Origin of the sequence: Falsiruegeria litorea R37, assembly GCF_900172225.1 — a bacterium.
In the GTDB taxonomy this organism is placed as follows: Bacteria; Pseudomonadota; Alphaproteobacteria; order Rhodobacterales; family Rhodobacteraceae; genus Falsiruegeria; species Falsiruegeria litorea.
In genome coordinates this window covers 1,701,907-1,759,164 of the sequence record NZ_FWFO01000001.1, presented here as the reverse complement: position 1 = coordinate 1,759,164, position 57,258 = coordinate 1,701,907, and the positions used below count along the sequence as shown (strand labels likewise).

The 57,258-nt window shown below is 60.0% G+C and carries 51 protein-coding genes and 2 tRNA genes (2 of these 53 cut by a window edge); 30 read left to right on the top strand and 23 right to left on the bottom strand.

Annotation, left to right across the window (positions count from 1 at the left end):
* Positions 1-444, bottom strand: partial view of a TRAP transporter substrate-binding protein gene (locus tag TRL7639_RS08675; protein WP_085796332.1) — the 5' portion only. Its footprint begins 642 nt before the window's first position; 444 of the gene's 1,086 nt are visible here — the first part of the coding sequence; its start codon is at positions 442-444; its stop codon lies off the left edge, out of view.
* Positions 445-690: 246 nt separating this feature from the next.
* Here TRL7639_RS08675 and TRL7639_RS08670 point away from each other — a divergent pair, with 246 nt between their 5' ends.
* Both TRL7639_RS08670 and TRL7639_RS08665 read left to right on the top strand, forming a co-directional pair.
* Positions 691-2,121, top strand: coding sequence for a cache domain-containing protein (locus tag TRL7639_RS08670; RefSeq protein ID WP_085796331.1), 1,431 nt, complete (start codon positions 691-693; stop codon positions 2,119-2,121).
* Entirely contained in the window at positions 2,118-2,765 is a 648-nt protein-coding gene (locus TRL7639_RS08665; protein ID WP_085795308.1) for a response regulator transcription factor, read from the top strand. The genes TRL7639_RS08670 and TRL7639_RS08665 overlap by 4 nt, the downstream gene beginning before the upstream one ends.
* A gap of 104 nt (positions 2,766-2,869) precedes the next feature.
* On the opposite strand, the gene TRL7639_RS08660 is transcribed toward TRL7639_RS08665, so the two are convergent.
* Positions 2,870-3,718: a HalD/BesD family halogenase gene (locus TRL7639_RS08660; RefSeq protein WP_085795307.1), complete on the bottom strand. Its 849-nt coding sequence runs from the start codon at positions 3,716-3,718 to the stop codon at positions 2,870-2,872.
* A 420-nt stretch (positions 3,719-4,138) separates the two neighbouring features.
* Between TRL7639_RS08660 and TRL7639_RS08655 the strand changes: the two genes are divergently transcribed.
* Positions 4,139-5,890 carry an acetolactate synthase 3 large subunit gene (locus TRL7639_RS08655; protein WP_085796330.1) on the top strand — a complete coding sequence of 584 codons (1,752 nt, stop codon included), beginning with the start codon at positions 4,139-4,141 and terminating at the stop codon, positions 5,888-5,890.
* A 433-nt stretch (positions 5,891-6,323) separates the two neighbouring features.
* Positions 6,324-6,884, top strand: a complete 561-nt coding sequence (gene ilvN / locus TRL7639_RS08645; RefSeq protein ID WP_085795305.1) for an acetolactate synthase small subunit — start codon at positions 6,324-6,326, stop codon at positions 6,882-6,884.
* Between the two features lie 26 nt (positions 6,885-6,910).
* Here the strand turns inward: ilvN and TRL7639_RS08640 are convergent, their stop codons facing one another.
* A complete protein-coding gene (locus tag TRL7639_RS08640) occupies positions 6,911-7,303 on the bottom strand; it encodes a hypothetical protein (protein WP_110647116.1) in 393 nt (130 codons plus the stop codon).
* Between the two features lie 224 nt (positions 7,304-7,527).
* On the opposite strand from TRL7639_RS08640, the gene TRL7639_RS08635 reads away from it, so the two are divergent.
* The 3 genes from TRL7639_RS08635 to TRL7639_RS08625 all read left to right on the top strand — a co-directional run bounded on the left by TRL7639_RS08635 (position 7,528) and on the right by TRL7639_RS08625 (position 9,829).
* Entirely contained in the window at positions 7,528-8,325 is a 798-nt protein-coding gene (locus TRL7639_RS08635) for a helix-turn-helix domain-containing protein (RefSeq protein ID WP_085795304.1), read from the top strand.
* A gap of 125 nt (positions 8,326-8,450) precedes the next feature.
* Complete coding sequence (locus TRL7639_RS08630; protein WP_085796328.1) at positions 8,451-9,608, top strand: aromatic ring-hydroxylating oxygenase subunit alpha; 1,158 nt, start codon at positions 8,451-8,453, stop codon at positions 9,606-9,608.
* Positions 9,605-9,829: a hypothetical protein gene (locus tag TRL7639_RS08625; RefSeq protein WP_085795303.1), complete on the top strand. Its 225-nt coding sequence runs from the start codon at positions 9,605-9,607 to the stop codon at positions 9,827-9,829. Before TRL7639_RS08630 ends, TRL7639_RS08625 begins: the two co-directional genes overlap by 4 nt.
* A gap of 151 nt (positions 9,830-9,980) precedes the next feature.
* Here TRL7639_RS08625 and TRL7639_RS08620 read toward each other — a convergent pair whose 3' ends face one another.
* From TRL7639_RS08620 to prfB, 3 genes are all read right to left on the bottom strand, one after another.
* The gene (locus TRL7639_RS08620) at positions 9,981-10,733 is read right to left on the bottom strand and encodes a DUF2189 domain-containing protein (RefSeq protein WP_085795302.1); all 753 of its coding nucleotides are present in this window, start codon (positions 10,731-10,733) and stop codon (positions 9,981-9,983) included.
* A gap of 23 nt (positions 10,734-10,756) precedes the next feature.
* Entirely contained in the window at positions 10,757-12,181 is a 1,425-nt protein-coding gene (locus TRL7639_RS08615; protein ID WP_085795301.1) for an amidase, read from the bottom strand.
* A 183-nt stretch (positions 12,182-12,364) separates the two neighbouring features.
* On the bottom strand, positions 12,365-13,492 hold the full coding sequence (prfB, locus tag TRL7639_RS08610; RefSeq protein WP_085795300.1) for a peptide chain release factor 2: 1,128 nt from the start codon (positions 13,490-13,492) through the stop codon (positions 12,365-12,367).
* A gap of 62 nt (positions 13,493-13,554) precedes the next feature.
* On the opposite strand from prfB, the gene TRL7639_RS08605 reads away from it, so the two are divergent.
* Positions 13,555-14,421, top strand: coding sequence for an aminoglycoside phosphotransferase family protein (locus TRL7639_RS08605; RefSeq protein ID WP_133057630.1), 867 nt, complete (start codon positions 13,555-13,557; stop codon positions 14,419-14,421).
* On the opposite strand, the gene TRL7639_RS08600 is transcribed toward TRL7639_RS08605, so the two are convergent.
* On the bottom strand, positions 14,399-16,891 hold the full coding sequence (locus TRL7639_RS08600) for a penicillin-binding protein 1A (RefSeq protein ID WP_085796327.1): 2,493 nt from the start codon (positions 16,889-16,891) through the stop codon (positions 14,399-14,401). The genes TRL7639_RS08605 and TRL7639_RS08600 overlap by 23 nt on opposite strands.
* A gap of 212 nt (positions 16,892-17,103) precedes the next feature.
* On the opposite strand from TRL7639_RS08600, the gene TRL7639_RS08595 reads away from it, so the two are divergent.
* Together TRL7639_RS08595 and TRL7639_RS08590 are read left to right on the top strand one after the other, a co-directional pair.
* Positions 17,104-17,628 carry a toxin-activating lysine-acyltransferase gene (locus tag TRL7639_RS08595; protein WP_110647115.1) on the top strand — a complete coding sequence of 175 codons (525 nt, stop codon included), beginning with the start codon at positions 17,104-17,106 and terminating at the stop codon, positions 17,626-17,628.
* The gene (locus TRL7639_RS08590) at positions 17,618-18,598 is read left to right on the top strand and encodes a Hint domain-containing protein (RefSeq protein ID WP_085795298.1); all 981 of its coding nucleotides are present in this window, start codon (positions 17,618-17,620) and stop codon (positions 18,596-18,598) included. Before TRL7639_RS08595 ends, TRL7639_RS08590 begins: the two co-directional genes overlap by 11 nt.
* Positions 18,599-18,601: 3 nt before the next feature.
* Here TRL7639_RS08590 and TRL7639_RS08585 read toward each other — a convergent pair whose 3' ends face one another.
* Together TRL7639_RS08585 and TRL7639_RS08580 are read right to left on the bottom strand one after the other, a co-directional pair.
* Positions 18,602-19,822: an N-acetylmuramoyl-L-alanine amidase gene (locus TRL7639_RS08585; RefSeq protein WP_085795297.1), complete on the bottom strand. Its 1,221-nt coding sequence runs from the start codon at positions 19,820-19,822 to the stop codon at positions 18,602-18,604.
* A 237-nt stretch (positions 19,823-20,059) separates the two neighbouring features.
* The gene (locus TRL7639_RS08580) at positions 20,060-21,205 is read right to left on the bottom strand and encodes a pyridoxal phosphate-dependent aminotransferase (RefSeq protein ID WP_085795296.1); all 1,146 of its coding nucleotides are present in this window, start codon (positions 21,203-21,205) and stop codon (positions 20,060-20,062) included.
* Between TRL7639_RS08580 and TRL7639_RS08575 the strand changes: the two genes are divergently transcribed.
* Both TRL7639_RS08575 and TRL7639_RS08570 read left to right on the top strand, forming a co-directional pair.
* The gene (locus TRL7639_RS08575; RefSeq protein WP_085795295.1) at positions 21,204-22,613 is read left to right on the top strand and encodes a M48 family metalloprotease; all 1,410 of its coding nucleotides are present in this window, start codon (positions 21,204-21,206) and stop codon (positions 22,611-22,613) included. The genes TRL7639_RS08580 and TRL7639_RS08575 overlap by 2 nt on opposite strands.
* Positions 22,613-23,365: a DsbA family protein gene (locus TRL7639_RS08570; RefSeq protein ID WP_085795294.1), complete on the top strand. Its 753-nt coding sequence runs from the start codon at positions 22,613-22,615 to the stop codon at positions 23,363-23,365. Before TRL7639_RS08575 ends, TRL7639_RS08570 begins: the two co-directional genes overlap by 1 nt.
* Positions 23,366-23,512: 147 nt before the next feature.
* Here TRL7639_RS08570 and ispG read toward each other — a convergent pair whose 3' ends face one another.
* From ispG to hemA, 3 genes are all read right to left on the bottom strand, one after another.
* A complete protein-coding gene (gene ispG / locus TRL7639_RS08565) occupies positions 23,513-24,637 on the bottom strand; it encodes a flavodoxin-dependent (E)-4-hydroxy-3-methylbut-2-enyl-diphosphate synthase (RefSeq protein WP_085796325.1) in 1,125 nt (374 codons plus the stop codon).
* A 130-nt stretch (positions 24,638-24,767) separates the two neighbouring features.
* Positions 24,768-25,979, bottom strand: coding sequence for a helix-turn-helix domain-containing protein (locus TRL7639_RS08560; protein WP_085795293.1), 1,212 nt, complete (start codon positions 25,977-25,979; stop codon positions 24,768-24,770).
* A gap of 130 nt (positions 25,980-26,109) precedes the next feature.
* Positions 26,110-27,333, bottom strand: a complete 1,224-nt coding sequence (hemA, locus tag TRL7639_RS08555) for a 5-aminolevulinate synthase (RefSeq protein ID WP_085796324.1) — start codon at positions 27,331-27,333, stop codon at positions 26,110-26,112.
* Positions 27,334-27,687: 354 nt separating this feature from the next.
* Here hemA and TRL7639_RS08550 point away from each other — a divergent pair, with 354 nt between their 5' ends.
* Positions 27,688-29,058 (top strand): M20/M25/M40 family metallo-hydrolase, encoded by a 1,371-nt coding sequence (locus tag TRL7639_RS08550; protein ID WP_085795292.1) that lies wholly within the window; start codon positions 27,688-27,690, stop codon positions 29,056-29,058.
* A gap of 51 nt (positions 29,059-29,109) precedes the next feature.
* Here TRL7639_RS08550 and TRL7639_RS08545 read toward each other — a convergent pair whose 3' ends face one another.
* The 7 genes from TRL7639_RS08545 to TRL7639_RS08515 form a co-directional block, all read right to left on the bottom strand.
* Positions 29,110-29,955 (bottom strand): MBL fold metallo-hydrolase, encoded by an 846-nt coding sequence (locus TRL7639_RS08545; RefSeq protein ID WP_085795291.1) that lies wholly within the window; start codon positions 29,953-29,955, stop codon positions 29,110-29,112.
* Between the two features lie 86 nt (positions 29,956-30,041).
* Positions 30,042-30,118: transfer RNA gene (locus TRL7639_RS08540), tRNA-Asp, on the bottom strand.
* A gap of 77 nt (positions 30,119-30,195) precedes the next feature.
* Positions 30,196-30,272: transfer RNA gene (locus tag TRL7639_RS08535), tRNA-Asp, on the bottom strand.
* A 77-nt stretch (positions 30,273-30,349) separates the two neighbouring features.
* Positions 30,350-30,862, bottom strand: coding sequence for a GNAT family N-acetyltransferase (locus TRL7639_RS08530; protein WP_085795290.1), 513 nt, complete (start codon positions 30,860-30,862; stop codon positions 30,350-30,352).
* Between the two features lie 20 nt (positions 30,863-30,882).
* Positions 30,883-31,821 carry a pirin family protein gene (locus TRL7639_RS08525; RefSeq protein WP_085795289.1) on the bottom strand — a complete coding sequence of 313 codons (939 nt, stop codon included), beginning with the start codon at positions 31,819-31,821 and terminating at the stop codon, positions 30,883-30,885.
* A 126-nt stretch (positions 31,822-31,947) separates the two neighbouring features.
* A complete protein-coding gene (locus TRL7639_RS08520; RefSeq protein ID WP_085795288.1) occupies positions 31,948-33,000 on the bottom strand; it encodes a TauD/TfdA family dioxygenase in 1,053 nt (350 codons plus the stop codon).
* A complete protein-coding gene (locus TRL7639_RS08515) occupies positions 32,997-33,980 on the bottom strand; it encodes a LysR family transcriptional regulator (RefSeq protein WP_085795287.1) in 984 nt (327 codons plus the stop codon). Before TRL7639_RS08515 ends, TRL7639_RS08520 begins: the two co-directional genes overlap by 4 nt.
* 107 nt (positions 33,981-34,087) lie before the next feature.
* Between TRL7639_RS08515 and TRL7639_RS08510 the strand changes: the two genes are divergently transcribed.
* The 4 genes from TRL7639_RS08510 to TRL7639_RS08495 are packed head-to-tail and all read left to right on the top strand — an operon-like array spanning position 34,088 to position 41,752.
* Positions 34,088-35,626 carry a trimethylamine methyltransferase family protein gene (locus TRL7639_RS08510; protein WP_085795286.1) on the top strand — a complete coding sequence of 513 codons (1,539 nt, stop codon included), beginning with the start codon at positions 34,088-34,090 and terminating at the stop codon, positions 35,624-35,626.
* Entirely contained in the window at positions 35,626-38,019 is a 2,394-nt protein-coding gene (locus tag TRL7639_RS08505; protein WP_085795285.1) for a GcvT family protein, read from the top strand. The genes TRL7639_RS08510 and TRL7639_RS08505 overlap by 1 nt, the downstream gene beginning before the upstream one ends.
* On the top strand, positions 38,016-40,427 hold the full coding sequence (locus TRL7639_RS08500; protein WP_085795284.1) for a GcvT family protein: 2,412 nt from the start codon (positions 38,016-38,018) through the stop codon (positions 40,425-40,427). The genes TRL7639_RS08505 and TRL7639_RS08500 overlap by 4 nt, the downstream gene beginning before the upstream one ends.
* Positions 40,428-40,438: 11 nt before the next feature.
* The gene (locus tag TRL7639_RS08495; protein WP_085795283.1) at positions 40,439-41,752 is read left to right on the top strand and encodes an aspartate aminotransferase family protein; all 1,314 of its coding nucleotides are present in this window, start codon (positions 40,439-40,441) and stop codon (positions 41,750-41,752) included.
* A 315-nt stretch (positions 41,753-42,067) separates the two neighbouring features.
* Here the strand turns inward: TRL7639_RS08495 and TRL7639_RS08490 are convergent, their stop codons facing one another.
* The 3 genes from TRL7639_RS08490 to TRL7639_RS08480 form a co-directional block, all read right to left on the bottom strand.
* Positions 42,068-43,135, bottom strand: coding sequence for an Ldh family oxidoreductase (locus TRL7639_RS08490; RefSeq protein WP_085795282.1), 1,068 nt, complete (start codon positions 43,133-43,135; stop codon positions 42,068-42,070).
* 173 nt (positions 43,136-43,308) lie between these two features.
* On the bottom strand, positions 43,309-43,974 hold the full coding sequence (locus TRL7639_RS08485; RefSeq protein WP_085795281.1) for a GntR family transcriptional regulator: 666 nt from the start codon (positions 43,972-43,974) through the stop codon (positions 43,309-43,311).
* 41 nt (positions 43,975-44,015) lie between these two features.
* Entirely contained in the window at positions 44,016-44,402 is a 387-nt protein-coding gene (locus TRL7639_RS08480) for a YciI family protein (protein WP_085795280.1), read from the bottom strand.
* A gap of 192 nt (positions 44,403-44,594) precedes the next feature.
* Between TRL7639_RS08480 and TRL7639_RS08475 the strand changes: the two genes are divergently transcribed.
* Genes TRL7639_RS08475 through TRL7639_RS08445 form a run of 7 tightly spaced genes read left to right on the top strand, consistent with a single transcriptional unit; the run spans position 44,595 to position 50,374 of the window.
* A complete protein-coding gene (locus tag TRL7639_RS08475) occupies positions 44,595-45,371 on the top strand; it encodes a fumarylacetoacetate hydrolase family protein (RefSeq protein ID WP_235820292.1) in 777 nt (258 codons plus the stop codon).
* On the top strand, positions 45,368-46,033 hold the full coding sequence (locus TRL7639_RS08470; protein ID WP_085795279.1) for a malonic semialdehyde reductase: 666 nt from the start codon (positions 45,368-45,370) through the stop codon (positions 46,031-46,033). The genes TRL7639_RS08475 and TRL7639_RS08470 overlap by 4 nt, the downstream gene beginning before the upstream one ends.
* 18 nt (positions 46,034-46,051) lie before the next feature.
* Positions 46,052-46,504, top strand: a complete 453-nt coding sequence (locus TRL7639_RS08465) for an OsmC family protein (RefSeq protein WP_085795278.1) — start codon at positions 46,052-46,054, stop codon at positions 46,502-46,504.
* Positions 46,505-46,541: 37 nt separating this feature from the next.
* Positions 46,542-47,615 carry a C4-dicarboxylate TRAP transporter substrate-binding protein gene (locus TRL7639_RS08460; protein WP_085795277.1) on the top strand — a complete coding sequence of 358 codons (1,074 nt, stop codon included), beginning with the start codon at positions 46,542-46,544 and terminating at the stop codon, positions 47,613-47,615.
* Between the two features lie 29 nt (positions 47,616-47,644).
* Positions 47,645-48,196, top strand: a complete 552-nt coding sequence (locus TRL7639_RS08455; RefSeq protein ID WP_085795276.1) for a TRAP transporter small permease subunit — start codon at positions 47,645-47,647, stop codon at positions 48,194-48,196.
* On the top strand, positions 48,193-49,497 hold the full coding sequence (locus tag TRL7639_RS08450) for a TRAP transporter large permease (protein WP_085795275.1): 1,305 nt from the start codon (positions 48,193-48,195) through the stop codon (positions 49,495-49,497). The genes TRL7639_RS08455 and TRL7639_RS08450 overlap by 4 nt, the downstream gene beginning before the upstream one ends.
* Before the next feature lie 10 nt (positions 49,498-49,507).
* Positions 49,508-50,374: a dioxygenase family protein gene (locus TRL7639_RS08445; RefSeq protein WP_085795274.1), complete on the top strand. Its 867-nt coding sequence runs from the start codon at positions 49,508-49,510 to the stop codon at positions 50,372-50,374.
* A 416-nt stretch (positions 50,375-50,790) separates the two neighbouring features.
* On the opposite strand, the gene TRL7639_RS08440 is transcribed toward TRL7639_RS08445, so the two are convergent.
* Positions 50,791-51,666: a MurR/RpiR family transcriptional regulator gene (locus tag TRL7639_RS08440; RefSeq protein ID WP_085795273.1), complete on the bottom strand. Its 876-nt coding sequence runs from the start codon at positions 51,664-51,666 to the stop codon at positions 50,791-50,793.
* 145 nt (positions 51,667-51,811) lie between these two features.
* Between TRL7639_RS08440 and TRL7639_RS08435 the strand changes: the two genes are divergently transcribed.
* From TRL7639_RS08435 to TRL7639_RS08410, 6 genes are all read left to right on the top strand, one after another.
* The gene (locus tag TRL7639_RS08435; RefSeq protein WP_235820291.1) at positions 51,812-52,594 is read left to right on the top strand and encodes an N-formylglutamate amidohydrolase; all 783 of its coding nucleotides are present in this window, start codon (positions 51,812-51,814) and stop codon (positions 52,592-52,594) included.
* Complete coding sequence (locus TRL7639_RS08430) at positions 52,591-53,109, top strand: TRAP transporter small permease subunit (protein WP_085795271.1); 519 nt, start codon at positions 52,591-52,593, stop codon at positions 53,107-53,109. Before TRL7639_RS08435 ends, TRL7639_RS08430 begins: the two co-directional genes overlap by 4 nt.
* Positions 53,109-54,434, top strand: a complete 1,326-nt coding sequence (locus tag TRL7639_RS08425; RefSeq protein WP_085795270.1) for a TRAP transporter large permease — start codon at positions 53,109-53,111, stop codon at positions 54,432-54,434. Before TRL7639_RS08430 ends, TRL7639_RS08425 begins: the two co-directional genes overlap by 1 nt.
* 56 nt (positions 54,435-54,490) lie before the next feature.
* The gene (locus TRL7639_RS08420) at positions 54,491-55,525 is read left to right on the top strand and encodes a TRAP transporter substrate-binding protein (protein WP_085795269.1); all 1,035 of its coding nucleotides are present in this window, start codon (positions 54,491-54,493) and stop codon (positions 55,523-55,525) included.
* Positions 55,526-55,623: 98 nt separating this feature from the next.
* Positions 55,624-56,979 (top strand): glutamine synthetase family protein, encoded by a 1,356-nt coding sequence (locus TRL7639_RS08415; protein ID WP_085795268.1) that lies wholly within the window; start codon positions 55,624-55,626, stop codon positions 56,977-56,979.
* Between the two features lie 89 nt (positions 56,980-57,068).
* A protein-coding gene (locus tag TRL7639_RS08410; RefSeq protein ID WP_085795267.1) for an aldehyde dehydrogenase family protein crosses the window boundary here: on the top strand, positions 57,069-57,258 show its beginning. Its footprint extends 1,187 nt past the window's final position; only the first 190 of its 1,377 coding nucleotides appear in the window; its start codon is at positions 57,069-57,071; its stop codon lies beyond the right edge, outside the window.

Below are 57,258 nucleotides of genomic sequence, written 5' to 3'. Positions count from 1 at the left end.
CAGGCCTTTCAGGTTGAAGATCTCACCCAGTTCATCGTGCAGCTCTTCGCCGCCGCCATGGTAGTACCAGTTGGTGACTTCCTGCGCGGTGCCGCCGAACGGAACAGCGGTGAAATAGGCATAACCCGGGTGCTGACCGATGAAATAGTAGTCGGCCGAGTGGTACATGTCCGCCTGGCCCGACGACACGGCGTCGAACACTTCCAGCGCGCCCACCAGTTCGCCCGGTGCTTTCTTGTCGATGGTCAGCTGACCGTCGGACATGGCACCAACCATTTCGACCATATAGCTGGCCGCATCATCCAGAACCGCAAAGCCGCGCGGCCAGGACTGAACCATGGTCAGGGTCCGCTTTCCTTGGGCATAGGCCGGTGCTGCCAGCGTTGTGGCGGCTGCGGCGCTACCGCCAAGTGCGGATGTTTTCAAAAAAGAACGGCGATCCATCAGAGACATTCCTCCCAAAATTGTTCAGTGCCCGAGCCCCCTCTCAAAGGCGCGGACGGATCGTTTTCAGTGTGGCCAAGCCTAGCGACCCTCACTTTGATGTGAATACCTAGTACTGCGTAGAAAGCCGGATTTTTTGCCTTTGACGCAGGAAAAGTTACTGAAATCACGCCCATTTGCACCGCTCGTTACATGTATTTTTCCTGCCTCTTTGCTTTTTGGCGCAACTTCTCGTATCGATTCGCCATGCGGTTCCTGACCAACATCCTGCGCCCCAACTATGCGCAAAAGCTTTCGCTGCTGGCGACGCTGCCGTTGGTCTGCGCCGTAGCGGCCATTGCCGCACTGGTTGCCTATCAAAGCCGCGCCCTGGCCGAACGCGAGATCGACGCGCTGGAACAACAGCTGCTCGAGGCCAAGAAGGCCGAGCTGCGCAACTATGTGACCCAGGCCCGCAACGGGTTCTATTACATCTACGGCTCGGCTCAGCCCGACGACCAGGAGGCCAAGGATCAGGTCACACAGATCCTGTCGGCGATGATCTATGGCACCGACGGGTTCTTCTTTGTCTACGAATACGACGGCACCAATATCGTCAGCCCCCGTCAGACCGAGATGATCAATGAGAACTGGGCCGGTTTGACAGACAGTGCCGGCACGCCGGTCGTGGACGAATTGATCCGATTGGCGCGCCAAGGCGCAGGCTGGCACACCTTTATGTGGCCCAAGCCATCCACCGGAGAAGAGGCGCAGATGGTCGCCTATGTCACCGGTTTTCAAAGCTGGAGATGGGCGGTTGGAACCGGCGTGTTCATTGATGACGTTCTGGCATCAGTCGCCGCCGCCCGGGCCGAGGTCGAAGCGCGCGTGCAGCGCACATTCGTCTATATCGGCGCGATCACACTTGGCGCCCTGCTCACCGTGTTCCTGTCCGGCATGATGCTCAACATCCGCGAACGCCGCCTGGCCGACGCCAAGCTCAAGGAACTAACCCAGCGGGTGTTTGACGCCCAGGAAGAGGAACGCAGCCGCGTGGCGCGCGAGCTGCACGACGGTATCAGCCAGATCCTTGTAGGCGTGCGCTATGCGCTCGACAACACTCGCCGCCGCCTGGCGCGAGGGGACCACGATGGCGCCCAGGATCCGCTGGACAAGGGCCTCGACAACCTGGGCACCGCCATCACCGAGGTGCGTCGCATCAGCCGAGACCTGCGTCCCGGCGTGCTGGACGATCTGGGGCTTGGCCCGGCGCTCAAGGCGCTGACGGATGATTTCAGCGAACGCACGGGGATCGAGACCGAGTTCACCACCGTCGTCTTCCGCAACCGCCTGGACCAGGACGCCAAGATCGCACTCTATCGCATTGCACAAGAGGCGCTGACCAATATCGAGCGCCATTCGGGCGCCACCCATGTCACAATGGACCTGCGCGGCCACAAAAAGGGGGCGACCATGCGGATCACAGACAACGGGCGCGGCATCCGCTCGGGGCCCGATCATGTGAGCTCCGGTCTGGGCCTGCGCAACATGCAGGAACGGATCGAGCAACTTGACGGCACCCTGCGCATTCTGTCATCACGCGGCGCGCAAAGCGGAACCGTGATTGAGGTGCATCTGCCCCTCTCGCACCTGTTGCCGCCACAGGACGACACCGCACCAAAGGAGATGACGTCATGACCCATGAACCGGTCCGCGTGCTGATCGTCGACGATCACCCCATGGTCGCCGAAGGGATCCAATCGATCCTGGAAAGCTATGACGACATCGAAGTTGTCGGCACTTTGGGAAATGGCCAAGAGGCCGTTGACCAAACCGGCACCCTCAAACCGGACGTGATCCTGATGGATCTGAACATGCCGGGTCTGGGTGGGCTGTCCGCGACCGAAATTCTGCTGGAACGCGCCCCCGACACCCGCATCCTGATCCTGTCGATGCATGACAGCCCCGAATACATCTCGACCGCGCTCAGCCATGGCGCCATGGGCTATGTCCTGAAAGACGTGCCCACGGATGAGATCAAACAGGCCATTGACACGGTGATGGATGGCCAGCGCTATCTCTGCACTGGCGCCAAGGGCTCGTTGGAGCCCAAGGACGGCACCACGCGCGAGGCATTGACCGGACGCGAACAAACCATCCTGCTGCAGCTGGCACAGGGCAAGTCCAACAAAGAGGTGGCCATCGCGCTGGATATCTCTGTCCGCACAGTCGAAACGCACCGCAAGAACATCAAGCGCAAGCTGGGCATCTCGTCGACCGCCGGACTGACCCGCTATGCGATGGAACACGGCATGCTGCAGGGCACCGGCGCGCCGCTTTAGGCTCGGCCCCCCACAGCACAAGGGGCAAAGCCCCGCAGGGCTGCCCGGCCCAACCGGTTGAGGGCATCTTTGATGCGCGTGAACCGGGCGGGAGCACCCCCGAGTTAGTCCAACAATTGATCCGATCGACGTCCTTCGCGGTCGTAATGGTGCTGCAAGACACGACCATAAAGCTGCTTTGTCCGCTCTACCCCTCCGCACATCCCCTCGGTTTCGACAAATGAGAAGATGCCCACATAGCGGGTCCGCTCCCCTTTGACCGCGGCCACACGGTGCAAGGAATAGCGCCCCTTGAAGATCTGCAGGTCACCGGGCTGCAACTCCAACTGCCGGACATTGCGCATGTCCCCATCCAGCACCCGCGCGACACCTTCGAAATTCTCGTCTTCGCTGGTCCGCAACCCCGGCACATATTCGAACTGGCCACCGGTTTCGCCATTCTGAATCGCAAGCGTCACCGTGAAATTGTTGGTGTCGAAATGCCAGGGAAACCCCTGCCCCTCTTCCACCACGTTGATGATCACATCCGCCAACGGGTCGTCATAACGAAAGAACCGATCCTCGGGCTCGTTCAAGGCGGCGCGAATGAACGGCATGAAGCCCGGGTATTCATAGATCCGCCGCAGCGGACCTTTTGCCGGGAAGTTGTCTGCCGGAACAAAGGCGTTTGAGCGTTCAAAGAACTGCCGGATCGGGTGCGTGCGCCGCAGCTTGGGATCATCCTGGCTGAAGTAGGCATTGGTGCGCCCGAACGAACGATGCGCATTTGGCGCCACCTTGTCCGCCTCTTTCACCAGTGCCGCGATCCCCTCGTCATGCACAAACCCCGGCAGTACGGCGCAGCCGTCGGTGTCCAATTCACGGCGCAGATCCAGGATCATCCGCTCATACGCGGGGCTGTCGGGCCGGTCGATGGGATAGCGCCCCAGATCCACAAGATCGTGCAGTTCCATCGCTCACCTCCTGAAAACCTGTCTACGCACTCAGCCTGCCACCCTAAAATTCGCCGATCTGGCACATTTTGGACAAGGCGATGACGGTTTCAGACCTCGGAAATTGCCTCCAACTGACCGCAACAAGGGATCACTTCGCGGATATTTCGTCGCACCCCGCCGTTCACGCAAGAAAATGTCGCAAAATCACCCCCTCAGGTTACAAATTCACCCACATTGCCTGTTGACGCCCCCGCGCGCCGCTCATAATGTCCCCTCCAAGCAAAAAAGGAGCCGCTGGCTATGACCAAGCTAGTCGTAATCGTAGGAACAACGCGCATGGGCCGGTGACGGTAGACCACAATCAGACCCATGCGCCTCCGAAAGTTCGGGGGCTTTTTTTATGCAAACAGGACGCATGTCGCCAATGGAGCAAAGCAGATGACACGTGAAATGACCGGCGCAAAAATGGTGGTTCAAGCCCTCAAGGATCAGGGCGTCGACACCGTCTTTGGATACCCAGGCGGCGCCGTTCTGCCGATTTATGATGAGATTTTCCTGCAAAACGACATCCGCCACATCCTGGTCCGCCACGAACAGGGCGCGGTGCATGCCGCCGAAGGATATGCGCGATCGACCGGCAAACCCGGCGTTGCGCTGGTGACATCCGGTCCAGGGGCCACCAACGCGGTGACCGGCCTGACTGACGCGCTTCTGGATTCGATCCCGATCATCGTTCTCACCGGCCAGGTCCCGACGTTCATGATCGGCTCGGATGCGTTCCAGGAAGCCGACACCGTGGGCATCACGCGACCTTGCACCAAGCACAACTGGCTGGTGAAGGAGACCGACACGCTGGCGGCCACCATTCACGAGGCGTTCCACGTCGCAACCGCTGGCCGCCCCGGCCCGGTTCTGATCGATATTCCTAAGGACGTGCAGTTCGCCAACGGTGAATACCAACCGCCCAAACCTTCGGCCTCGCATTATCAGCCTGTCGTCAAGGGCGACATGGAAGAGATCACCGAACTGGTCGCCGCGATTGAGACAGCCAAGAAGCCGGTTTTCTACACCGGTGGTGGCGTGATCAACTCTGGCCCCGCAGCCAGCCAATTGCTGCGCGAGTTGGTGGACGCGACCGGGTTCCCGATCACTTCGACCCTGATGGGCCTTGGCGCCTATCCGGCGTCTGGCGACAACTGGATCGGGATGCTGGGCATGCACGGCCTGTATGAGGCCAACATGGCGATGCATGACTGCGACCTGATGATCAACATCGGCGCCCGCTTTGACGACCGGATCACCGGCCGCATCGACGCCTTTAGCCCGAACTCGAAGAAGGCGCATATCGACATCGACCCCAGCTCGATCAACAAGGTGATCCGCGTCGATATCCCGATTGTGGGCGACGTGGCACATGTGCTCGAAGATATCCTGAAGGTCTGGAAATCGCGCGGCCGCAAGACGGATTCCGCTAACGTGGCCCAATGGCAGGCACAGATCAGCGACTGGCGCAAGGTCAACTGTCTGGCCTTCACGCAAGAAGGCAAGACCATCAAGCCGCAGCATGCGCTGGTTCGCCTTGAAGAACTGACCAAAAACCACGACCGCTATATCACCACCGAGGTGGGACAGCACCAGATGTGGGCCGCGCAATACCTGGGGTTTGAGGATCCCAACCGCTGGATGACCTCGGGTGGTCTGGGCACCATGGGCTATGGCTTCCCCGCCTCGATCGGTGTGCAGATGGCGCATCCCGATGCGCTTGTGATCAACGTGGCCGGTGAGGCCTCGTGGCTGATGAACATGCAAGAGATGGGCACCGCCGCTCAGTACCGCCTGCCGGTGAAACAGTTCATCCTGAACAACGAGCGTTTGGGCATGGTGCGCCAGTGGCAGGAACTGCTGCATGGTGAGCGGTATTCGCACAGCTGGTCCGAAGCGTTGCCTGATTTCGTCAAGCTCGCCGAGGCCTTTGGCGCCAAGGGCATCCTGTGTTCCGACCCCGCCGATCTGGATGACGCGATCATGGAGATGATCAACTATGACGGACCGGTTATCTTTGACTGTCTGGTTGAAAAGCACGAGAACTGCTTCCCAATGATCCCGTCGGGCAAGGCGCACAACGAAATGCTGCTTGGCGAGGCCGAGACGCAGGGCGTGATCGATTCAAAGGGTTCGGTGCTGGTTTGATCAGCTTGAGTCTCGAAATAGGTGTTCGAGGGCGTCAAGAAAGACTGAAGCCGCCTTCGGACCTTTTACATAGAGATGAGGGTTAGACGCAGGGTGATTACGCCAGTGGAAACCGAGGGGAATGCTCCAGGGGCGCTTCTGCAGTTCCTTGTTCCTTATGAGGGATTTAACCCTAAGGAACCAATGGTTGTCCCTCTTGTTGTAACCTCCCACCTTTTCGTCTTTGTAAAGGACCAAGGCCTGTTGCTTGAGTGGCTGCACACCAAAAGTTTGGCTCTCGATCAAGTGATGTATCAATTCCTTGGACGCCGTGTCTCTAACTTCGTCAAGGTAGGCCTCAATACTAACCTTGCCCAAATTCAACATTTCATCTCTCCGTAAACCACGCACAACGCCCAAAGATACGGATTGGGAATATCGAAAGGACAAACAAATGTCTGCCCTACACATCAAAAAAGGCGCAACGCGCCATTCCGCCTATAACCTGCGTCCGAACTTTTCGGATGTTCAGGAACGCCACACCATCGCCGTGCTGGTGGAAAACGAACCCGGTGTTCTGGCCCGTGTCATTGGCCTCTTCTCAGGCCGTGGTTACAACATCGAAAGCCTTACCGTGGCCGAGGTGGATCACACCGGCCACCTGAGCCGGATTACCATTGTGACCACAGGCACGCCTCAGGTGATCGAGCAGATCAAGGCGCAGCTCGGGCGCATTGTATCAGTGCATGATGTTCATGACCTGACCGTCGAAGGCCCCTCAGTCGAGCGTGAACTGGCGATGTTGAAAGTCGTGGGCGATGGTGAAAAGCGCGTCGAAGCGTTGCGGCTAGCAGATATTTTCCGCGCCAACGTGGTCGACAGCACGCTGAATTCGTTTGTCTTTGAAATCACAGGCGCACCAGACAAGATTGACGCATTCGCCGATCTGATGCGCCCCCTGGGTCTGGCCGAGATTGCCCGGACCGGTGTCGCCGCATTGCTGCGCGGCGACTGACACTGACAAGGATCAAGGCCTGTTGCTTAGGCGCGACAGGCCTTGTTCAAGACAACTTCGGGTACAACTGCCCGATTCGTTGCCGCAAACGGAATTATCTGAGCCGTATGTGCCTGAGGATGCATATCCGCATTTTCCGCATCGGCCTCTCTTGTGCTTGCTTCGGTGCCCGCTGCCATCAGCATATCCGGCAGCGATCGGCATGCGCCCCCTTGGATCAACCTTGGATTGCAAGCAAACCGTTGCTGTCGTTGCATCTCTAGGTCAAATTGGACCCAATCGCCTGCTTCCAGCGTCAAATTTTGTGTGACGTCAGTGTGACGATAGAATGCCAGGTCACCTTGATCTTCGCACCAGATGACAGCTTTGCGGTCCGTCGGATCGCTCCAGAGAACTACACCAAACATATTCCGTTCCATTCTATAGTTTTCCTTAAGATTGGGACAAAATCGGTGCCACAAACATGCTTATTTACGCGTCTTGCTATTGCTTTTTGTGTCTACGTCGATAGCTTTGTGACGCAATTAGGCGTCCCACATGACGCTTAAAGGCGTCAATGGTGCGATATTTGGTTTAAAAGCGGTCTCCACTCGTCCGCTTTTGCGTTTTTTGATGTAGAATGAAACTTAGTGCTGGGGCACAAATGACCAAGTCAACACGCACGCCGGCGGAGTTGCGCAATATGTTTGGGGAAAACTTGCGCCTCCTTGCCCGGCAATACCCTTCAATTTCCGAGTTATCTCGGAGGTTGGGCATCAACAGGACACAGTTCAACCGCTACTTGTCCGGGGAAAGCTTTCCAAGACCAGATGTACTGGAGCGCATCTGCGTCTTCTTTGACGTTGATGCGCGCATCCTTCTTGATCCCGTCGCGGACATCCCGTCCCAGGGGCATATCCTGAATGGCCCGGTCTTGGGCGAGTTCTTTGGTGCGGGTGTCAACAACCTGCCGGAAGAGGCCTTTCCAAGTGGGTTCTATCGGTTCTCACGACGTAGCTTTGTCAACGATGCCCGCTTCATCGTTGGCTTGGTCTACGTCTATAGGTTCGAAAACCAGACATATGTCAGAGGCTATGAAGCCAAGGAGGCAATGGCCCAACAAGGTTTGCCGACAGACAATCGAACACGCGAGTTTCGCGGCTTTGTTACGCGGCAAGAGGATGGGGTCGCCCTTGTCATCTCTCGCCGCAAGGCCATGACATGCTCGTTCAACTATCTGTCTCGCGTGGCCTCGTTCGAGAACAACTTCTGGGTCGGCTATGTGACCCGCACGGTTCGCGAAAGCGTCACCGGCACACGTGCCGCGCGGATGGTGTACGAGCATCTTGGCACCGAGCGCCAGAGTGTTTTCCAGGCCGCACGCACATCCGGGTTCGTGTCCGAAGAGGACCTGATGCCGTTCCATCGGCGTCTGCTACAACCACAAGATCCGTTCAGATAGGGCACCACTCACTCATGGCTTGCAGGAATCGACACCTATGTCGTTTCCTGCAATTCGGCGTCGCTGATTGAACGGCTGACGTTGCCGGTTCGTGGTTTCTGGTTTTCAAGAGTATGGAGCCAGACATGACAACAGCCACAACCACCCTCTCGGACGTGATCCAGCCGATTGAACGTGCCAACGGCCTGCCGAACGCCCATTACACCGACCCTACTGTCTTTGCCGAAGAAAGCCAGGCGCTGTTGGCCGAAGGCTGGGCCGGCCTTGCGGTCACGGCTGACGTACCCGAAGCTGGGGATGCAGTCCCCCTGACGTTTCTGGGCATGCCCCTGCTTCTGCTGCGGGACCGCGAAGGCGTCGTGCGCGTGTTCCAAAACATCTGCCGCCACCGTGGCATGATTCTGGTCGAAGAGCCGCGCAAGATTGAAGGCGCCATTCGCTGCCCCTATCACAGCTGGTGCTATTCGACTCAAGGGCGCCTGGTGTCGACCCCGCATGTCGGCGGGCCGGGTCAAAACACCCATGAGGGCATCGACCGCGACACCCTGGGCCTGATCGAAGTGCGCAGCCACATCTGGATGGGCGTGGTCTGGATCAACATCTCGGGCGCTGCGCCAGAGTTCGAAGAGGTGCATGCCGACCTGCTGCAACGCTGGTCCGAGTTCGACAAACCGATCTATCACGGTGGTGACGACAGCAAGTTTCAGCTGCAGGTGAACTGCAACTGGAAACTGGCGGTCGAGAACTACTGTGAAAGTTATCACCTGCCCTGGGTGCACCCGGGATTGAACAGCTACTCCCGGCTTGAAGATCACTATCACATCGAACACCCCGGCGCCTATTCCGGCCAAGGGACACTGGTCTATCGTCAGCTGGCTGGCGACAACGGCGAGGTCTTTGCCGATTTCGAGGGCTTGAGCGACAAATGGGACACGGCGGCCGAGTACATCGCGGTCTACCCCAATGTCCTGCTGGGTGTGCACCGCGATCACAGCTTTGCCATCGTTCTGGTGCCCGAGGCGCAGAACAAGACCGTTGAGAACGTGCATCTGTACTATACGACCCAGGATACGGATCCCGAATTGCGCCGCAGGAACACGGATCAGTGGAAGGTGGTGTTTGAAGAGGACATCTTTGTCGTGGAAGGCATGCAAAAGGGGCGCGCGGCACCTGGCTTTGACGGTGGCCGTTTCTCGCCTGCGATGGACGGTCCGACCCATGTGTTCCACGATTGGGTCGCAAACAAGCTGCAGACCTATCGGGGTTTGAAAGCTGCGGAATGAGCGACCTGAACGACCGACTTCTGGCCGCACATGCAACAAATGACAGGGCGGCGTTGGTCGCCCTTTACGCCGAGGCGGCTGACCAGGCAGACGACACCGACAGCGCGTGTTTCTATCTGACGCACGCGATGGTCTTTGCCTTGGAACTGGGCTTGCCCGCAGCCGATGACCTGCGCCGCCGTCTGGCCGCGCACGGACGCGAGGTCGGCACCCCTCTCTGAGGTGCACGGCAAGGCGGGGCCGCTCCCGCCCGTCGTCGATGCCCCTTGCGGGTCATCTCCTCCCGTTGGGCCGGGCTCATGCAGGCAGAGCCCGCATGAGCCTCTCTTGTCGCAATTGGATGGAACCTGGGAACCTCTGTTGCGTTTGTGGTCAGCTTTGGATCGCGGGATCAGTTGTGATCAGCTCGTATAAGTGCCAGCTTGCGTGTCCCAGCCAGGGCAGCACCAAACACAACCCCAGAAAGCCGGGGATCAGGGCCGCGAATGTAACCAGTGCAATGAATGCCGCCCACCCCAGCATAACCACCGGGTTGGTTTTGACGTAAGCAAAGCTCGAGATCATTGCGGTGACGAAGTCCAACTCACGGTCCAGCAGCATCGGAATGGACAACACCGTGATCATGTAAAGCAGCAACGCAAAAAGCGCCCCTACCACGGTCCCAAAGGCCAGCATCGTGAGCCCGTTGAGCGTCAAGAAAACCTCGAACGACGATGAAATGTTGGTCATGGTGGACAGCCCCAGAAACAGGGCAAAGATCATGTGACCCAGGAAAAACCAAAACAGGAACACGACCACGATGATTGCACAGATCGACGGCAGTTGGCGTCGGCTCTGCTGTACCACGACACCCAAGATCGCCCCAAACTCCAGCGGCTGCCCTAGTTTCAACCGGTGTGACACCTCATAGAGGCCGACAGCCGCAAATGGCCCAATCAGCGGAAACCCGATCGCGGCCAAGACCAGCCAGAATGTGGTACCTGTGCTGACCGTGATCCAATACATCGCCCACCCTGCCGCAACATAGACACCAGAGAACAGCAGCCCATAGAGCGGAGCCTTAAGAAAATCCGACCACCCCTGAGCGAGCGCCTGACGCAGCATCGCCATAGTCACCGGATACATGGAGGGCACACCAAAAGGTTTGGTCACTGTTTTGCTTCCTTCGTTTGGTTTGGTCGCGCAGGTCTGGATTGCGGCCACTGTGTTGCCGCGTGATAGGCCGCCCCCAAAGCGAGCAAATTTGCATCACTCCCGCGCTTGCCAAACATCTGCATCCCCATGGGCAATCCGCCAGTGCCAAACCCCGCAGGCATGGCCAAAGCAGGCAGGCCGATCAAGCTGACCGGCACCGTGACCTGCATCCAGCGATGATACGTATCCATCGCAACCCCATTGATCTGCGTCGGATACGGTTGGGTTACGTCAAACGGCCAGATTTGCGCCGACGGCAGCACCAGCGCGTCATACCGCTCGAATAGCTCGGCGGCACACCGAAACCAATTCGACCGGATCGCGCTGGCGTGCTGGATCTGCCTGCCGCTCATCTCCAGTCCCCGCTCGATTTCCCAGATCGCGCTGTCCTTGAGCTCGGCCTGTGCATCGTAGAGGGCCCCAAGCGAGTTCGACACCGCCCAGGACCGCAGATCGATCCAACTGTTCCACATCTCTTCGGCAGAGAACGGGGGCGGCACCAGTTCCACTTGGCACCCGAAGTCTGAGAACACGCCAAGCGCCTTTTCGCAGAGCGCAAGGATCCCATCCTCCATCGGGATCGCGCCGCCCCAGTCCCCAAGCCAGCCGATGCGCAAACCCTCTGTGCCACAGGGTGTGACCGGGGACGCGGCCGCGCTTGTTGTTCCATGAGGGTGACGTGGATCAGGGCCTGAAAGAACGTCCAACAACAGACCGATATCCTCGGGGCTGCGCGCCATGGGACCAAGCGTGGACAGCTGATGAAGAAACATCTCTCCCGTCGGTTCAGACGGCACCCGCCCCCAACTGGGCCGCAACCCGTAGACGTTGTTCCAGGCCGCAGGATTGCGCAACGACCCCATCATGTCGGACCCATCCGCCAAGGCCAGCATGCCTGTCGCCAAAGCCACCGCCGCGCCCCCCGAAGAGCCACCGCAGCTCCGCGTCGCATCATAGGGGTTCAAGGTCGCCCCATAAACCGGGTTGAACGTATGCGATCCCAGCCCAAATTCAGGCGTGTTGGTTTTGCCGATCACAATGGCCCCAGTCGCCCGCAACCGCCTGGCCAGTTCATCATCCGTTTCGGGTACAAAATCCTTGAGCGCGGGCGAACCGCTGGTTGAGGCGATGCCTGCCACATTGACCAGATCCTTGATCGCAATCGGCAAACCGTGCAGCGGCCCCCGTGCGTCTGCGCGGTCCGCCGCCTCAGCCTCCTGCATCAGGTCATCCGCCGGACGCAGCGCCACAATGGCGTTCACCTCGCCATTCACCTCGGCAATCCGCTCCAACGTGGCCTGCATCAGCGCCGCAGCCGTCAGCCGTCCAGCCTGCAAATCCGCCACCAGCTCAACAGCCGATACCTGGTTCAACTCCATCCCACGTCCCCCCGGGCTCCTCTTGCTCAAAAGCAGCCTAGCGACGCGGAATCCCCATTAAAACCCACAGTTCAAATGAATCTTTTCCCAGGCCCCGCCAACCCAGAGAAACCCGCTATTTCATCTTTTCAAAAGTACTCCGGGGGAGTCGCCAAAGGCGGCGGGGCAGCGCCCCCAAACCGCTTAGTCTTCGCCCTGCGCCTCGGCGCGGGATTTGCCCGACACGTCCATCGCCAGCGTTGCTGCCATGAAACCGTCCAGATCCCCGTCGAGCACACCCTTGGTGTCCGAGGTCTCGTGGTTGGTGCGCAGGTCCTTGACCATCTGATAGGGCTGCAAGACATAGGACCGGATCTGGTTGCCCCACCCGGCATCCCCCTTGGCCTCGTGGGCGGCGTTGATGTCCGCGTTCCGGCGATCCAGCTCCATCTGATAGAGCCGCGATTTCAGGGCTTTCATGGCGATGTCGCGGTTCTGGTGCTGCGACTTTTCCGAGCTGGTCACGACGATGCCGGTCGGATTGTGCGTGATCCGCACCGCCGAGTCGGTGGTGTTCACGTGCTGACCACCAGCACCGGACGACCGGTAGGTGTCGATGCGGATATCGGCGGGGTTCACCTCGATCTCGATGTTGTCGTCGACCACCGGATAGACCCAAACCGAACTGAACGATGTGTGGCGCTTGGCGGCGCTGTCATAGGGCGAAATCCGCACCAGGCGATGCACGCCGCTTTCCGACTTCAACCAACCATAAGCATTGTGGCCGGAGATCTTGTAAGCCGCTGATTTAATACCGGCTTCTTCGCCCGCGCTCTCGGACTGAAGTTCTACCTTGTAGCCCTTTTTCTCGGCCCATCGGACATACATCCGTGCCAGCATCGACGCCCAGTCACAGCTTTCGGTGCCACCGGCACCCGAGTTGATCTCAAGGAAAGTGTCGTTGCTGTCAGCCTCGCCATCAAGCAGGGCTTCAAGCTCTTTCTCCGCCGCCTTCTCGCGGAGAGCAGCCAACGCCTCTTCGGCGTCCTTGACGACTTCTGCGTCCTCTTCCATCTCGCCAAGTTCGATAAGCTCGATGTTGTCACTCAAGTCGGTCTTGATGGAATTGAAGGTGTCCATGGCATCGACCAGCGATTGACGTTCGCGCATCAGCTTTTGCGCCGCCTCGGGGTCGTCCCACAGGTTGGGGTCTTCGACGCGGGCGTTGAATTCTTCCAACCGATAGGCGGCCGTTTCGTGATCCATCCGCTGAGCCAGCAGCTCCAGGGATTTCTCGATCTCGGTCACGATATTCTGGGTTTCGGCGCGCATGGTCGGGTCTCGATTTGCTTGGTCAGACCTGCGTGATACCAAGAGCCGGGACGCTCTACAAGGTGACTGAGACGCGAATGCATCACACGCTGCAAGAGACACTGACACGACTGGGGTTGGCCGACCCCGAGCCGTTGGCGGAAACCGTCGGCGCGCGCCTTTGGCGGGTGCGTCAGACCGACGGAACACAAGCGGTTCTCAAGCTTCACAAGCGCGCCGATCGCGGCAACGAGGCTGCTGGCGCGGCGCTACTGCGGGCCTGGACGGATCGGGGTGCCGTGCGCATTCTGACCGAGGCCGGACCGGCGGTTGTGATGGAATGGCTCGATGGTCCATCGCTGGCGAATGTGGCAATACAAGATCCCAAACGCGCAGCTCAGACCCTTGCCCACGTTTCGCGCAGACTGCACCGCGACCCCGTGCAGATTGACCGAGATTTGCCTCGGCTTTCGCTGGTTCTTGCCCCGCTGCTGCGGGCGGTGTGCAGTTCCGATTGCCCTCCGTCTCTGCGCAGTGAGCTAAATGAAGCTATTGCCTTGGCGCGGGATCTGTTGGCGACAGGTACGGACAAACGCCCCCTGCACGGAGACCTTCATCATGCGAATGTCATCCTGACCGATAGCGGCGCGCGTGTTTTGGATGCCAAGGGGTTTCATGGGGATATCAGCTATGAATTGGCCAATGCCTTTCGCCACCCCTACGCCCTGCACGCTCTGATCCGCGATCCCGACTGGATCGAATGGTGTCGCGGACTTTACGCCGGCGCGCTGAATGTGCCGGAACCACGGCTGGCCCAATGGGCCGCCGTCAAATGCGCGCTGTCGATTGTCTGGCGGGCAAAAGGCCCGATTACACGCGATCCAGAGGCTGATCTGCTGTCTGCTTTGCTGGACCAGGCCCGCGCGGTCAGTACAAACCGCCCGAGCTGACAGTGCCAAAGTTCGCCTTGGGACCCACCGTGGTGGTCTGCCCGGTCGATGTGGTGACCTGCTGGCCGGATTGCTGCACCTCTTCGAACAACGGCAAGTCCGATCCCATGGCAAAGCCACCGTCGAAGGTCAGGCCAAAGATCGGTTCCTCGCCATCGCGGAAGTATTCAGCAACGACATATTCACCCGAGGCGTTGTCAGGCAGGCGTCCACCGGTGAACCGGTCGATCTTGATGAAGTGCCCCCCCGGGGGCACGTCGAACGGACCACCACCGTATTTCTTGACCGCTTCTTCCATGAAGCTCTGGAACACCGGGCCGCACATGCCACCGCCCGAGGCCCCACGGCCAAGCGCACGCGGACGGTCGTATCCGATGTAGCACCCCGCCACGATGTTCGAGGTGAAGCCCACAAACCAGACGTCCTTGGCATCGTTGGTGGTGCCGGTCTTGCCCGCTGTCGGAACCGGCAGGTTCACAGTGCGGCTGGCGGTGCCGCGGTCCACAACACCGGTCATCATCGACGTAAGCTGATAAGCGGTGATTGCATCCATCACCTGCTCGCGGTTTGTCACAATGGAGGGGGCCGCGTTCGGAGCAATATTGGCCGAGTTGCAGTTGACGCAATCACGGTCGTCGTGGCGATAGATCGTCTCGCCATAGCGGTCCTGGATGCGGTCCACCAGCGTGGGTTCCACCCGCTCGCCGCCGTTGGCGAACATCGCATAGGCAGCCACCATCTTGTAAAGGGTGGTTTCTTCGGATCCGAGCGCATTGGCCAGGAATGGCCCCATGTGGTCATAGACACCGAAACGTTCGGCATAGCCGGCAACCACTGGCATCGACACCTCTTGCGCCAGACGAATGGTCATCAGGTTCCGCGAGCGTTCGATGCCTGTGCGCAGCGGTGTGGGACCGTAGAATTTGTTCGACGCGTTCTTGGGACGCCACAGGCCCTGCGGCGTGTTCACCTCGATCGGCGCGTCGACCACGATCGTCGCGGGGCTATAGCCACTGTCCAGAGCCGCAGCATAGACAAAGGGCTTGAAGCTCGACCCCGGCTGGCGCTGCGCCTGGGTGGCGCGGTTGAACACCGAGTCCTGATAGCTGAACCCGCCCTGCATCGCCAGAACACGGCCCGAATTCACATCCATGGCAACAAAGCCACCCTGAACCTCGGGCACCTGACGCAGAGACCAGCCGTCACCCTCTTCGGCCTTGCGGACCAGAACCACGTCACCGACAGCAAAGTTGTCGCGGAAGTTGCCCTTCATCCATTTGATGTCCGAGCGCGGAACGGTGCCGGTGCCTTCGTTGTTTTCAACACCGACGGTCAGCGATTGATCCGCCACGTTCAAAACGACGGCCGGATACCACTTGCCACCCAGCTCTACATCACGCGAGACTTCTGCCTTGCGCAGCGCCTCGCGCCAGGCGGCCTCATCTCCCAATGCCTCGGCCGGGATTGTCTGCCCGGTGCCGTGCCAGATGCCGCGGCCGCGGTCATATTTCTGCAAAGCCGTGCGTAACGCCTGTGCTGCCTCGAGCTGCATCTGCTCGTCGATTGACGCACGAACGGTGAAGCCCCCGGTAAAGAATTCACCCTCGCCAAAGTCCTCGCTCAGCTGGCGGCGGATTTCATCGGTGAAATAGTCACGCGGCGGCAACGCGGTGCGGAAGCTTTCAAAGTCGCCGTTCTGAACCGAACGCAGTGGCTGCGCCACCTCGATCTCATAGGTCGCCTGATCGATATAGCCGTTCTCGTACATCTCTTTCAGAACGAAATCGCGGCGCGCTTGCAGGCGATCCTTGCGGCGCACCGGGTGATAATCTGACGGTGCCTTGGGCAACGAGGCCAGGAACGCCGCCTCGTGCGGGGCAAGTTCCTGCAAGGTCTTGTTGAAATAGGTCTGCGCGGCGGCCGTCACGCCGTAAGAGTTCTGCCCCAGAAAGATCTCGTTCATATAAAGTTCGAGGATCTGTTCCTTATCCAGCGTATCCTCAAGGCGGGCGGCCAGGATGATCTCTTTGATCTTGCGCTCGGCCTTGCGGTCGCCCGAGAGCAGGAAGTTCTTCATCACCTGCTGTGTGATGGTCGAGGCCCCACGCACGTTTTCCCCGCGCGAGCGCACGGCTTCGAACCCTGCCGCCGCGATACCACGGATATCATAGCCCTGGTGGGTGTAGAAATTCTTGTCTTCGGCCGAGATGAATGCCTGCTTCACAAGGTCCGGGATCTCCTCGGACGGGGTAAACAGGCGGCGTTCCTTGGCAAACTCGTCGATCAGATGCCCCTCGCCCGAATAGATCCGGCTGATGGTGGGCGGCTTGTACTGGGCCAGCGATTCATGGCTGGGCAGGTCGCGCCCATACATCCAGAACACCCCGCCAATGGTCAGGGCAACCATGAAGACGCCAAGCGTCACAAGACTGAAGATCGCCCCAAAGAACGAAAGAATGAACCGGATCACGTAGCTGCCCACCTTTTATAAGTGGTCTCTATATAGGGTGGCAAACGCACAGGGTCAAAGCTCTGCACCGGCCAGAATCCGCCATTTTTTGGTCAGCGTCGTGGGGGCAAAAGGCAACAGGGGCGAATTGTCGGCCCTTGGTTCTTGCCAAACGGGCCATCCAGCGCCCATCATCCTTCACAATCAGAATATGTCCACAAGGCGAGCAGCGCTTGGCAAAGCAGTTTCCAAAGGGGTGGTTTGACCTCCCCCCCGAGAAATACGCCGACTTTGGCGCGATGCTGTACCTGTCTTCTCTGACACCGGTGCACCGTGACCGCTTGCTGACGCAAGCTGTCTATACTTTTGAGACGCCTTTGCGTCTGGGGCAGTATCACATCTTCCGCCAGAACGGTTTTCCACGGGGGTTTGTCACCTTTGCCGGGCTGTCAAACCAGGCCGAACGCCGCTTTGGGATCAAAAGACAAGCCCTCAAGCCCGAAGATTATGCATCCGGCACATCCTTTTGGGTAATTGATCTGGTCGCCCCCTTTGGGCAGGTTCGACAGATGGTCGAACAACTCAAGCAGTCGATCCCCCATCCCCGCGTCCGTGCCAACCGGCTCGACAGCGATCTGGGCACCAACCGCATCGTCGAATGGAGCCGCGATAACGATGGCGAGGTGCACATGCGACTTTATCGTCAGAACGCCTTTCGCAAGCAACTCAAGGCCGAGGAGAACGACGATGGTCTCTAACGCCCCCAGGGATGCAATCAACATCATCATAACCGGCGACACGACCGGATCAGTCACCGGCTCTCCGCCAAATGTGGCAACCGGCGATCTGGACGATATCGTTGATCTGCCCAACCCAGGGTGGACATTCTTCTTTTCCAGTTGGGACATCTCGAACGACCCCACTTTGGGCAGCGCAACGATTGATCCATCGACCGGTCAGTGGACCTATACTGTTGACCAAGCCGAGTTCGACGCGCTGGATGACGGGGAAATTGTTCAAGACACCTTCGAGGTCGAAGTCAGCGTCTTTGCCTTCAGCCCCGGCGGGCAGCTTTTTGTTGAAACCGAAACCCAAGAGATCACGATCGAAATCGAAGGGGTCTGCTTTGTCATGGGCACCCTCATCCGCGCGGTTCAGGGCTACAAAAAGGTCGAAGAGTTGCAGGTCGGGGATCATGTGTGGACCCGCGATCACGGCCCGCAAGAGATCAAATGGATTGAATCAAGCGCTGTGCGACGTGGCCGGATGAAGCGTGACCCTGCCCTGCTGCCGGTGCGCATCAGCAAAGACGCCTTGGGGCGCGGTCAACCCCGCGATGATATCTATCTCTCGCAACAGCACCGTATTCTGGTCTGCGGACCGGCCGTCGAGTTGCTTTTTGGCGAACCCGAAGCGCTTGTCTGCGCACAGGACCTTTGTCACTGGCCTGGTGTCGACATCGTACTGCCCGATGACGACATACGGTACTATCATATCCTGCTCGGTCAGCATGAAATCCTGGATGCCGATGGCGTTCCCGCAGAATCCCTCTTTCTAGGCGAAGAAGCGCTCTATCAGTTGTCGTCCGACGCCCTACAGGAACTCTCGTCAATCTTTGACGAAGACACCCCCAGTCCCCAAGGCCCCGGTTTTGGACAAGCCGCACGGATGCTGTTGCGCAGTTACGAGGCGCAGACAATCCTGCACCCCGCTCTTGCGGATGCTTGAGCTTTACTGTCGCACCAGATCCTTAGTCTCTAGATCCTGTTTGCGCCAGTTGACCAGACCGTTGCGGATCCCTTCGGCCATGGTCAGACGCCATTCCGGATTCTGCAAATTCTTCAGATCACGCGGGCTGGACAAAAAGCCGATTTCGATCAGTACCGATGGGATATCCGCCGCCTTCAACACGGAAAAGGCCGCAGACCGCAACGGGCGCCTGTTCATAGGTCCGCCCTGCTGCGCCATGCCCTCGACCAGCGCTCGGGCCATGGCATTTGTGCGCGGCTGCGTTTCCGTTCGCGCGAGATCCAACAACACATCCGTCACCTGGTCATCCGTCTCGCTCAGGTCTACGCCTGACAACAGATCGGCCCGATCCTGACGCTCGGCCAGCTTGGCGCTGGCAATGTCCGAAGCCTCGGCGGACAACACATGAACCGTGGCACCATGTGCCAGCCCTTCGGCCAGCGAATCTGCGTGCAGGGAAATGAATACGTCCGCTCCGGCACGGTGTGCCAAGGTAATGCGTTGTTCCAACGAAACGAAGTAATCGTCGTTACGTGTCAGGGCCACCTCGAAACCGCCACTGCGCAGCAGAACCTCTTCCAATTCGCGCGCAAAAGTCAGCATCAGATGCTTTTCGGTCACCGCGCCGCTTTCAGCACCGGGATCAATCCCACCATGCCCCGGGTCCAGCACCACACGCAGCGGTGCATCTTCTGCTCGGTCGGGCACTGCGGCGACATCGGCCGGTTCTGGCAGATCCCAGCGGGGGTCGCGCGGAGGCCCGGATTGCTCGGCAAAGACTTCTGCCGCAATCGGGGACAGCTTGACAGACAGATGTGCGCCACCTGTGGTCTGATCGACCCGCAGACCGGCTTGGGTCACTTCCATCGGCGACGACAAACCCAGAACCATGCGGGACCAGCCGGGAACATAGGTGCCAAACTGCACATCTCCGATCCGGTCGGTCTGAACAAAGGCGTCTTTCGCCAGCCCTGTCCAATCCACTTCCTTGAAGTCCAGAACCAACCGCGGTGGACTGTCCAAGGTGAACAAGCGATACGGCACTCCCTGGCTCAGATCCAACGCAATCCCGACCCCTTTGCGCCCCTCATCAACGATACGGCTTTCCTCGGCATTGATCCGAGCGAGTCCCGAAAAAACCTGCGCGACCGCACCAGAGGTCATCAGCCCGATCAGGGCAATACTCATCAAAATTCTGCTCATTGGTCGGATGTCCCACCTGTTTTGCCGCACCCTACCCCAAGCAAGGGATCTGGGGCAACGCATCTGCCCCCGTCCAATCCGGCTCACCAAATGCGCCATCCAGAATCCGGCACGCAACAGCCGCAAGGGATCGCCAAGCAGGCCTGGGCAACGCCCGGGCCTGCTCGGCCCAACGGGAGGAGATGTCCCGAAAGGGGCATTGACGACGGGCGGGAGCACGCCCCCTTTCCAGCTCGATCACATGCGGTTCGTCATGAATTCACGCAGGCGCCGCAAGCCTTCCTCGATGTCCTGGGTCGAACGCGCATAGGAAAACCGGATCGTGCCGCCCCCACGCACGGGGTCGAAATCCAGCCCCGGCGTCACCGCAACCCCTGCTTTCTCCAAAATCTCGGCCGCAAAGGCGCGGCTGTTGGCCGTGATGTCGGACACGTCCGCATAGACATAAAATGCCCCGTCCGGTGGGGCGATCTTGGTAAAGCCCGCCTTGGGCAAGCCGTCCAGCATCAGAGCTCGATTTGCCTTGTAGACATCCAGATTGGCCTGCAATTCCTCGTCGCAATCCAGTGCCGCCAGCGCCGCAACCTGGCTGGCATGCGGCGCGCAGATGAACATGTTCTGGGCGATCCGTTCCACCACGCGCACTTGATCTTCGGGCACAACCATCCAGCCGACACGCCAGCCCGTCATCGAAAAATATTTGGAGAACGAGTTGATCACATAACAGTCATCAGTGACCTCCAACGCGGTGACGGCTTTGGCCTCATACTCGATACCGTGATAGATTTCGTCGCTGATGAACGAGGCCCCTTGCTCTTGCGTCGCCTCGATCAGCGCCGACATGGCAGGCCGGTCCAGCATCGTGCCCGTAGGATTCGCAGGCGAAGCAACCAACAGCCCGGTCAGATCCAGGCCTGCGAAATTAGCCGCCACAGGTTGCAACCGGTTCTCGGGCGCGGTCGGCAAATCAACGGGCACCATTCCAAGCGCCGACAGAATCTGTCGATACGAGGGATAGCCCGGTGCCCCGATGCCCACACGATCCCCGCTGTCGAACAAGGCCGTGAACGTCAGCAAAAACCCGCCGCTCGACCCCGGGGTGATCACCACACGGTCGGGGTTCAGATCAACGTCGTACCACTCGCCATATATCTGCGCGATCCGGCGGCGCAGTGCCGGCATACCCAGAGCGACGGTATAACCAAGCGGATCAGCGTCCAGCGCCCCCTTGAGTGCTTCGATCGCGCCCTTGGGCGCGCCGGTTCCGGGCTGGCCCACCTCCATGTGGATGATCCGTCGCCCTGCCTCTTCGGCACGGCGCGCGGCCTCCATCACATCCATCACAATGAAGGGATCGACATTTGACCGGGTTGAGTTTCGCATGCCCTTCTCCCATGTTGCGGCCATGGCTTTTGAACGCGTATCCCGGCTCACGTCAATCCCGCGCATTTGGCGTTTGCAAGCGCTCTCGCAGCTGGCTGCCATAGCGCTGAGCCTTGCCGTCTTTCTGAGCACCACTGCCCCTGCTGCCGCCATCGGGCTGCTGCGCGACCCTGACATCGAAAACGGCCTACGTGAGCTCGCCTTTCCGATCCTGCGGGCCGCGGGCCTCAGCCCCAACCGAGTGAAGATCCTGCTGGTCAACGATGGTGGTTTCAACGCCTTTGTCGTCGATCATAATACGATCTTTCTGAACTATGGATTGATCCTTAAGGTCCCGCGTGCCGATGTTCTGCAAGCTGTCATCGCGCATGAAGCCGCGCATATTGCCAACGGTCACATTCAACGACGGATCGGCAATCTCGAAGGGGCGCGTACAGCATCCACGCTCGGTCTTGCCCTGGCCTTGATTGCTGCCGCTGCCGGGGGCGGAGAAGCCGCTGCCGGGATCGCGGCTGGCACACAATCCTCGGCCATCCGATCTTTTCTGGCCCATACGCGCGCCGAAGAATCCTCGGCCGACCGCTCGGCCGCCAACTACCTGCGCCTGTCAGGCATCAGCCTGCAGGGATTGATCGATCTGCACCGCGCCTTTCAAGGGCAAGACCTGCTGACACCCGGCAATCAGGATCCTTACGCACGCTCGCACCCCCTGACCAAGGACCGTATCCGCGCAGCGCAGGCGTATTTTGAAGCACATGGTGACCATTCACAGCCAAACGCCAATGCCGACTACTGGTTTGCGCGTATCAAGGGAAAGATTTCAGCCTTTACCCGCGCGCCCAAATGGACGTTGCTGCGCGCGAACGAAGAGGCGCATGCCGACATCCGTCTGATGCGCCAGGCCATCGCCCACCACCGCAACCGAAACCTGTCCAAGGCCCGCGCTGCGATTGATGCCGCCATAGCTTTGCGCCCGGACGATCCGTTCTATTTCGAGTTGAAAGGGCAGATCCTGCTGGAAAGCCGCCGCATCGACGCCGCAGTCTCTGCTTATGGCAAGGCCGTTGAACTGGCGCCACGCGATCCCCTGATTCTGGCGGGCCACGGCCGTGCGCTGCTAGCTGCAGGTCACCCCAGGGATGCCCTGGCAACCCTTGAAAAAGCCCGCGACCGCGAGGCCCGGGATGCCCGGATGCTGCGCGATCTTGGTGTGGCCTATGCCAGTACCGGACAAAACGGAATGGCCTCGCTGGTCACGGCTGAGCGTTACGCGCTCCAGGGTCGAAGCGAGGACGCTGAACTTCACGCCCGACGCGCTGTTGGGCAACTCCCCGTCGGGTCGACGGGTTGGCAACGGGCACAAGATGTGCTCCTTGCTTCTGAACGTGCAAACAAAAGGAAACGCTGATGCTACGCCTTGCCGCCCCTGCCCTGACTGCCCTGGCCCTGATCGCCGGCCCCGCTCAGGCTCTGGACCTGTCTGATATGTCGCCTGCCGAGCGCGAGGCCTTTGGCGCGCAGGTGCGCGAATATATCCTGGAAAACCCGGATCTGATCCTCGAAGCCTTCCAAATCCTGGAGCAACGCCGCGAATTGGCCGAAGCCCAAGCCGATTTCCAGCTGGTCGAGGCCAACAAGGATGAATTGTTCAATGACGGCTATTCGTGGGTCGGCGGCAATCCAGATGGGGACATCACGCTGGTCGAATTCATGGACTACCGTTGCGGGTATTGCCGCCGCGCCGTGCCCGAAGTCGCCAAGCTGTTGAAAAGCGACGGCAACATCCGGCTTGTCATCAAGGAATTCCCGATCCTGGGTGAAGCATCCATGATCTCATCCCGCTTTGCCGTTGCGGCCAAGCAGGTGGCGGGTGATGACGCCTACAAACAGGTTCACGACGCGCTGCTGGAATTTGGCGGTGAGCCGACCGAAGTCACTCTGCGGCGTCTGTCCGACAACCTTGGACTGGACACGGATGCGGTGTTTGCCGAAATGGACAGTGACGAGGTCACGCGGCAGATCGCCCAGACCCGTGCCCTGGCGCAAAAGCTCAACATCTCGGGCACACCAACCTTTGTCCTGGGCACCGAGCTGCTGCGCGGTTACCTGCCCGCCGATCAGATGGAACTGATCGCGCAAGAGGTGCGTGAACGCGGCTGATCCTACCTACGCGGCCTAAAGGCCTTGCGTCCTGCGGACGGCGGGGGGCCAGGCTCAGGCGGGCAAAGCCCGCCTGAGCCTGGCCCAACGGGAGGAGATGTCCCGCAAGGGGCATTGACGACGGGCGGGAGCGCCCCCTGAACTTGATTACTCGGCCGCGTCCTTGTTGGTCGCATCCAGTTCCGCAGCCTTTTTCTCGACCTCTTCGACGATGTGATCCACCATCTGATCGTTGGTCATCTTGTGGCTGGCCTTGCCCGCCAGATAAACCATACCGGACCCGGCCCCACCGCCGGTAAAGCCCACATCGGTCATCAGTGCTTCGCCCGGCCCGTTCACCACACATCCGATGATCGACAAGCTCATCGGTGTCTTGATGTGCTCAAGGCGCTTTTCCAAGGTCTCGACCGTCTTGATCACATCAAACCCCTGCCGCGCGCAGGAGGGGCAGGAAATGATGTTCACGCCCCGGTGGCGCAGTCCCAGACTCTTGAGGATTTCATAGCCCACCTTCACCTCTTCCACCGGATCGGCAGACAGGCTGACGCGGATCGTGTCACCAATCCCCATCCACAAAAGCTGCCCCAGCCCGATGGCCGATTTGATGGTGCCCGACACCAATCCCCCAGCCTCGGTAATGCCCAGATGAATCGGCGCATCCGTGGCCTCGGCCAGGGCCTGATAGGCCGCCGCCGACATGAAGACATCCGATGCCTTCACGGAAATCTTGAACTCGTGGAAATCGTGATCCTGTAGGATCTTGATGTGATCCAGACCGGATTCCACCATCGCGTCCGGGCACGGCTCGCCATATTTTTCAAGCAGGTGCTTTTCCAGGCTCCCTGCGTTCACGCCAATGCGGATCGAACAATTGTGGTCGCGTGCAGCCTTGATCACCTCGGCCACGCGCTTTTCGTCGCCAATGTTACCCGGGTTGATGCGCAGACAGGCCGCGCCCGCCTCCGCCGCTTCGATCCCGCGTTTATAGTGGAAATGGATGTCCGCCACGATCGGCACCGGGCTTTCGCGCACGATCTCTTTCAACGCCTTGGCCGACGCCTCGTCCGGGACCGACACGCGTACCAGATCCGCGCCCGCCTCGGCCGCGGCCTGCACCTGTGCGATGGTCGCGGCTGCATCGGTGGTCAGCGTGTTGGTCATGGTCTGCACCGCTATCGGCGCATCGCCCCCTACGGGCACGTTGCCCACCATGATCTGACGAGACTTACGGCGGTAGATGTTACGCCAGGGGCGCACGTGGTTGAGTGACATCGCTTTGGGAATCCGCATCCAGTTGGGCCTGCGCCTTAGATAGGCCTGTCGCCCCCGCGAAGCAATGGGCGCATTCCGCCACACCTTCCCCGGAAAACAAGGAAAGCACATCGGTTACGAATTGGAATGATCAGTCGGTTGCTTCAGCCACCGGTGTGGTCAAAGCCTCGGCCACCTGCTCCAGCAGAGCGCGCTCATCACCGTCGATCTCGGCCACCAAATAACGCTCTTCAACCGCATCTGGTGACAGAACCACACCACGCGTGACAACGCCGCGATCCCCCACGGGACCACGATGTTCGCCGTTTACGATGAAATAGATGCCGCTTGATTCCCCGGCATGCAGAGTCGGAGCTTCTTCGGTCAGGGGCACCTGATATGTGCTGCCCGGTTCCATGATGGCCTCATAGATATGGGTGCCATCTGCAGCTGTCACGCGAACCCAGGACGGGCGCACCGCCACCATGGTCAGAGATGGTGACAGATCCTCGACCACCTGCGGAACCGACTGACCTGTAAGCTCTGAGGCCGGTTGCACCTCGGCCAGTTGAACATCTGGCAGGCTCGGGGCCGTAAAGTTGCCTACAGTGCGCGGATCCAGCGTCGAAATCGGCGCATCACGCGATACCAGAACCGGCACATCCAGCGCCTGCGGACGATAGAGGCGATCCAGCGCATCCGCTGATGGCTGCGTCAGCCCCGCGTTGGCGGTCGGTGCGCTCTGTCGCGTCGCCTGATCCAGCGGATCCAGGTCTGATAGAACCACCGGCGTCTGTTCGACCGGTGCAAATTGCACCTGCTGCACCTCTTTCAGAACCGACCAGCCGCCATAGCCAATGCCGCCGATCAGGCCCAGCAGCACCAAGGTCGAGCCGATGGCGCGCGGTTCGATGTGATTGAGAAAACTCTCGCCCGCCGGAACAAAAGGTGTGTTGGGCGTTGCAAATGGATCACTGGATTTGGGTGTCTTGCCGATCAGATCCGGACCCGGTTTGCGAATACTCGAGGCTTCGGCTGACATGCCATGCGCGACCTCGAACCCGCTTTCCTGGCAGAAGGTGGCAAAGGCCTCGTCCGGGTTCATGCCCAGATAGCGTGCATAGGATCGCACATAGCCCGCAATAAAGCCGGGCGTGTCAAAGGCCGTGGGATCCGAGTTTTCGATGGCGGCGATGTAGTTGGCCTTGATGCGCAATTCGCGTTGAACGTCGAGCAGGGATTTCCCCATCGTCGCCCGTTCGCCGCGCATCATGTCGCCCAGACTCACTTCGAAGTCGTCAAACCCCTTTGGTTTGTCGACGTCTACATCTTCTGATTTGCGCTGTGACCTGCGCCCAATCATACCTGCCGCCCCATGTTGCCTGCTGCGATGTGCCAGCAGCGCCTGGAATCGCCCCTATCACGATTCGTCCGCGCTTTTTGTTACCATTAGCTTAACACGAGGCAAGTGTTTTGCACACACTCCCGTGAACTTAGCCCGCCAATTCGGCGCGATTCAGCGCACAATGCGACCAAAGCTCGTCCATGGCTTGCACCAGACGGTTCATTTCATCCGGGCCGTGAACCGGCGACGGAGTGAACCGCAGACGTTCGGTTCCACGCGGCACGGTCGGGAAATTGATCGGCTGCACATAGATGCCAAAGCTTTCCAGCAGCATGTCGCTGAGCTTTTTGGTGTGGACAGGATTGCCCACGATCACCGGCACGATGTGCGAGCCATGGTCGATGATCGGCAAACCCATCCCCTTGAGGCGCAGCTTCAGGATGCTGGCTTGGGTCTGGTGACGCTCACGCAGCTCAGGCGCGGTTTTCAGGTACGCGACCGAGGCCGCCGCACCGGCCGCCACAGCTGGTGGCAAGGACGTGGTAAAGATGAAGCCCGGCGCGTAAGAGCGGATGGCGTCACACATTTTCTCGCTTGCAGCGATGTAGCCGCCCATCACGCCATAGGCCTTGGCCAGGGTGCCGTTGATGATGTCGATGCGATGCGCCAACCGATCGCGCTCGGTCACGCCGCCACCGCGGGGACCATACATGCCTACCGCGTGCACCTCGTCGATATAGGTCAGCGCGCCGAATTCGTCGGCCAGGTCGCAGATCTCTTCGATGGGGCCGAAATCGCCGTCCATGGAATAGATCGATTCAAACGCGATCAGCTTGGGTGCGGCCGGGTCATCCGCCTCAAGCAGTTCACGCAAATGCGCCACATCGTTATGCCGGAAGATGCGCTTGGCACCGCCATTGCGCCGCACACCTTCGATCATCGAGGCGTGGTTGAGCGCATCCGAATAGATGATCAGACCGGGGAACAGCTTGGGCAGCGTGCTCAGCGTTGCGTCGTTGGCAATATAGGCGCTGGTGAACAGCAGCGAGGCCTCTTTGCCATGCAAATCAGCCAGTTCCGCCTCAAGCTTCTTGTGATAAACCGTGGTGCCCGAAATGTTGCGGGTGCCACCCGAACCTGCGCCGGTGGATTTGATCGCCTCGTGCATCGCTTCGAGCACGACGGGGTGCTGGCCCATGCCCAGGTAATCGTTGCCACACCAGACGGTGATGTCCTGTTCGCTGCCATCCGGACGGGTCCAGACAGCATGGGGGAAGTTACCGTTGCGACGCTCGATGTCGATAAACGTGCGATAGCGGCCTTCGTCGTGCAGCTTTTGAATGGCGTCGTCGAGTTTCGCGGTATAGTCCACCGAGGTCTCCATTGGTCTTGTCGGACCCAAGGCCAGTTTCCCGGGGCCGGTTTTGGACATGTTCCCTTGCATCCTAGCGCTCAATCCTGAACGAACAAAGGTCATGGTTCTCAATTGCCTATATCCATGCAGGCGGAGGCGACATTGATTTGCATCAAATATACACCCAGTTCACATGTAACAAGACAAACTGCGCCCCTTGGGGGCGCGAAAACGTCGCAAGCCAGCCCGAAACAGTTTCAAAAGTTTCCGATCCGAGAATTGAGCACAGATCAGCTTGCGCCCTCTGGACAGTGCGGCCCGCGCTGATACCTTTCGCGCCAAATCGTTTCACCCAATGAAAAGGAACCCGCGATGTCCCTGGATGATGTCCTGTCGCGCATTGATGCCGACCTGCCCGCCGCCACCGACCGCCTGATCGAGCTGCTCAAGATCCCGTCGATTTCGACCGACCCGGCCTTCAAGGAGCACTGCGATGCCGCCGCCGACTGGCTGGTGGCCGACTTGCAGGGTTTGGGTGTTGATGCGCAAAAACGCCCCACACCTGGCCACCCGATGGTCGTGGGGCATATCGACGGGCCTGGCCCGCACCTGCTGTTTTACGGCCACTACGACGTGCAGCCGGTTGACCCGTTGGAGCTGTGGGACCGTGATCCGTTTGATCCCGAGATTCAGGACACGCCAGGTGGCAAAGTGATCCGAGCCCGCGGTGCATCCGACGACAAGGGCCAGCTGATGACCTTTGTCGAGGCGTGCAGGGCGTGGAAAGAGGTGCACGGCACCCTGCCCTGCAAGCTGACGTTCTTCTTCGAGGGTGAAGAGGAATCGGGCTCGCCCTCGCTGGTGCCCTTTATGCAAGAAAACCGCGACGAGCTGAAATCGGACATCGCGCTGATCTGTGACACGGGCCTTTTTGAAAGCAAGGTGCCCGCAATCACCACCATGCTGCGCGGTCTGCTGGGCGAGGATTTCACCATCACAGGCCCCGACCGCGATCTGCACTCGGGCATGTATGGTGGCATCGGCATGAACCCGATCCGGGTGCTGACCAAGATCCTGGCCGGTTTGCATGACGACACCGGCGCGATTACCCTGCCCGGCTTCTATGAAGGCGTGACAGAGCTGTCAGACGAGATGCGTTCGCAGTGGCAGGGCCTGAACTTTGACCACCAGGCGTTTCTGGGCGACGTCAACCTGAAAGCGCCCGCAGGCGAGCAGGATCGTACCCCGCTAGAGCAGATCTGGTCGCGGCCCACCTGCGACGTCAACGGCATCTGGGGTGGTTACACCGGCGACGGCTTCAAGACCGTGCTGCCCAGCCAGGCGAGCGCCAAGGTCAGCTTTCGCCTGGTGGGCCAGCAGGACCCGGATGCGATCCGCGACAGCTTCCGTCACTATCTGGAAAGCAACCTGCCCGAAGGTTTCACCGTCGAGTACCGCACCGAAAAGGGCTCGCCCGCCTCGCAGATGTCGGTCGACGATCCGGCGTTTGAAAAGGCACGCCAAGCGCTTAGCGACGAATGGGGTATTCCAGCGGCTTACGTCGGCTGCGGTGGGTCGATCCCGATTGCCGGGTTCTTCAAGGACATCGTGGACACCGACGCCATGCTGATCGGCTTTGGTAAAGACGATGACCAGATCCATTCACCGAACGAGAAATACGACATGGAAAGCTTTCACAAGGGCATCCGGTCCTGGGCCCGCGTGCTGGCGGCACTTAGCTAAACCATAAATCTTTCAATGCACTAAAGGCCAGAGTTCACCTCTGGCCTTTTCTCATTCCGGCTCCCACCAAAAAGCATCACCCGCCGCCCGCACCCGTCCAACCGAAGGCAAGGAGAAATGACTGCCAAGCACTCTGCGGTCGGCCTCTGCCGAATCTTCGAGCAGCGCGACGCGGGACTGCACCGCCAACGCCGGATCATCGTCAAAACAGAAATGCCAATCCGGGCGGTGGCATTGCGCGGTGGAATGCAGCGCGTCGCCGGTGATCAACGCCTCGGCCCCGCCCGAGTGGATCAGAACCGAAACATGTCCCGGCGTGTGGCCTGGGGTCGCCACCAGGCGCACATGATCCCCCAGGCAATGGCCCGGCCGCACCTCTTCGGCCTGCCCGGCCTCGATCACCGGCAAGACGCTTTCGGCGTAAGTATCCCCGGGTTCTGCCCCGTAATGCGCCACATCATCCGCAGGCAGTAGGTATTTCGCCTTGGGAAATGTCGGGACCCACTTCCCGTTCTCCAGCCGCGTGTTCCAGCCCACATGGTCCACATGCAGATGCGTGCACAGGACATAATCCACATCATCGGGCGTCACCCCGGCCGCCGTCAGTGCCGCCATGAACCGCCCATCCGAGCGCCCGTTCCAATCGGCATGAGACGCCGTCTTGTCGTTGCCGACGCAGGCGTCGACCAAAATAACGTGACTGGGTGTTTTCAGCAGAAAGCCTTGAATTGGCAGAATCAATTTTCCGCTGTGTTCACAGAGCTGCCCAGGCGCATGTGCGCGCAGCACATGGTGCAGTTCGGGGCCAGCGGTGGGGAACAGTTTTTCGGGCGTCAGAAATGGGGCGTTGATCTCAAGGATTCGCCAGACCTCGACCTCTCCGATACGGCACAGCATGATCCACCCCTTTCATGACCATCAACACGCCCATGAGGCATGCTTGCTGACCGCAGATCAAGATGTTCTGAGAAAGAGAAAGAAAGTGGCGCGGTTGACGGGGCTCGAACCCGCGACCCCCGGCGTGACAGGCCGGTACTCTAACCAACTGAGCTACAACCGCGCACTTTTCTTTGTCGGCGTTTCCGCCAATACCCTGTCCGGGTCGGATCCCTGAACCCCGGGAAAGAGGCAAAGCAGTGGCGCGGTTGACGGGGCTCGAACCCGCGACCCCCGGCGTGACAGGCCGGTACTCTAACCAACTGAGCTACAACCGCTCGCTGCTTTGTGCGTCGTTCCCTGCGGAACGTTGGGGTGTATTATGGCTACGGTTCGGCATCGTCAAGCGGCGTCTTCAACTTTTTTGGCCCGCAGACAAAATTTTCTCGAACCCGTCCCAAACCACCCGATGTCCGGGAACTGGATGGCCCGCCACCGCGTCCCGAAAAACAGAGCCTTCAACGCCCCCAAGCCGCGCATAGAAACGGCGGGCAGAGATGTTGCCCGACAATACCTCGAGCCACATACCAGTTTTTCCCATATCTGCCAAATGCTTGACCGCCTCTTGCATCAATGCGAGTCCTACGCCCTGCCCCTGCGCGGCTTGCGCCACATGCAGATTGTCCAGCAGAGGCCCATCGGGATGATCGCAGCGCACACAGGCAAACCCCACGATGTCTGACGTCTCGGCCACCAGAAGCAGCACCTCGCCTGTGGGCACATCCGCCCAGGCGTCAGCCATCCAAGCCTCTAGCGGCGCGCCCAGAAAATCGTCCGGAAGCATACCAGCATAGGCTATACGCCAGCTGCGCGTGTGGATATCGCATATGGCAGGCAAGTCATGGGCGGTGGCGGCACGAATCTTCATGCCGCCAGTGGTACAAGGGATCAACGTGGCGGCAAGGGGATGAACTCTTGGTCATCGCCCGGAGGCAGTTGGAAACGCCCGTGCATCCAGTCCCCCGCGCGCCACGCCTCTTTTGCGGCCTCGATCCGTTCCTTGGATGAGGCGACAAAGTTCCACCAGATATGGCGCGGGCCATTCATCGTCGCACCACCAAGCAGCATCAGGCGTGCGCCTGTCGCTCCGGCCTTGGCACTGATGCGGTCGCCGGGGCGGAACACAACCATCTGGCCCGTCTCAAACTCTTGCCCCGCAATGGTGACCGACCCGCTGACCACATAAAGCCCCCGGTCCTCGTGGTTGTCGGGCATCGGGATCGCTGCGCCAGGGTCCAGTACGGCATCGGCATAAAACATCTCGGTCGGTGTGGAGACCGGAGCATGCTCTCCATAGGCGTCACCAAGGATCAGACGGACGGTTTTCCCCTCGCCCTCGATCTCTGGAAGGTCATTGGCGCCCACGTGTTCGAATGTGGCGGGCGTATCTTCCAACTTATCCGGCAGGGCCACCCAGGTCTGAATACCAAACATCGACAGCGGCGATTGACGCGCCTCTTCGTCGGTGCGCTCAGAGTGGGTCACGCCGTGGCCTGCAACCATCCAGTTCACCGCCCCCGGCTCGATCCATTGATCAGTACCCAGCGAATCCCGGTGGTGCAGCTTGCCCTTGTAGAGGTAAGTGACCGTCGCCAGCCCGATGTGCGGATGCGGCCGCACGTCGATCCCCTGGCCGGTCAGAAACTCGACCGGGCCCATCTGATCGAAAAAGATGAACGGGCCCACCATCTGCCGTTTGGGCGCTGGCAAAGCGCGCCGCACCTCAAACCCACCCAGATCGCGAGCGCGCGGCACGATGACGGTTTCAATGGCGTCCACGGCGTCACCAATGGGAATGTCGCTATCAAGGATCGGGTTCCAACTCATTGCAGTGCCTCCTGGTTGCTTGCCCTCCAAGGTAACTTTGTGCGCCAGTGAAACAATTGAGTGAAACCGAAGATTATCAGTGCGAATTTGCACAATTCAGCACAAATCCCCCGCCTCTGTGCGTTTTTAATCCAAAGGCGCGTGCAGGCGGGTCCTGTCGGTGATGATCCCCCCGCGGGCTCCAATCGTCAGGTCGCCATACCGTTCAGCAAAGACAGGTGGCAGCGGTCGATCCCCCGGCAGCGACAGCCACAGGCGGAACAGGTGGCGGCGCTTGTCTGGATCCGGCCAGTCGATGAACCCGGTCCGGTCATGCAGCATCGCATGGTTATAGACGAACTGCATGTCACCCGGTTGCAGCCGCATGGTGATGTGCAGCTCGGGGTCATTGGCAAGCGCATCGAACATGTCCAACGCCTCGACGTGAGCAGGTGTCAGGCGCATGGCGCCCTCGAACCGTTGGGCGCTGTCGATGTATTGGCGCTGATAAAACACCGTCAGCTTGCCCGCATGCCAGCTGAACGGCGGGATGGTCATGTAAGGCTCCATCCCCTCGGGCACCTCGCCCCGCCGGTCGGTGGCAATAGGATCAAAGAGCCGCGCCAGCAGGTCGGGGCGCGCGGCCCGCATCCGGTTGAAAATCGTCTCGGCGCTCACCAGCAGCGAGTCGCCCCCCTCTTTGGCGTCCCGCAGACACAAGAGCCCCACCACATCCGCACTGTCGGTGTGAAAGCTCTGCCGGGCCGAGGTCTGATAGATCCGCGCCGTAGGATCATTCGGGTCCCGCCCCACATCGCGCACATGGCCCAGGATATGCCCATCCGCGTTCTGAGACCGGGCCGAGCCCAGATGTGCTCCAATGCCACAGAACACCGCTGCCGCCATCTTCTGATCATAGGCTTCTACTGGCAATCCGCGCAGCACCTCGACCCCGACGCCGTTCAGCAGCTTGTCGCGCAAGGCGCTCAGGTGAGCCGCGAACTGCGTCAGGGGAAAGCCCTCGGCCGTGATCTCTCCGACATCACGGTTCAGCGACAGGAAATGCCGCGCTGCCTGTTCCAGGTCGGCGACGTCATCCGGTGCCAGCTGATACAGCCAATCCTCGGGCCGCTCCGCCAGATCGCGTCCCACCCAGGCGGCAGGCGTGTCAATCTGGGGCGGCAAGTCACGATGGGTCATGCGGGCTCCTCCTCTGCCTCCAGACCAGCCAAAGCGTCGCTGCCGATCTTGCCCATCTGCCCCGCAATCTGGTCAACAAGCGACACGCGGGCGTATTCGGCAAAGGCCTTGGGCAACTCCCCCAACTCTCCATCCCGCGCCACAACGGTGATCGAGCGGCTCATCCTTGCCCCCGGCAAGGGTCGCAGGTCCAGCGGCATGCGTTCCACCAACCCGTCAATCAACAAGGTCGGTGTCAACAAGGTAAATCCCATGCCGTCGGCGACGCAGGCTGTCACCATGCTGGAGCGGTCGGCCTGAATCACCCGCTCGGGCTGCAGGCGCAGACGACGCAGGTGCTGCCCGATCCGGCGGCCCACGTTGGTGGTGTCGGCAAAGCGCACCAGTGGGAGGTGGCGCAGCACCTGCTCCAGATCCAGCACAGGTTGGTCAAATCCGGGCGGCAGGACCAGCAAGAACGCCTCGGTCAGAACCGCGTGCCGTTCCAACCCATCCATGTCCAATAACGGGTCCGAGGTGATGGCAATATCGGCCTGTTTGGTCCTGAGCAGCGCCTCGTGATCGCCGCTCTGGCCCGCATGCAGCACCATGTCCTGCACGCCAAAGCGGTCCTTGGCCATCCGCACCAAACCGGGTGACAGGGTCGTGGCGATCGAGGCTTGTAGTCCCAGCCGCAACCGGCTGATGGGCGTCGGGCCCTGGTGACGCATGTCACTGGCCAGTTCCCCGACCGCCTGCAGGATGCGGCCGGCATGACGGTACATCATCACCCCCGCCTGCGTTGGCTTCACCGGGCGCGTTGAACGGTCCAACAATTTGACATCATAGTGTTTTTCCAATGTCCCGATGTGCTGAGACGCCGCTGATTGCGTCATACCAGTCAACCGTGCCGCCGCCGTCATCTGCCCGGTTTCGACCACCGCAACAAAAACCTCCAACGCCTTGATAATATTTGCATTCGTTGTGAATTTTATGTCCATGATCAGCCTTTCGCACCTACCAGTATTAGAAATCCTAATACTGACAACTGTCAATTGATCGAATGCACCACAACCGCCAGATTATGTGAAACCGAGGGAGGCGGGTCATGACTGAGACACCTGTAAAACGTCGTCGCAAACGCGATCGGGGGGCCGCGCGCGGCCAGGTCGGACAACCCCGCGCGCCCTTCATCCTGCGCAAGCTGGGCACGTTCAACATCCTCGGCGAAGAGGGTCTGTGCCTGATCGAAGAGAACGCCGACACCATTCTGGCCGAGACCGGGATGGAGTTCGTCGAAGACCCCGAAATCCTGGACATCTTTGCCAATGCAGGTTGCAACGTGGACGGCACGCGGGTGCGGTTTGAACGCGGGTTCTGCCGCAAGACCATTCAGGCCACAGCGCCCAAGCAGTTCATGCAGCACGCCCGCAACCCCGCCAATTCGGTGCAGATGGGGGGTGATGCCACCGTGCTCTGCCCGTCCTGGGGACCGCCTTTTGTGCATGATCTGGACCGCGGCCGCCGCTATGCGACCTTTGACGATTTTCAGACGCTGGTGAAGCTGCACCACACCATTCCTTGGCTGCATCATTCGGGTGGCGTTGTTTGCGAACCTGTCGACCTGCCCGCGAACAAGCGGCATCTGGACATGCTCTATACCCACATACGCTATTCCGACCGGCCCTTTATGGGGGCCTTCATCGGGGCGGAACGGGCCGGTCATGCGCTCGACATGGCACGGATCGTCTTTGGGGCGGAATATGTGGCCGAAAACCCGGTGCTCTATTGCGTGTCGAACACCAACGCGCCGCTGGTGATGGATGCGCATATGTCGGGTGCGCTAAAAACCTACGCCCGCGCAGGACAACCGGTGGCCACCGCCCCTTGGGTTTTGACAGGCGCCATGAGCCCCTGCACCGTTGCAGGCACCATGGCGCAGGTTCTGGCCGAAGCACTTGCCTGTCTGACGCTGGCGCAATTGGTGAAACCCGGCGCGCCGGTCTTGATGGGCTCTTTTGCGTCTACGATGTCAATGCAATCGGGTGCGCCGACCTTTGGCACGCCCGAAGCGGGCCAAATGGTGCTGGCCGCAGGGCAACTGGCCCGCCGTCTGGGGGTGCCGCTGCACACGGTCGGCACGCTGAGCGCGTCGAAAGTACCGGATGCGCAGAGCCAGCAGGAAGCGACCTGGGGCCTGATGATGTCGATGTTTGCCGGTGCAAACTTGATCAACCACGCCACCGGCTGGTTGGAGGGCGGGCTTGTGACCAGCTTTGAGAAGACCATGATCGATGCTGATCTGTGCGGAAAACTGGCCCGCTTCTTTGACGGCATCGATCTGAGCGAAAACGCGCAGGCCATGAGCGCCATTGCCGCCACCGGCCCTGGCGCGCATTTCCTGGGGAGTGAGCACACGCAGGCCAATTTCATGTCCGCCCTCTTCCGGCCCGAGACGCCGGACAACAATGCCTATGAGCATTGGGAAGCGGCCGGGTCTCTGGACACTGCGCAGCGCGCCAATGGATTGTGGAAGAAACATCTGGAGGCTTATGAGGATCCCGGCCTTGATCCGGCCATCGACGAAGAGCTGCAGGCCTATATCGCGCAGCGCAAATCCGAGACACCAGACATGGATTACTTCTGATGGGCCGCACGATCATCATCGGCGGCGGCGCCATCGGGTTGTCGGTTGCCTATCACCTGGCGCATCGCGGGGCGAATGATGTGCTGCTGCTGGAGCGCAATCTGCTGACCTCTGGCACATCGTGGCATGCCGCCGGGATCGTCGGTCCGCTCAGGGCCACGCCCAACATGACCAAGCTGGCAAGCTATGCGCTGGAGCTGTTTCCCCGTTTGGAGGCCGAAACCGGCATGGCCACCGGGTATCGCCAGACCGGCGGCTACTGGCTGGCACGACGCGAGGAGCGGCTGGACGAGTTGCACCGAATTTCCACTCTGGGTCGGCATTTCGGGCTGAACGCGCAGGTCATCGGCGCGGATGAGGTGGATGTGCCGGGGCTCGACGTCTCGGGCCACGCAGGCGCCATGTGGGTGGCTGAAGACGCCAATGTGAACCCGGTCGATCTGTGCATGGCCTATGCCCGCGCGGCCCGGTCCAAGGGCGTGGAAATTCGCGAGAATTGTGCCGTTGGTGGTATCCTGGCCGAGGGCGGGACCGCGCGGGGCGTCGCGCTTGGCGATGGGACAGAGATTGAGGCCGAGAGCGTCGTGATCTGCGCCGGGGCGTGGTCGAAACCCCTGGCCGAGGCGGCCGGGCTGCACCTGCCGCTGCAGGCGGTGGAGCATATGTATGTGGTGACCGAGCCCATGCCGGGCCTGCCCGATCCGTTTCCGGTGATCCGGGATATGGACACTGGCATCTATATCAAGGGCGATGCGGGCAAGCTGGTGATCGGCGGGTTTGAACCCGATGCCAAGGTCTGGGATGCTTTTGGCCTCGAGGGCGACCGTCCGTTCCTGGAGATGCCCGAGGATTGGGAACAGTTTGCGCCCTTCATGGAGGCCGCGTTGGAACTGGTCCCGGCCCTGGCCGAAACTGGCATTCAGCACTTCATGAACGGGCCCGAGAGCTTCACCAATGACACGCGGCCCTTGGTTGGGGCCGCGCCCGAGGTGGACGGGCTGTTTGTGGCGGCGGGCATGAACTCGGTCGGCATCATGTCTTCGGCCGGGATTGGTCGGGTGTTGGCGGATTGGGTTGTGGATGGTCAGCCACCTATGGATCTGTGGGAGGTTGACGTGGCCCGTGCCGACCCTCGCGCGGCAACGGATGTGCATATGGCGGACCGGATGGCCGAGAGCGTGGCCGATCTGATGGCGATGCACTGGCCGTTCAAACAACCCAAGACGGGGCGTGGGTTGCGATGCTCGGACCTGCATGAGGCCTGGGCGGCGCAGGGCGCTGTCTTTGGCCTGACTGCCGGGTGGGAGCGTGGGCTGTGGTATGCGGAAACCGAGGTCGAACGCGATCTGCCCTATTCGGTTGGCGCGCAGCCCTGGTATCCGATTGCCCGGCGCGAAGCCGCACAGATGCAGGATGGCGCGGTGCTGCTTGATTTGTCACCCTTTGGCAAGTTCGACGTCATTGGCCCCGATGCGGTGGCAGCCATGAATGAGCTGGTCTGTGCTCAGATGGATGTTCCTGTGGGCCGCGCCGTTTATACGCCAATGCTCAACGACAAGGGCGGGATCGAGGGCGATCTGACCGTGACCCGGTTGGGGAGCCAGCATTACCGCATCACCTCTGGTGCTGCGACCCGCTGGCGGGACGGGGCGCTGCTGCGCCGCCGCTTCGCGGTCTGGCGGGTTGCCTTGCACGATGTCACCGATGACGAGTGTGTAATCGGCCTGATGGGGGCTGCGGCCCGTGATATTCTGAGCAGGATAAGCGACGCCGATTGGGTGAATTTTCCGTTCTCCACCGCGCGCGATGTGGTGGTGGCTGGTGTGGACTGCCGCGCCACCCGGATGAGTTTTGTGGGCGAATTGGGCTGGGAGTTGAACATCCCAACCGCTCAGGCGCGCGTGGTCTTTGACGCGCTCATCACCTCCGGTGCCAAACCCATGGGCATGTATGCGCTGGAAGCCTGCCGGATCGAGAAGGCGTTTCGTCATTGGGGCCATGATTTGGGTCCCGAGATCACACCGCTGGAGGCCGGTCTTGGCTTTACCATCGACTGGGACAAAGACTTCATCGGCAAACCCGCGCTGGAGGCGCAGCGCGCCCAAGGCCTCAGCCGCAAGCTCTGCCTATTTCAGATCGAGGGCGATCCGCTGATCCTGCATGACGAGCCGATCCTTGAGCATGGCCGCGTCGTAGGTCTGACCACATCCGGCGCCAAGGGCGCACGCACAGGCCTGACGTTGGCTTTGGGCATGATCGAGATCGCTCCGGGTGAAAAGCTGACGGACACCTGCACCCGCGACTTCACCTTCGACGTTGCAGGCAAAACCTATCCGGCGCGGGCCCTGCCCCGTGCCCCATTTGACCCCAAAGGCGAAAGGATGCGCGGATGAGCAACGCACAGGTCCTGATCATTGGTGGCGGCGCCATGGGCGTGTCACTTATGTACCACCTTACCAAAGCCGGTTGGTCCGACGTGGTGCTGGTCGAAAAGAACGACCTCACCCATGGCTCGACCTGGCATGCTGCCGGGCTGTGCACGCATTTTGCCCATAACCCGACCATTCAGGAGCTGCGCGCCACATCCGTGCGCCTGTACCGCGATATTCTGCCAGAAGAGACCGGGCAAAACTGCGGGTTTCACCGCTCGGGCGCAATGCGCATCACCTCGAACCCGGACCGGATGGATGAATTCCGCCATGTCGCCGGTCTGTCTGATTTCACCGGCTACCCATTGGAGGTTCTGACGCCCGAGCGGATCGCCGAACTGCACCCGCTGGCCAAGCTGGATGGGTTGCTCGGGGGCATCTATGAGCCTGATGATGGCCACGTGGATCCGACGCTGGCGACGAATGCGATGGCGCAGGTCGCCACACGCAACGGGGCCAAGGTCAGCCGCTACAATGCGGTTCAGTCCATCCGGCGCGAGGGCGACAAATGGATCGTTGAGACGGCCAAGGAGACATTCCGAGCAACCCATATCGTCAACGCGGCCGGAACCTGGGGTTGGGAGATCGGGCACATGATGGGGCTCAATATCCCGTCCGTGCCGGTGCTGCACCAGTATCTGGTGACCGATGCGGTGCCCGAAGTGACAGAGCGCCTTGACGCCAAACTGCCCGAACTGCCGATGATCCGCGACCCCGAGGAAAGCTGGTACGTGCGCCAGGAACGCGACGGGCTGATCCTTGGCCCGTATGAGAAAGAGGCGCAGGCCTGGTCCGTCGACGGTGTCCCGCCCGAGTTTGGCGCCGACCTGATGCCGCCCGATCTGGACCGGGTGGAACATATCATCGAGGCCGCAATGGAGCGCATTCCGGCGCTGATGAACGGCGGCGTGAAAACCGTGGTCAACGGACCAATCACCTTTACCCCCGACGCCAACCCGCTGATCGGCCCTGCACATGGGTTGGAAAACGCCTGGCTGCTGACCGGGTCGAGCATGGGCGTGATGGAAGGTGGCGGCTCGGGCTGGTTCCTGGCGCATTGGATGACTCACGGCGCGCCGCCGATGGATGCTTTGGCGGTGGACAGTCGCCGGTTCGGGAGCTGGGCGGACCGCGATTATCGCGTCGAGAAGGCCATCGAATGTTTCGGCCTGCAATTTGGCGTGCACTATCCGTTCGAAGAGCGCCCCGCCGGACGCGGCAAACGCGTGTCGCCGCTGCACGATCTGATGGTCGAGCGTGGTGCAGTCATGGGCGCGGCCTATGGCTGGGAACGGCCAAACTGGTTCTCGGACAAACAAGGCGACATCGCGCATGAGAGCTTTCGTCGGCCGAACTGGTTCCCCCATGTCGCCAAAGAGGTCGAGACCGTCACCACCAAGGCCGGGCTGGCCGACCTGTCGGTGTTCTCGAAGTTCGACATCACCGGCCCCGAGGCCCGCGCGTTCATCGACGGCTTGGGGGCAAACCGCGCGCCTGCGAATGGGCGTATTGGCCTGACCCATGTGCTGACCCCGGCGGGCGGCGTGCTGTCCGAGTTCACCGTGACCATGCTCAGCGACACCCACGCATATCTGACCTCGGCCGCAGCTGCGGAAGAGATCGACATGGATCAGCTGACAGCCCACGCCAAAGGGTTCGACGTGGCGGTGAGCAACCGGTGCGACGAGATGGCGGTTATCGGCCTCATGGGCCCGCTGTCGCGTGACATCCTGAGCCAACATACCAGTGCCGATCTGGGCGACGGGTTCCCCTGGCTCAGCGCACAGGTGATTGACGTGGCAGGCGTGCAGGTGCGCGCGCTGCGGGTGTCGTATCTGGGCGAGTTGGGCTGGGAGCTGCACATGGACCGCACTGAGGCGGAACAGGTTTTTTTGGCGCTCGAAACCTCCGGCAAACCGTTGGGCATGGGGTACTACGGCGCCTATGCGGCCAACTCTATGCGGCTTGAGAAAGGCTATCGCGGCTGGGGCGGTGATCTGACCACCGAGCGGACCCTGCACGAGGCAGGCGTAGGCATGTTTGCCCGCGCCAAGGATCGCACTTTTACCGGTCGCGACGCCATGCTGGAACGCAGGGACAGCGACGACCGTTGGGACATGGTCCTGCTCGAGATCCACGACCCCGAGTTTGATCCGTTCTACGCGCACTCTGTCTTGCAAGGTGATGAAATCGTTGGCGTTGTCACCTCGGGCGCGCACGGACACCGCACCGGTAAGACGCTGGCGCTCGCCTATCTGCGCGACCGTACCGCACGCGCGAACCTCACCGTATCCATCCTGGGGCGCAAGACGCAGGCCACGATCCTGTCTGATGCGCCCTTTGACCCTGAAAACCTGCGCTTGAAAGCCTGAGGGAGGCAAGCATGACCCACCAACCGCTCAACACCGAATGGTCGACCGAGGCCACTGCCGCCCGGCGCGACAACTACTATGCTGCCAGTCAGCGCAAATTTGTGCCCTTCAAGGACCCGATCGTGTTCCAGAAGGGCTCGATGCAGTACCTGTGGGATGCCGAAGGGAACAAATACACTGACCTTCTGGGCATGAATGTCTGCATCTCGGTCGGTCATTCCCATCCCACCGTGGTGGCCGCCGCGATGGAACAGGCGCAACAGCTGACCCATTGCACGACAATGTTCTACCATCCCACCCCGGCCCATCTGGCCGAGGAGCTGGCCGCGACTATGCCCAAGGGCCACGAATGGGTGGTGCATTTCACCAACTCCGGGTCCGAGGCTGTCGATCTGGCGATGACCATGGCCCGCAGCTACACCGGCAATCTGGATCTGCTGGCCCTGCGCACGGCGTACCATGGCCCGACCGCCTCGGCGCAGTCGCTCACCGGCATCTCGGGCTGGCGCCATCCCGGCATGCCCGGCAACGTGGCCTTTGTCGCCGAGCCGAACCAGTATCGCGGCATCTTTGGTGAAAACGCAGGCGCTGCGCCCTATCTGGACGAGATCGACCAGACCATCCGCACCGCCACCACTGGCCAGATCGCAGGCATGTTCGTGGAAAGCGTCCAGGGCTATGGCGGCATCATTGAAATGCCCAAAGGGTACATGTCAGGTGCCGCCGAGCGGGTACGCGCGGCCGGTGGCCTCTATATCGCGGACGAGGTGCAATCAGGCTTTGGCCGCACCGGCGATCACATGTGGGGGTTCGAAGCGGACGGCGTAGTGCCGGACATCGTTGTCATGGCCAAGGGGCTGGGCAATGGCTTCCCCATCGGTGCCGTGGTGGCAAAGAAAGAGATCGCAGCACCCATGGCCGAAAAGTTCATGTTCCACACTTACGGGGCCAACCCGACCTCCTGTGCCGCAGGTCGTGCCGTGCTGCAAGTTATTCGCGAGGACAAGGTGATGGAGAACGCCAAGACCGTCGGTTCCGCCCTGCTGGCGCGCCTGCACGAGTTGAAGGACAAGCACGCCGCCATCGGCGACGTGCGCGGGCGCGGGCTGATGCTGGCCATCGAGATGGTCAAGGACCGCAAGACCAAGGAACCCGACGCGGCAACCACCTCCGCCGTGTTCGAACACTGTCGCGCGCAACGCCTGATCCTGTCGAAATCCGGCCCCTTCCAAAGCTCGCTGCGGATGGTGCCACCCATGTGTCTCACGCTCGAAGATGTGGACCGCGTGGCGGGCGGCCTGGATCAGGCATTCTCATCTCTCTGAGGATCACGAACACTCGCGGAGTATGATTGGTCTCCGCGAGAAGGCGCGAAGACATGCGCCAGCGCCCGCTCCTTCCGGAGCGGGCGCTATTGTGTCCAGTGATGTTGCAGTGATCCGGGAGCGCTCCCGCACCCGAGCGATCCTGGCTTTGCCAGCACCGCTAACGGCCTTGGGCCGGGCGCCTCGCTTGTCGCTCGGCGCGGTCCCGCCCAGGCGCTCGCAGCTGCAGATACGGTTGGCGACAGCTACTTTCAGACGCAACCGCCGAGCGAAGCGAGGCTCGGCCCAACGGGAGGCGATGTTTCCTCGGGAACATCAACGACGGGCGGGAGCCCCCGCTTTCCCCCCAATCACATCCAGCGCATCCGCCAGCTCGACAATCTGCGCCCATGTCGCCAGCGGCAGATGGACCGGTTGCCCCGCATTGCGATTCCTTGCTTCGGCCTCTCGCTCTCCGGGGATTTCCACCTTGTCGAACCCTGCCGCCGGAAGGCAGTTGCGAAACTCATCCAGGATGTCTTCGGCGATGCTCTGCATCTGTGTGGGTTCCCGATAGAGCGAACAATCCATCGCCAGCATCAGCCAGTTGCATTCCGTCGTCGCAGGCCCCAGAAGCGCCTCGGCGATCATCTCGGCGGCCACGGACAGCGCATAGCCCTTGGCCCCACCCGCCGTCAGGATCGCGCCGCCGTCGAAATAGTCCTGCGGGTTGGTGGTGGGTTCGCCCGCCTTGTCGATCAACACCCCTTCGGGCAGATGCGCGCCCGCGATCTTGGCGCCATAAACCCACCCCGCCGCCGCAGCAGAGGTGGCAAAATCCACCACCACAGGCCCACGGTCCCCACCGGGAATGCCGATGCTATAAGGGTTTGTGGACATCAGCGCCTTGCGCCCCCCGTATGGGGCCACCAGCCGCCAGTTCTCGCGCCCTCCTCCACCGATGATGATCATCAGACAGCCTTGTTTGGCGGCCTCTTCGGCAAAAGCCCCCAGCCGTCCGGTGTGTCCGACGTTCTGCAAGGCAATCGCTGCCAGCCCGCCTGCCTTGGCACGTGTCACAACATCCTGTGTGGCAATACGCATCGCGGGGATGCCAATGCCACCATGACCATCCACGATCCAGGCGCCTTGGGCATTCTGTTTCAATTCGGGCCGCACGTCGGCCTTCAGGTACCCGCTGTCGTAATACCCGGCATAAGGCAGGATGCGCCACACACCGTGAGACTCCACCCCGGACCAGTCCGAGTCGATCAGATGTTCCGCCACCTCGCTGGCGATGTCGTCAGGGCAACCCTTGGCCGCCATGATGCCCCGCACCATTGCCCCGGCCTGTGCGGCGTCCACCGCCACCCGTTCCGTATCCGCACTGTACTTGCTTGCCATCCCTGCCCTCTTTGCCGCTCAAGACCAAAGTTTCGCCCGAGGCTTTTCCTTCGGCAGACAAATGCCCCTCGAACAGTTCCGCAATGGATCTTTTGTCACCTTTGCCGCGCCTGTTGCTCGGGTTGTCCGGCAATTGCCTCAAGCGATCACGGAAAACCGGTTCCGTTGCGTTGTCAGGGCTCCATCTGACTGCTCAGGTATTCCCCCGTCCGACGATAATGATCGAGCAAATGCCGGGTTGCCCGGTCCGCATCGCGATCCAAGGCAGCGTCCAGAATATGCTGATGTTCGGCCGCGATATCCCGCTTTCCGTAGCTGGGCCCATGGGCCGCCAGATAACGGTATCGAATGTTCAGATCGTAAAGTTGTGAGCAGTATCGCAACAGCACCGGCAGGTTCGCATTATCCAACAAAGCCATGTGATACGCTTTGTGTGCGTCTTCAAAATCGTCCGCCTTTCTTTGGCTGGCCTTGTTCATATGGTGGTGACGCAAAACCAGTCTGTCTTCCCAATCTTCATCAGCATTGGCGATAGACGCACGCAGGGCGGTTTCCTCAAGGTTGCAGCGCAAAAGTAGAATTTCTTCGAAATTGCTCTTGCTGACAGGCGCAGCCCTGAACCCACGCTGGTCAATGCGCTCTACCAACATATCGGATGTCAAAAGGCTCAAGGCCTCGCGAACCGGGCTTGCGCCGGTGTCCAGCAACCCACGCAATTGCTCGATCTTAAGCTTCTGCGCCGGGGGGAGTTCACCTGTCAGGATCATCTCGCGCAGCCTTCGATACGCACTTTGAGTGGCTGATGTCTCTTTGCCCTCGGTATCAAGCATGGCGTCCATATCCGACTGTTCCTTTTTGAATGCGCAAACTTTGGGGTCTCTTAACTGAGGGCACTCGTTCCAGTCGATAGACCAACTGAAAGGTTCAGCGAACCTTCGTTTATCATCCAGCGGCGCAGAACAAAGCTGCGCGCCCCGCTTTTGTGCATGGGGTCGCCCTCGGCCAGCTTCCGCGCGGCCTCAAGACTGTCAGCTCGATAGATGATCAGGCCAACCCCTTGCATATGTTCACCGGTTTCATCCGACATCGGTCCGGCAAAAGCCAACTGCCCTGCACGTTCTAGCTGCGCCTGATAGGCCAGATGATCGGCAAGCGACGCTTTAACATCTTCGGGCGCTTTGGCGGGCGTGCTGTGCGCAACGTACAGCTCGAATGCAAGAGCCCCACGCCTCTTTGCTTCTGATTTGTAGTCTGCCCAGGCCACCATCTTCGCTCTCCAAAAATATCGATATTATTTGACATATTGCAAAATTATCGGCAAAAATCAAGAGAACTGATATGGATGGTGAAGATGAAATACCTGGTCGGAGACACTTCTGAGGGCACTGCGGTTTTTGCTGTGAATGGCGAAAATGCTGTAAATTTAACGGCTTTGGACCCTACCGTTGGCTCTGACCTGATGGGTTTGATCACGAATCCGGGGCTGGCCGACTCACTGGCCGCCAAAATCGCCGCAGCGGACAATGTGCCTGTGTCCTCGATCACGCCAGCCCTGCCTGTCGCGGCCCCTGGTACGATCATTTGCATGGGTCTGAACTATACGGATCACATCAAGGAAGGCGGGTACGACATCCCCGAATATCCCGCACTGTTTATGCGCGGAAAAAACTCGATCATGGCCGCCGGTCAGCCGATGGTGCGCCCGTCCTGCTCGGATCAGCTGGATTACGAAGCTGAGTTAATGCTGATTGTCGGCAAAGGCGGTCGCCATATCTCGGAGCAGAACGCGCTGGATCATGTATTCGGCTACACCATTTTCAACGACGGCTCTGTGCGAAACTACCAGCGCAAGACGCACCAGTGGACACCGGGCAAGAACTTTGACGACACAGGCGCCATCGGACCGTTTACGGTGACACCGGATGACCTGCCCGAAGGCGCATCTGGCCTGAAGATCGAAAGCCGGGTTGGATCGGAGATCCTGCAAAGCTCGAACACCGCCAACATGATCTGGGACGTCCGCAAGGTGATCGCCACCGTTTCGGAATACACGACCCTTGAAGCGGGCGACTTGATTGCAATGGGGACGCCTCCGGGAGTTGGACACGCCAAGAAGCCCAACCCCCGTTGGCTGAAGCCGGGCGAAACTGTTGAGATCGAAATCGAAGGCATCGGCATTTGCGCCAGCCCAGTCATCGACGAGAAAGATGCCAAATCAAAGGTGGCCGCAGCATGAGCGCGCCAACCGGGGCAGAGCTGGAGGCACTTCGCGCCAAGGCGCAACAGGATCACCGCGATCTGCACAAGCGGATTCCGCGTTTGTCGGATGACGCAATCGCCCTGATCCTGCGCGAGTCCAGATCGCATTACGCGTGGACAGACAGGCCCGTTTCTGACGCGCTGCTTGAAGAAATCTATGACATCACAATCAACGGCGCGACCAGCATGAACACGCTGCCGGCACGCTTCATCTTCGTGAAAAGCCCCGAGGGCAAAGCGCGGCTGGCCAAATCGCTGAAACCAAAGAACGTGTCAAAGATGATGGGCGCTCCAGTCACGGCGATCATTGCCCACGATTTGGACTTCTGGAAGGAACTGCCCTTTCTCTTCCCGCACGAAGATCGTCGGCCATTGTTCGAGGACAACCCGGACTATGTGGCGGACACGGCCTATCGCAACGGCACGCTGCAAGGCGCATATTTCATGATTGCCGCCCGCGCCGTGGGGTTGGACGTTGGCGCCATGTCAGGCTTTTCCAACGAGATCGTCGATAACGAGTTCTTTGCGGGGACAACGCTCAAATCAAACTTTCTGTGCAATCTGGGCTACGCGGATGAAACCGGTTTGTTCCAAAAACTGCCGCGGTTTCCATTCGAAAGGGTCTGTTCCTATGCATGAAGAGGTGACGCTGTGGCCATGAAAATAAAACCTGTGGTGACGTACCGCACGACAGCGCAATGCCCGACACATGCGCGCACTGAAATCCCAATTCGCGATCTGGATGTGATTGTCGACGAACCCGTCGAACGGGGCGGAACAAATCTTGGCCCGTCTCCGACCGAAACCGCGATGGCGGCCCTGATCGCCTGTACCAACGTCATCGGACACAAGAATGCACACCGGTTGGGCATTGATCTTGGCACGGTGACAATCGACGCGAAATGCAGGTTGGATCGACGCGGCGTCCTGATGGAGGAAGAGATCGATGTCCCGTTTCCCGACATCGAACTCACCGTGAAATGTGACACCCCCGCCGGTCAAGAGGAGCTGACACGCGTGGGCGAAGAGACGGCCAAATATTGTGCCATCGCAAAACTTTTTGAAGCGGCAGGCACGGACCTGACCGTCAACTGGGTCAAAACCAACTAATAAAAGACAAAAGATCTGACTTTCTGGGAGGAGAGAAATGAAAAACTGGACCAAACGCAGCCTTATGGGCGCTGCTCTTGCAGGCGCAATGGCGCTGCCCGCCGCAGCAGAAGAAACCATTTCTGCCGTTGTCATCGACGGCTACCCGGACCGGGCATTGTGGGTGAAAGAATTCACCAACTTCTTCATCCCAGAAGTGGACAAGCGGCTGGCCGAGGCCGGCAATTACAAGATGAACTGGCAAGAGAACTATGGCGGTTCCATCGTAAAGCCAAAAGGCGTTCTGGAAGGGATTCAGCTGGGCCTTGGCGACATTGGCATCGTCACAACCATCTTCCATTCTTCGAAACTGCCGAGCCAGGGCATTTCAGGTTCGACGCCATTCGTTGCAACAGACGCGCGCGCCGTGGCCAAGGCTGTGGATGAAATCGCGCGCGAATTTCCGGCAATGCAAAATGAGTTCGCCGCGCAGAACCAGGTTTATCTGGCAACGGGTGTTGTTCTGGACACCTATCAGATCTTTTGCTCGAAACCGATTGCTGCCGTCTCGGACCTGGAAGGGCGCAAGATTGCCGGTGCAGGCCTAAACCTGCGCTATCTTGAGGGCATCAAAGATGCGGCTGGCGTTCGTGGAGGGCTGACAGACTTTTACAACATGGTCCAAACCGGTCTGGTTGATTGTGCGATGCTCTGGCCCGAAGCCGCCAAGACATTCAAGATCGCCGAAGTGGCTCCTTACATGCTCAAAGCTGACTTGGGGGCCGTAAACTCCAAGACGATCACTGTGAATTCTGACTATTGGGCAAAGCTGCCAGATGAAGTCAAAGACGTTCTGAAGGCCGTCGCCATCGACTACAGGGATCACGTGGCTGGTATCGCTATGGACCGCGCAGCGGCTTCACGGGACGCCTATACCGAAGCCGGAGGCACAATTGTCGAAGTTTCGGACGAAGAGCGCACGGCCTGGGCCAACGCCATGCCGAATGTTGCGCAGGAATGGGCGGCCACGCTGAATGAAAACGGCGAACAAGGCGACGCAATACTGGCCGCCTATCTTGGCAAGCTTCAGGATGCTGGTTTCACCGGTGTCCGTGACTGGACAGCCAAGTAACCACCCGGCGACCCAAGAAAGGGCCTAATATGCTGAAGACCGCAGTCGCTGGCCTGTCACGGGTCGCCAACTCAATCGCAATCGCCGCCAACGCTCTGGGTACGCTCGTCGTCCTTGCGTTGGTGGTCATCCTGAATGTCGACGTCATTGCGCGCGGGCTGTTCTCGGCCCCCCTGCGTGGCACCTACGAAATGGTGCAATTTTCCGTCGTGATGATCGTTTTTCTGCAGCTGGCGGATGTGGTCAGAGTTGACCGGCTGACGCGTTCGGACGGATTTTTGAACCTGCTGCACCATCGCCGCCCCGGCCTGACCGCCAACCTGAGACGCATCATCAACGCGATCTCAGCGATCTTCATGGGATTGATCGCCTACATTACCTTCCCGGAATTCCTGCACATGTGGGAAACGCAAGACTACTTCGGCGTGCCCGGTCTTTTTACTTTACCCTGGTGGCCGGTCAAATTGGTTATCGCATGTGGCACTGCGCTTGCCTGCGTGATCTTCGTGATCAAGGTCATCACAGCGCAGGACCGACCACAGCTTGTCCGCACTCCTGAACATGACGAGGCTGAACAATGACGCCGATTGAAATTGGCCTGATCTCGGTCGTTGCCATTGTTTTTCTGATCTACGCGGGTGTTTACATTCCCATTGCTCTGGGCGTGGTTTCGTTCGTGTCGATCTGGCTGATGCGGGATAACTTCACGCTCGCGCTCAACCTGCTGAAAGTGGCGGTGGGCGACAGTGCCATGGAATACAGTTTCGCAACCATCCCTTTGTTTACCTTCATGGGGCTTATCGTCTCAAAGGCCGGGTTGGGCCGGGACATCTACGAGGTCATGACCATGCGGTTTCGCAAGGTCAAAGGCGGTATCGGCATGGCAACCGTCGGGGCCAACGCCGTCTTTGCTGCTGTCACCGGGTCGTCAATTGCATCTGCATCCGTGTTCACCAAGGTTTCGGTGCCGCAAATGATGGCGCAGGAATACAACCCGCGCTTTGCGGTTGGCGTGGTTGCCGGATCATCGGTTCTGGGCATGATCATTCCGCCATCGGCCATGCTGATCATCTATTCCTTTGTCGCCGAGCAGTCGGTGGGCGATATGTTCCTGGCAGGCGTCATTCCCGGGATCATGCTGGCGATCGCCTATGTTGGCGCAATCTGGGTCATGGGACGCTTTACACCTGCATTTGTCGGTGGGCGTGTTATCGAAGACACCGAATGGATGTCCGGCCGCGAGGTCGCCTCCAAAACGCTTCCGACACTGTTCATCATCACTGTCGTGCTCGGCGGGATTTACACCGGGTGGCTGACAGCGGTCGAAGCGGGCGCCGCCGGAGGGCTGGTTGCGTTGGTCATCGCCGTCGCACGTCAGTCCATGTCTCCAAAAGCCTTCTGGGATGCATTGCTGGAAACCGGCCACATCACCGCGGCGATCCTGTTCCTGATCACGGCGGCGTCGATCTACAGCCGAATGTTGGGACTGGCCGGACTGCCCAATCAGTTGCAGGACTTGCTCGCGGGGAATTCGGCGTCCTTCTGGTCGATCATGCTGCTTTATGTGCTGTTGATGCTGTTTTTGGGCACGCTGCTGGATACGGCTTCGATCATCCTGATTGTTGTGCCGCTGTTCCTACCTATGGCTGAAGCCCTTGATATGTCGCTGGTCTGGTTTGGGATCATCACCGTGGTCGGAGCTGAAATCGGGCTGTTGACCCCGCCTTTGGGCATATCCTGCTTTGTTATCAAATCCACGATCAATGATGACCGAATATCGCTCAAGGACGTGTTCATGGGAGCTCTTCCCTTTGCGTTCGTAATGCTGATCGTGCTGTTCATTCTGATCGAGTTCCCGATCCTCAGCCTTGCCTTGATTTAAGGAGAGCAAAATGCGCTCTGTCACCAAAGATAACATCACCGACGTGTTCATGGGGTATCTGTCCAAAGACACCGATCCACGGATGCGCGAGATCATGGGCTCGCTGGTCAAACACCTCCATGACTTTGCCCGCGAAACCCACCTGACACACGATGAATGGCGCGCCGGAATAGCGTTTCTGGAAGGCTGCGCTGCTGTGGAAACCGAGGATCGGCATGAATTCGTTCTGGCGTCGGATGTGCTGGGCCTGTCGTCACTGGTCGATATGCTGCATTCCAACCCCGACGCGACCAGTTCGTCCGTACTCGGTCCATTTCACGTCTCTGGCGCACCGCCGCTGCCGGTTGGCGGTGACATGAAGCGCCACTACGGCGGACCAGTTCTGCTGGCCGAGGGGGTCATACGGGATACAGACGGCAATCCGATTGCAGGCGCGGAACTCGACATTTGGCAAACGGCACCAAATGGCCTCTACGCCAGTCAGGATGAAGAGCAAGATACCTACTCTTTCCACGGCTTGATGACGGCCGACGCGGAGGGCCGGTATGCTTTCACCACGGTCAAACCGGTCGAATATACGGTCCCGTCTGATGGGCCTGTCGGGGACATCCTGCGTGTCTGCGGACGTCACCCCTGGCGACCGTCGCACCTGCATTACATCGTCAAGGCTCCTGGGTATCGCTCGTTAGTGACCGAAATCTTCCCCGACGATGATCCCTATCTGGATAAGGACACAGTGTTTGGTGTTCGGGACGATCTTGTGATGACCTATGTTGAACGACCCGCTTCAGAGTTTCCTGGTGGAATGGAACTTTCTGGCAAGATTACCGAACCATTCCTGCACGTAAATTTCGATGTGACGCTAGCCAAAGATTGACCCAGGGATTGAGTGGACAAGAGCTCAAATCCCTAAGGCCAGGACCGACCTTAGGCCTCAAGCCTCTGCGAAACGCCCCTGACTGGAGCAGCGCGCGCCGCCAACCAACCTGGCTGCCAGAGCGACAAATAGCGGACGGCAATCTGGCGCTCAACAAACGACCGGGTGGAACTTCGACCCCGTTGATCTCATTGAACTTTCGGTTCCGAAGTGTGTGCTGCACGGCCGCGAGTTGTTCTCTGCGTGAGCGAAGGCCGCGACTTCGATTCAGCCGCATAGGGCCCACACATGACATTTGGATCTGCACGATAAACCTTAGCTTCGGAGCGCTTGGTCGGATTTTGACGCAAAGGTCAAAGCCATTCGCCCCTCAAGACCCGCAAAGCTTCGCAATATAAGATCCGCCGCCTTTGACGTCAGTTCCCCTGATTGCGAAACAACCGTGTGGACGAGAACATCGACTCGAGCTCTTCGATCCGCTCTTTGCTCTCTTCCCAGCGGGCATCCTGCACCTCGGCAATCAACGCCTCGACGATCAGCAGGATCGCCATGGTGCTGTCCCAACTGGACGGCGCCTCGACCAGCCCGTTGAAGGTGTAATCCGCGCAGCGCCCGATGGGCGAGCCCCATTGGTCAGTGAACAAAACCACCGTCACGCCGCGCTCGCTGGCGATCTGGGCCAGTTTTTCCAGATGGGCCTCGTATCGGCGGATGTCAAAGATCACCAGGACCGAGTTCTTGTCCATGTCCAGCAGGTACTGCGGCCAGACGTTGGCGGAATTGCCCAGCATGGTCACATTGGGGCGGATGATCTGCATGTGGTTGAACAGGTAGTCCGCGTTTGACCGGGTGATGCGCCCGCCCACCACGTACAAAGGCCGGGATTTGTCCGCCAAAAGCTTTGCGACGGTGTCGAACATCTCGGTATCGACCCGCTCCAGCGTGTGGCGCATGTTGGTCCAGACCACCTGTGCGAACCGCATCAGCGGGTGTTCAGCACTGTCATCGACCATCCAGGCGTCGCGTTTGGACAACGGTTGCTTGATCTGGGCGGCCACCTCTTCTCGCAGGGCATCCTGCAAATCGGGGAAGCCATCGAACCCAAGCTTGCGCGCCATGCGGATCACCGTGGGCGTCGAAACCCCCGCGGATGAAGCCAGCTTGGTGATCGATTGCAGCCCGCCCATTGGATAGTCTTGCAACAGGACCGAGGCCAGCTGCCGTTCCGACGGCGTCAACTCGGCGGTGTGGTCCTGTAGCAATTGCTTCACAAGCTTGGTGGTCGGGGTCAAGGGTATCCCTCTTGTCTCTTTTTGGCTGCCCGTCGTTTCCTATCGGGAACGTCCGGTTAGCATTTACTACAGCCTAACCAGCTTTGTAGCGATGTCTACAGAAATTATGTTGACAGCTACGGATCGGCTGTAACTAATGCTACACATGTCTGCCAAACCCGAGTCACCTCTCCTTTCTGAACTGGAGCGCCCCGCGGCGCGCGCCTTGAATGTGCGCGGCCAGGGTCAGGCCTTTTTGGTCTGCGAACATGCCAGCCGCTTCATCCCTGCCAGCCTGAATGGTCTGGGGCTGAGCGATGAGGCCGCGCGCTCTCATGCCGCCTGGGATATTGGCGCTTTGGAGTTATCGGTCGAATTGATGGGCGCACTTGATGCGCCGCTGGTGCATTCACGGATCAGCCGTTTGGTTTATGACTGCAACCGCCCCCCATCTGCGCCCGATGCCGTCCCTGCCAAGAGCGAACGTTTCGAGGTTCCGGGCAATGTCGACCTGACGCATGCACGCCGCACGTCCCGTGTAGCGGAAGTCTATGAACCGTTCCGCGATCTGCTGAGCCAGACGCTGGACGCCCGCCCCGCCCCGCCCGTGATGATCACCATCCACAGTTTCACGCCGATCTATCGCGGTCAGCCGCGCACGGTCGAACTGGGCATCCTGCATGACTCGGATGACCGCGCCGCGAGACTGTTGCTGGAGGCGGCGCAGGGCAGCGGGCTTAACACAGCGCTCAACGAGCCCTACTCGGCCACTGATGGTGTCACACACACGTTACGCGAGCATGCGCTAAAGCGCGGATTGCCCAACGTGATGATCGAAGTGCGCAATGACCTGATCAACTCGCCTGCGGGCGTGAACCGCATCTCGGGCCTGCTGGCGCCGATGCTGGCGCAGATGGTCGATCAATTGACAACGGAGGCGGCGGAATGACCCTGGCACGGCGCTACATTGCCTGGATCGACGGGATGAACCGGCTGATTGGTCGCGTGGTGATGTACGGCATCTTTGTGATGATGGGCATTCTGCTTTGGTCTTCGGTCTCGAAAACCTTCTTCCTGCCCTCGCTCTGGACGCTGGAAATGGCGCAGTTTGCCATGGTCGCCTATTACATTCTGGGCGGGCCCTATTCGATCCAGATGGGGTCCAACGTCCGGATGGACCTGCTGTATGGCGAATGGTCGGTGAAACGGCAGGCCTGGACCGATGCCCTGACGGTTTTGTTCCTGATCTTCTACCTCTGTGTCATGCTGTACGGCGGCTATGACTCTTTGAGCTATTCGTTCCAATACGGCGAGCGCAGCCCCACCGCCTGGCGCCCCTATCTGTGGCCGATCAAGACCATCATGTGCGTTGGTCTGTTCCTGATGCTGCTGCAGGCAATTTCCGAACTTCTAAAAGACATCCTGCGGATCCGCGGAGAAGACATTCCGAAGGAGACCATCTGATGTCCTATGAGCTGATCGCGATCCTCATGTTCTCGACCATGATGCTGATGCTGTTGACCGGCCAGCGCGTGTTCGGGGCCATCGGGTTTGTGGCCGTCGTTGCCTCGCTGCTGCTCTGGGGCGACCGGGGCGGCTATGACCTGGGGTTTTCGGCGGCGATGAAGCTGATGAAATGGTATCCGCTGCTGACCCTGCCGATGTTCATCTTCATGGGCTACGTCCTGTCCGAAAGCAAAATCGCCGACGACCTTTACAAGATGTTCCACGTCTGGATGGGCGGCCTGAATGGCGGGCTTGCGATTGGCACCATCGGGCTGATGGTCCTGATCTCTGCCATGAACGGACTTTCGGTGGCGGGGATGGCAATCGGCTCGACCATCGCCCTGCCAGAATTGCTCAAACGCGGCTATGACAAGAGGATGGTGACGGGGGTGATCCAGGCCGGATCAAGTCTGGGCATTCTTGTGCCACCCTCGGTCGTTCTGGTGCTTTATGCGATGATCGCGCGCCAACCGGTGGGCCAGTTGTGGCTCGCGGGTGTGATCCCCGGCCTGATGATGGCGTCGATGTTCATCCTCTATATCGTGATCCGCTGTAAGGTGAACCCGGCGCTCGGGCCCGCCCTGTCGAAAGAAGAGCGCGATGTGCCCATGGCGGAAAAGATGCGCCTGCTGCGTGCAGGCCTCCTGCCGCTGGGGATCTTTGCGGCGATGATGGTGCCCTTTGTGAACGGCTGGACCTCGCTCGTTGAAAGCTCGGCCATCGGTGCGCTGACCGCCTTTGCCGCTGCCGTGCTCAAGGGCCGGATGACGCGCGAGGTGTTCGAAAACTCAGTCCGCAACACCCTGGGCATTTCCTGCATGTTCATGTGGATCATTCTTGCCGCCCTGGCCTTTGGCGCCGTGTTCGACGGTCTGGGCGCGGTCAAGGCGATCGAGGGCGTGTTCACCGAACGCCTTGGCCTGTCCCCTTGGATGATCCTGATCCTGATGCAGCTGAGCTTTATCTTGATGGGCACCTTTCTGGATGACACGGCGATGCTGGTCATCGTCGCCCCGCTCTATGTGCCGCTGGTGGGCGCGCTTGGGTTCGACCTAATCTGGTACGGCGTGCTTTACACGATCACCACCCAGATCGCCTATATGACCCCGCCGTTTGGCTACAACCTGTTCCTGATGCGCGCCATGGCCCCGCCCGAGGTGACCCTGCGCGACATCTACGGCTCGATCCTGCCCTTTGTACTGGTGATGACGCTTGCCTTGGCCACCATCATGACCTTCCCGCAGATCGCGCTGTGGCTGCCTGACTACGTTTACAACAACTGACCCCGGACCCTACCGGGGCACCCGACCCGACCAACAACAACCATGGGAGAGTACCAATGACGACAAGACGCAAGTTTTTAACAACCGCCGCCGTCGGCACCGCCGCGGCCCCGCTGGCCACCCCGGCGCTGGCGCAGTCCACCATCAAATGGCGGATGCAGACCTATGCAGGTGCCGCTCTGGCGGCCCATGTGATCGACCCGGCGATCGAGATGTTCAACAAGATCGCAGGCGACCGCATGCAGATCGAGCTGTTCTATGCCGATCAGCTGGTCCCCACCGGTGAGCTCTTCCGCGCCATGCAGCGCGGCACTATTGACGCGGTGCAGTCCGACGACGACTCGATGGCCTCACCCACCGAAGTCACAGTTTTTGGCGGCTACTTCCCCTTCGCCTCGCGCTACTCGCTCGATGTACCGGTGCTGTTCAACCAATACGGCCTGAACGAGATCTGGGACGCGGAATATTCCAAGGTCGGCGTCAAGCACATCAGCGCGGGCTCCTGGGATCCCTGCCACTTTGCCACCAAGGACCCGATCCGCTCGCTGGCCGACCTCAAGGGCAAACGCGTCTTCACCTTCCCCACTGCGGGCCGCTTCCTGGCACAGTTCGGCGTCGTGCCGGTTACCCTGCCGTGGGAAGACATCGAAGTTGCGGTTCAAACCGGCGAGCTCGACGGCATCGCATGGTCAGGCATCACCGAGGACTACACCGTGGGTTGGGCCGACGTGACCAACTACTTCCTGACCAACAACATCTCGGGCGCATGGGCCGGATCGTTCTTTGCCAACATGGACCGTTGGAACGAACTGCCCGAAGACCTGCAGACCCTGTTCCGCGTCTGCTGTGACCAGTCGCATTATTACCGCCAGTGGTGGTATTGGGGCGGCGAAGCCAAGCTGCGCGTCCACGGACCGAAAATGGAGCTGACCTCGATCCCCGACGAAGAATGGGCAACAGTCGAAGCGGCTGCGCGCGTCTTCTGGGACGAGATCGCCGCCGAGTCCGAAACCAAAGCAAAGGTTGTCGAAATCTTCAAACAGTACAACGCGGACATGGAAAAGGCCGGTCGCCCATACCGCTACGGCTGATACAAACAGATTTGGCCTGCTTTCGGGCGGGCCAAATTTCTTTCAAAGAAATTTGACGGATTTTTCGAAAAAATCCGCCACCGCAGAAAAGGTGCGTCATGCTGACATTCGAAACCCTCAAGGAACAGGCTGCCTCGGGCGAGGTGGATACGGTTCTGGTGTGCTTGGTGGACATGCAGGGCCGCCTGATGGGCAAGCGTTTCCACGTGCAGAACTTCCTCGACAGCGCGTATGAGGAGACCCATTGCTGCAACTACCTGCTGGCCACTGACCTGGAAATGGCCACCCCCGATGGTTACAAGGCCACCAGTTGGGAAGCGGGGTATGGCGATTATGTCATGAAACCCGACCTGTCCACCCTGCGCCCGATGCCCTGGCTTGAGGGCACCGTGATGGTGCTCTGCGATGTGCTGGACCACCACACCCACGAACCGGTTCCCCATTCCCCGCGCCAGATCCTGCAGGCACAGATCGCCCGCGCCGAGGCCATGGGCCTGACGCCGATGATGGCGACCGAGCTGGAATTCTTCCTATTCGATCGAACGTTTGATGAAATCCGCGCGGGTGATTTCCGCGATTTGACACCCATCTCGGGCTACAACGAAGACTATCACATCCTGCAGACCAGCAAGGAAGAGCACGTGATGCGGCCCATTCGCAATCACCTCTATGCAGCTGGCATCCCAGTGGAAAACACCAAAGGTGAAGCCGAAGCCGGACAAGAAGAGCTCAACATCCGCTATGCCGACGCGCTGGCCTGCGCCGATCACCACACCATTGCAAAACACGCCACCAAGGAGATCGCGCATTTCCACGGCCACGCCGCGTCGTTCCTGCCGAAATGGCACCATGACCGCGTGGGGTCCGCCAGCCATGTGCATTTGTCGCTGTGGCGCGATGGCAGCCCTGAGTTCTACGACGCCAACGCCCCTCATGGGCTGAGCGAGTTGGGGCGACAGTTCTGTGCGGGCATGATCAAATACGCCCCCGACTACACCTTTTTCCTGGCGCCTTACGTGAACAGCTACAAACGTTTCATGAAAGGCACTTTTGCGCCCACCAAGACCGTCTGGTCGGTGGACAACCGTACCGCAGGCTTCCGCATGTGCGGCGAAGGCACAAAAGGCGTACGCATGGAATGCCGGATCGGTGGCTCGGACTTGAACCCCTATCTGGCGCAGGCTGCTCTGCTGGCCGCCGGTTTGAAGGGGATCGAGGAAAAGCTTGAGCTGGCGCCGCACACAGCGGGCGATCTGTACGAGGACAGCGATGCCCGCGAAATCCCCCGCACGCTGCGCGATGCGGTGGAAACCCTGCGCAGCTCGACGATGCTGCGCGAAGCCATGGGCGATTGGGCGGTGGATCATTACACGCGCTGCGCCGAATGGGAGCAGGAAGAGTTCGACCGCGTGGTGACGGATTGGGAAATCGCACGCGGGTTTGAGAAAGCTTGATATCTCAGGCTGGGGGCCAGCCCCCAGACCCCCGGGATATTTTTGGCAAGAGGAAGACAGGGGCGTCGCCCCTTAGTTGGAGTTCAGTGATGACTGGAACCGTTCAGTGTATCTCGCCGATTGATGGATCGGTTTATCTGGAACGACCGTTGGCAAGCCCTACAGAGGCTTTGGCGGCTGCGGCACGTGCGAACGCAGCGCAAAAGACATGGGCCGCGCGTCCCTTGGCCGAGCGTATCGCTCTGGTGCAGGCCGCCGTGGCCGAGGTGGGCAAGACCA

Bases quoted from the DNA above. Each gene is read 5' to 3' on its own strand.
- TRL7639_RS08620 (WP_085795302.1), bottom strand. From the start codon at position 10,733: ATGTATCCGGTGACTATGGCGATGCTGCGTCAGGCGCTCGCTCAGGGG.
- TRL7639_RS08670 (WP_085796331.1), top strand. From the start codon at position 691: ATGCGGTTCCTGACCAACATCCTGCGCCCCAACTATGCGCAAAAGCTT.
- TRL7639_RS08585 (WP_085795297.1), bottom strand. From the start codon at position 19,822: ATGAGCAGAATTTTGATGAGTATTGCCCTGATCGGGCTGATGACCTCT.
- TRL7639_RS08580 (WP_085795296.1), bottom strand. From the start codon at position 21,205: ATGCGAAACTCAACCCGGTCAAATGTCGATCCCTTCATTGTGATGGAT.
- TRL7639_RS08635 (WP_085795304.1), top strand. From the start codon at position 7,528: ATGACCAAGTCAACACGCACGCCGGCGGAGTTGCGCAATATGTTTGGG.
- TRL7639_RS08430 (WP_085795271.1), top strand. From the start codon at position 52,591: ATGACCCTGGCACGGCGCTACATTGCCTGGATCGACGGGATGAACCGG.
- TRL7639_RS08450 (WP_085795275.1), top strand. From the start codon at position 48,193: ATGACGCCGATTGAAATTGGCCTGATCTCGGTCGTTGCCATTGTTTTT.
- TRL7639_RS08525 (WP_085795289.1), bottom strand. From the start codon at position 31,821: ATGAGTTGGAACCCGATCCTTGATAGCGACATTCCCATTGGTGACGCC.
- ilvN (WP_085795305.1), top strand. From the start codon at position 6,324: ATGTCTGCCCTACACATCAAAAAAGGCGCAACGCGCCATTCCGCCTAT.
- TRL7639_RS08515 (WP_085795287.1), bottom strand. From the start codon at position 33,980: ATGGACATAAAATTCACAACGAATGCAAATATTATCAAGGCGTTGGAG.
- TRL7639_RS08460 (WP_085795277.1), top strand. From the start codon at position 46,542: ATGAAAAACTGGACCAAACGCAGCCTTATGGGCGCTGCTCTTGCAGGC.
- TRL7639_RS08480 (WP_085795280.1), bottom strand. From the start codon at position 44,402: ATGGTGGCCTGGGCAGACTACAAATCAGAAGCAAAGAGGCGTGGGGCT.
- TRL7639_RS08625 (WP_085795303.1), top strand. From the start codon at position 9,605: ATGAGCGACCTGAACGACCGACTTCTGGCCGCACATGCAACAAATGAC.
- TRL7639_RS08420 (WP_085795269.1), top strand. From the start codon at position 54,491: ATGACGACAAGACGCAAGTTTTTAACAACCGCCGCCGTCGGCACCGCC.
- TRL7639_RS08455 (WP_085795276.1), top strand. From the start codon at position 47,645: ATGCTGAAGACCGCAGTCGCTGGCCTGTCACGGGTCGCCAACTCAATC.
- TRL7639_RS08435 (WP_235820291.1), top strand. From the start codon at position 51,812: ATGTCTGCCAAACCCGAGTCACCTCTCCTTTCTGAACTGGAGCGCCCC.
- TRL7639_RS08510 (WP_085795286.1), top strand. From the start codon at position 34,088: ATGACTGAGACACCTGTAAAACGTCGTCGCAAACGCGATCGGGGGGCC.
- TRL7639_RS08655 (WP_085796330.1), top strand. From the start codon at position 4,139: ATGACACGTGAAATGACCGGCGCAAAAATGGTGGTTCAAGCCCTCAAG.
- TRL7639_RS08490 (WP_085795282.1), bottom strand. From the start codon at position 43,135: ATGGCAAGCAAGTACAGTGCGGATACGGAACGGGTGGCGGTGGACGCC.
- TRL7639_RS08465 (WP_085795278.1), top strand. From the start codon at position 46,052: ATGAAAATAAAACCTGTGGTGACGTACCGCACGACAGCGCAATGCCCG.
- TRL7639_RS08665 (WP_085795308.1), top strand. From the start codon at position 2,118: ATGACCCATGAACCGGTCCGCGTGCTGATCGTCGACGATCACCCCATG.
- TRL7639_RS08560 (WP_085795293.1), bottom strand. From the start codon at position 25,979: ATGATTGGGCGCAGGTCACAGCGCAAATCAGAAGATGTAGACGTCGAC.
- TRL7639_RS08505 (WP_085795285.1), top strand. From the start codon at position 35,626: ATGGGCCGCACGATCATCATCGGCGGCGGCGCCATCGGGTTGTCGGTT.
- TRL7639_RS08570 (WP_085795294.1), top strand. From the start codon at position 22,613: ATGCTACGCCTTGCCGCCCCTGCCCTGACTGCCCTGGCCCTGATCGCC.
- TRL7639_RS08575 (WP_085795295.1), top strand. From the start codon at position 21,204: ATGCCCTTCTCCCATGTTGCGGCCATGGCTTTTGAACGCGTATCCCGG.
- TRL7639_RS08550 (WP_085795292.1), top strand. From the start codon at position 27,688: ATGTCCCTGGATGATGTCCTGTCGCGCATTGATGCCGACCTGCCCGCC.
- TRL7639_RS08445 (WP_085795274.1), top strand. From the start codon at position 49,508: ATGCGCTCTGTCACCAAAGATAACATCACCGACGTGTTCATGGGGTAT.
- TRL7639_RS08415 (WP_085795268.1), top strand. From the start codon at position 55,624: ATGCTGACATTCGAAACCCTCAAGGAACAGGCTGCCTCGGGCGAGGTG.
- TRL7639_RS08545 (WP_085795291.1), bottom strand. From the start codon at position 29,955: ATGCTGTGCCGTATCGGAGAGGTCGAGGTCTGGCGAATCCTTGAGATC.
- ispG (WP_085796325.1), bottom strand. From the start codon at position 24,637: ATGTCACTCAACCACGTGCGCCCCTGGCGTAACATCTACCGCCGTAAG.
- prfB (WP_085795300.1), bottom strand. From the start codon at position 13,492: ATGCGCGCCGAAACCCAGAATATCGTGACCGAGATCGAGAAATCCCTG.
- TRL7639_RS08485 (WP_085795281.1), bottom strand. From the start codon at position 43,974: ATGGACGCCATGCTTGATACCGAGGGCAAAGAGACATCAGCCACTCAA.
- TRL7639_RS08520 (WP_085795288.1), bottom strand. From the start codon at position 33,000: ATGACCCATCGTGACTTGCCGCCCCAGATTGACACGCCTGCCGCCTGG.
- TRL7639_RS08660 (WP_085795307.1), bottom strand. From the start codon at position 3,718: ATGGAACTGCACGATCTTGTGGATCTGGGGCGCTATCCCATCGACCGG.
- TRL7639_RS08630 (WP_085796328.1), top strand. From the start codon at position 8,451: ATGACAACAGCCACAACCACCCTCTCGGACGTGATCCAGCCGATTGAA.
- TRL7639_RS08500 (WP_085795284.1), top strand. From the start codon at position 38,016: ATGAGCAACGCACAGGTCCTGATCATTGGTGGCGGCGCCATGGGCGTG.
- TRL7639_RS08495 (WP_085795283.1), top strand. From the start codon at position 40,439: ATGACCCACCAACCGCTCAACACCGAATGGTCGACCGAGGCCACTGCC.
- TRL7639_RS08615 (WP_085795301.1), bottom strand. From the start codon at position 12,181: ATGGAGTTGAACCAGGTATCGGCTGTTGAGCTGGTGGCGGATTTGCAG.
- TRL7639_RS08640 (WP_110647116.1), bottom strand. From the start codon at position 7,303: ATGGAACGGAATATGTTTGGTGTAGTTCTCTGGAGCGATCCGACGGAC.
- TRL7639_RS08470 (WP_085795279.1), top strand. From the start codon at position 45,368: ATGAGCGCGCCAACCGGGGCAGAGCTGGAGGCACTTCGCGCCAAGGCG.
- TRL7639_RS08530 (WP_085795290.1), bottom strand. From the start codon at position 30,862: ATGAAGATTCGTGCCGCCACCGCCCATGACTTGCCTGCCATATGCGAT.
- TRL7639_RS08590 (WP_085795298.1), top strand. From the start codon at position 17,618: ATGGTCTCTAACGCCCCCAGGGATGCAATCAACATCATCATAACCGGC.
- TRL7639_RS08425 (WP_085795270.1), top strand. From the start codon at position 53,109: ATGTCCTATGAGCTGATCGCGATCCTCATGTTCTCGACCATGATGCTG.
- TRL7639_RS08475 (WP_235820292.1), top strand. From the start codon at position 44,595: ATGGGTTTGATCACGAATCCGGGGCTGGCCGACTCACTGGCCGCCAAA.